Raw genomic sequence first — 57,671 nt, forward strand, 5'->3', positions numbered from 1 at the left:
CGTCGTACTTGGACAGCTTGACGTAGAACTTGCCGGAGGTCGGTGCGTCTTCCACTACGGTGGAGTCGTCGCCGAAGGTCGGGTAGTAGAGGTCCGAGTCCAGGCGGCGGAACAGCGCATCCGGGGTCTTCTCCATAAAGTTGGAGAACAGCTCGTCCACCGGACCCTCTTCGGTATCGGCGCTGGCGGACAGGTTCCAGCCCTCGCCGAAGTCACCGCTGGTGTAGAACGCCAGGCGACCGTCGTAACTCACCGAGTTGTCGTAGTGGGTCTCGTCACCGGTGACCAGTGACGCCGGGCCGTTGGTGTCGTCGATGCCGATGGTCAGGTCGGCGATGCCCACGGTGAACCAGTCGTTGCGGCGGAAGCGCAGGTCGCGCAGGAACAGCTCGCCGTTGCCCTGCTCGTCCAGCACCGCCACTTCCACGGTGTGCAGGCCGCGGGTAAAGATTTCCTCGGCCACGAACTCGCCGCTGTCACTGACCGGCACCGGGCGCCCCGCCACCCATACGGTGTGGTCCTCCGGGATCTGGCCACCGTTCACCAGCACCGAGTTGCCGTCCAGCGGGATGCCCTGCCGGGCCAGGCGGTTTTCACCGTAGCCCACCAGCAGCTCCTCTTCCGGGTCGGCTTCCTGCTGCGGCGGGTCCAGCCGGTCCACCAGCCACAGGGACTGGGGTTTGGTCTCGTCGTAGCGACCCGCATCATCATAGGCGCGCAGTACATACTGGAGTTTTTTCAGCGGCGCCTCGAAGGCCTCCATGTCGGCGCTCCAGGCGCCGCGGCCGTCGATGTCCAGCGGCACCACGGCCACCGGCTCGTCGCGCACGGACTGCTCTTCCTCGAACACGCGCACTTCCGCGCGCTCGATAAAGGCCGGATAGTTGGTGTAGCGCTGGAACTCGACGCGGCTGTCATCGACCTCGGTGTCCGGGTCGTCGGCGTAGCGCACGGTGGTGGGCCAGGCGCTGACGTTGAGCCGCGGGGCCATTTTCTGGTTGTCGAAGCGGAACTGGATATTGGCCTGTTCCAGTGCCAGGTCGGTACAGCGCTGCAGGTCGGCGGAGTTGCGGTACGGGTCGTACTCGGGACTGCCGTCGACGGTAATGCGCATCAGGTTCAGCGCGTAGGGATTGTTGGCCTGTGCCTCGCGGTCGATGCGCTCGATGGCCAGGCGATCCTGCTCCGCCAGTACCGCCAGTTCGTCGTAGAGCACCTGCACTTCCACGCGGGCGCCGCCCATCTCGATAAAGCCGGTGGACACCACATCGTCGGACTGCACGTAACCGCGGCCCTCGAAGGTGACCTGCTCGTCGGTGAGGGCGAGGCGCTGCTGCACCTGTTCCATCGCCCGGCGCGCGCGGGCCCGGGACAGGCCCACGTCATCACCGTAGACCATGGCCTCGCGGCGCTCCATGCGCTCGTTGTCGGTGTAGCCGACAAAGCCCACACGCACATTGGCCTTGCCTGCCACTTCATTCATGACACTGCGGATCGCCGCCAGCTGGCCGTCAGAGATAACCGGGTCGCCCTGCTCGAAGCGGATGGTGGGCAGCGTGGTATTGGGGGATTCGTGGGCGATGGTGATGGTCTCGGCGCCGGCATTTTCCGGGCAGGCCTGGATGCCGTCACCGGCGGTTTCCATCAGGTCGTCGTACCAGAACTCCACTTCCACCCGGCGGTTCAGGGCGCGGCCCTTGGCGGTATCGTTGGCGGCGATCGGCTGGCTGGCCCCCTTGCCGGTGAAAGTCACCGCGTAAGCGGGCAGGCCCAGGGCATCCCGCACCGCCAGTGCCACCCGGCGGGCCTCCGCCTGCGACAGGGCCGTCGGGTTATCATAGAGTTCCGCCGGGCCTTCCGGCAGTGCCTGCCCATCGGTGTGGCCGACAAAGTGCACCACCAGGTTCTGGCGATCGGCCATCTGTGCGCGCACCTCGCGGATACGGCGCACGAAGGCCTCAGGCAGGTCTACCTGGCCCGGCTCCCAGCGCAGCGGCGATACCAGGTTCTTGATCCGCGCACGCTGGTCGCTGCCATCGGCATAGCGCAGCCGGCACACGGTCTCCTGACGGCACACCTTGATGCGGTTCAGGTCCAGCGCCTGGGCGCGGGCCATTTCCGCCTGTGCCGCCTCGTCCAGCTCGTCGTAGGACAGACGCACTTCCACCCGGCGGTTCTGCGCCCGCCCCACACTGGTAATGTTTTCCACCGCCGGCTCGGCATCGCCAAGGCCTTCATAGCTGACCGCGTCTTCCGGCAGGTCCAGCGACAGCTGCATATACTCCGCCACCAGCTTCGCCCGCGCGCGGGACAGTTCTTCCTTGTCCAGGTACTCCGCCAGTTCCTGCTGGCTCAGCGAACCCGCACTGGTATGGCCGACAAAGTGCAGGCGGAGGTTATGGACTTCACCCAGGGCGGCGAGTTTTTCCCGCAGGGCGGCAACCGCCTCCTCGCTGATATCGTCGTCGACGCTTTCATACAGCAGCGGGCCGATCGCGTTTTCCTCGACCACCGGCTCCATCGCCTCCACGAACAGCGACGCATCCTGCACCCACTGCCGGCGCGGCTGGCCCAGGGTCATGGTCTCGGTGTTGTTGCCCACCGGCTGCTCGGTGTACTCCGCCGTGGTCTCCACATCGGTGGTGAGACCCGGGACCTGCTTCCACACTTCCCACCAGGCCGGTTCGCTCACCGCAGTGGTGGATTCCTGGGCCTGCAGCGGCAGGGCCAGCACGGCCGCCACGGCCAGGGCCAGGGGACGCAGTGCCATCGCGGGGACCTGTGGCTTGATGCCGCTATCTGTCTTGGCCCGCATGCAGGCACTGTGCTTGTTACTTTGCATAGAGGACATCACTCCCATCCCCCGATTCCATCCCCACTGCCCGGGGGCGCACCGCGCCTCCAGAACACCTCGGTTTCAATGGTCAGTTCATAATCGCCGTATTCGGCCGCCCATTCCTCGGCCACCTGCGCCTTGATCGCCTGCAGGCGACGCTCTACCAGCGCCGGATCCTCATTCTCGGCCAGGTAGGACAGACGCAGTACCGACGGGGCCTCGGCCAGTTTCTCCAGCAGCAGCTCCGTGCGCGAGTGCCACTGCGGGCGCAGCTCGGTGGTCTGCGGCTCGAACACCGCCTCGGCCAGGTCCAGGCGCACCACGCGGTGCAGGCCGGCGCCGAAGTTGAACTTGATCATCTTGCCCCGCGTGGCGCGCTGCACCCGCGGATTTTCCGTGGTGAGACGATAACCGCTGGGCAGGCTGCGGTCGTCGAGCTTCAGCACAAAGTTGGAACCGCGATCCTGGTTCGGCACCACCGCACAGGTGATATGGAAACGGCCGTGGGCATCGGTGGTGGCATTGAGGCCGGTGGCGGTCACCACCCGCGCCCCGGGCACACCGCCCTCACCGGCATCCTGGTAGCCGTTCATGTTCTTGTCGTCGTACACCTTGCCGATCACGTCGGTACAGTCGAAGGTCGGGTCGGGGATCACCCGTACCGTGGCCGAGGCCTCGCCCGACAACTGCTGGCCGGACAGGCCATTGAACAGCCGCGCACGGTTCACGTACTCGCCCTCGCCTACACCGGAACCAACCACCAGCAACAGCTTCACTGTGCGGGTCTGCTCCGGGTCGACACGCAGGCCCGACCAGCTCAGCTGCAGGCCGTTGACCTCCGGCTCGATCGCCTCGCCATCGACGCGGGCCGAGCCGGCGATGTACTTGAAGCCTGCCGGGAAGAAGTCCACCAGCTGCAGGTCCGTCAGCGGCACTGCCAGCGAGTTACTGAAGGTAATGGTGTACGGCACCAGCTGGCTGCGGGTAACGTTCAGCATCGCCGCCGTCTTGGTGATCGACAGTGCCCCATCCAGCTGCGGATCCACTGCAATGTGGTTGTTGAACAGCTGGCTCTCTCCCGGCACCTGGTTGTCATCCAGCGTCAGGCGCAGGTAGTAATCCGTCTCCGGGCTGCGCGCATCAATATCCAGCGGCGGCAGGGTCGGGGATGCCTGTGCCTCACAATAGTCCGCCGTCGCCGGCACCGCATCCGCGGCGCTGCCCAGGCAGGCCGCCACATCGAAGCCGGCGGTATCCACATTGGTCTGCGGCGGGATAATCGCCGACTCGCCCGCTACGTAGTCCTCACCGGGCAACTGAACCTGGATCAGGTAATCGGCGTTGGCCGGGCAGCCGGCACTGCTGAAGTTGATATCGAACTTGTAATAGCCGCCGGCACTGGTCACCTGGCCCTGCTGCTTCGGATCATCGAAGCAGGCGTCCGGCACTTCCGCCCCGCTCTGCACGTGCAGCATGGTGACGATGGCACCGGACACTGGAGCACGCAGCACCGAGTCATACACCACGCCATTCGGCGTCAGCGGCAGGTTCAGGTCCTGCGGGTTGGTACCCGAGCCAACAAAGATCTCGGTGATCTGCTGCGGGCCGTTGGTGAAGTCGGAATCCGCATTACCCAGTGACGCCGTGTTGGCACCGGCAGAGGGCGCAACATAGCGCAACTCGTACTCCGGGCCACCAGTGCCGTTAGGTACCAGGCCGTCGAACTGGAAGTAACCGTTCTCGTCGCTCTGCAGTGTTTCAGTCAATGCATTATCGAGATACAGCTCTACAGACCAGTTCTGCAGCACGGGCTCTTCAGCATCGCGCTCACCGTCAAAGTCAATGTCGCGCCAGAGGTAGCCTGCAAGATTGGCGATACCCGGTGTGCCACCCACATCGATGGCCACACTGGCCTGTTCGCTTACAGGAGGGTCATTCCACTCGGTAGTCGCGGTGTTCACTACCGTATAGCCGATTTCGAGATCCGCACCCAGCTTCGCCTGGAAGCGCAGGGTGGCAGACTCCCCCGGAGGCAGGTCGCCATAGGAGGAGCCAAAGTCGGCACTAATGACAGAACCGTTCACGCTGATCCCTGCAGCCTGGCCGTTTAGCATCGCCGAATCAGTGACATAAGTCAGCACACCCTCACCGGCCGCCAACAGATCGTCTGTGATCACCACATTACTGGTAGGCACGGAACTGATATTGGTCACGCGAACAAGGTATTCGAGAGTGGCACCGGCTTCAGCCGCACCATCAAGTGCTGTTACTTCCTTGCTGATCGAAAGCTGTTGTGCGTCACCCACTACAACCTCGGTGGGCTGGGCGCCGTTGGTCGGGTTGCCATCGGCATCAGTCAGGACCTGGGGTAACTCGGCAGCTGCCACACTACCCTGGTTGCTGATTACCGTACCGGTAGCAGTCCCCGCATCGACGGTTACATCAAATACGACAGTGGCAGCCTGGCCGGAACTGATCGTGCCTTCTGCGGTCCCCGGCAGTGGCGGCGTCAGGTCAGAGGATGAGATCGGCAGCCCGCTGGCAATGCGGGCCTCACCGCCACCATTGTCGCTCACCGCGGTGCCGTTAAGGGTAGTGCTGCCAGGCACATAGGTGGTATTGGCCGGAATCAGGTCGGTCAATTCAGCTTCCGTGGCATCCAAACCGCCGATGTTGTTAACGCTGATGGTATAGCGGAGTGTATCGCCGGGATCGACAATGCCCGCGCTAAGACCATCTTGCTGGATTACCACTGTCTTCTGCACAACCAAAGAGGCCACTTCGCCGACAGTATCGATTGTGGGGTCGTCCGGAATATCGGTGGCTGGATCATCCGACGGAGTTTCCGAAACCGGCCCACTACCGGCGCCCTCACCAGTGATAAAGCCCTGGTTGGAAATAAGCGTCCCCTCGTTGACATCATTAATGATGACATCAAAGGTGACCACCGCTACGTCATTGCTGGAGCCGGTCGGGTCCGCCAACAGAACCCCTTCCGCTTCGCCCGGAGAATTGACCGGCATACCCACAACCAGCGCTGAGGTTCCACCGACGTCGGCAACCGTGGCCCCGTTTAAGGTGACGGAGTTGGCCACATAGGAGGTATTAGCCGGAACCTGGTCACGCAATATCACTTCTATAGCATCTTCGCCCCCAACGTTACCCAACGTGAGCGTGTAGCGCAGGGTATCCCCGGGGAGCAGAATAGCCGGATCACCGGTAAGATCCTCAGATGTCTTATCCACGTCGAACAGAGGGGTGGAACTAATCAATGTCTCGGTAGGATCTTCCGTCCCACTTACTTCAGGGTAATCACTCAAGGCGAATACCACATCACTCAGAGTCAGCTGGGCCTGGTTAAGGACAACTGTGCCACTGGTAATAACCGGAGCTAGCGTCACCTCAAAGACGATAGCCAGAGTATCACCAGCCTGGCCTGCAGGCTCGATCGACAGGTTGCTGACTTCGAGCACGCCACTACCATTAGCGCCGCCATCATCGATAATATCGGCAGAGGCACCACTAGGCACACTGACTACAGCTAACGTACCGGACTCGAACATGGCGGTGTTGTTCAGCCGATCCAACTCGTCGAGCAGAGTGAAGCCGCGCAACGGAACATCGCTGATGTTCTGGATCTCAACGGTGTATCGCAGGAGGTCACCTGGGCTGGCGGCTGCTCCAGAGCCTCCGGTAGTCACGTTGAATACACTCTTGCGCGTTTCCAGTACTGCGCCTTCAACAACAAATTCGTGGTTGTCCTCATGGTCCATCACCCCGGGTGTACCATCGGTAAGCTGGCGCTGGTAGGCGAAGCGCTCGGAAGATGCAGCATCGGCGCTGAACCACTGGGTGGCACCGGCAACATTGACAAGGGTGCTGCTGCCGACGTTGTCCTCGTCCAGGGCCACCTGGTAAGAGAGCGTCAGGCTATCGCCCGGCGCCAGCTCGTCATCAGTTTGCAGTGTCACTGAAAACTCACAGGTCGGCTCCCCTCCCACAAAACTGACAGCAAAATCCGCTGCATTCAGTGCTATCGAGGATCCATCCGCTTTCTGGATTGCAGCGCCCTGGATAACAGGCTGGACATCACACATTCCGCCCGGAGTCGGGTTCGGCAGCCAGTCGGTCAGGGTCGGGTTCCATGCGCTGGATTCGCCGGTGTTGCGCACCAGCAGGGTGAAATTGTCCGGGGTGCTGACACTGATAGACGCGGGACCGCTCTTCTCAACCACGAGCTCCGGGTGAACGATTGTCACCGGATCGGCATCGCCCCCCGTGGTCGCATCGTCGCCAAGGCGCCCGGACCCGCTGTCATAATCGTACCAGGCGCGGTTTACAAATGGTTCGGTACGGGCCTGGTTGGTCGCGGTGTTCAGCACCTCAACCGTCACCAGCACCTCGACCTGCCCGCCCGCCGGGATATCGATACCACCATTGTTATCGACCAGCACCACGCTGTCGGCAGTACCGGTACTGGTAAGAGCGACGCCACCCAGGGTCGCGGAAACGAAGCCCAGGTCGACACCGGTCGCTGACAGGTCGTCATGAATGCGTACATCCTGCAGCGCCACATCCACCGGCTGCTCGGGAATGGTGATGGTATAGGTCAATTCCTCGCCGATAGCGACAGTGCTCTGTGACGACGCCTTGCTCAGTACCCCGGGCATTGCGGCAGTGAGGTCAAAGGTCGCCGGCTGTGAGGGGCCATACTCCTCGCGCCAATCCACTGTGCTGCTCGCCGGCACCTGGTCGTTATCGAACGAGTAATAGCGAAGCACCTGTGCGGTATTGGTGAGAGTGATACCTGCGGCCAGGTCGCTGTCACCCGTCACTTCGTAAACTACACGCAGGGTTTCACCGGGATCGATCGCTGCATTGGCCGCCGGATCGAAATCCCAGGTAACAGTGCCGCTGGCAGAGTCGTAAGTTGGTGTGACTGCCACGTTAGTGCCGGAGCCAACCAGTGTCGCACTAATGGCAGTTACACCGCCCTGGCGCAGGCCAATCGGCAGGGTATCCACAAGGACCGTATCGTAGGCAGGCGCATTGCCGTTATTGGTGATATCAACGGTATAGGTCGCCGTCTCACCACCGCTGATCTCGGTATCGCCATCCCCCGGGGTTACACCGGACTTGGTCACTGCGAGCAGTGGCTGCAACGCGGTGACCGTGGCATTGTCGGTCAGTGGTGCTGGGGCAACCCCGCCAACCTGATAATTCAGGCTCACAGAGTTTGTCAGCGACTGCGAGGTCGGCTGCTGGCTCAGGATATCGCCATTCTGCACCCGTGCCCGGTAGACAATGGTCAGGAAATCATTGCCGGGGTCACCATCTATGGGATTGGTAACCTCGTCGATTGCCCAGGTGACTGTCCGCAGGTCTGCACTTACGTCCGGTGCCGGAAAGGTTGCCGGTGGGGTACCGAAATAGTCCGCACTCACCATCTCCACAAAAGCCATGCCCTGGGGCAGGCTGTCGGTGAGCACCAGGTCATTATGGGTTCCCTCAACGAGGGCAATTTCCAGTTCGTACTCGACGGTATCGCCGACACGGAGACTTCCATTGCCGTTCCAGCTGTCGCCGACAGTCGCCTTGGTCAGGTCGATGTTGTAATCAACTCCCAGGCCGCTGGTATCACCGGTGCAGTAGGTGTTGGGTGCAGTGACGTTGGGGCAGCCATCGCCAGTGCGCTCACGATTACCGGAGAAGGAACCATCGAGCGAGGTCCAGTCCGCCAGGGCACTGTTGACAATATCCTCGGAGGTAACGATATCGACATTGACCCGGTAAACAATCACCAGCTCGCTGCCGGCGGGAATGCGCAGAGAACTATCGCCATTACCACGGCCCCAGGTAAGCGTATTACCGCTCACTGCAGGAGTCCCATTGAACCCCGCCACCGGCGAACCATCAATTGCGGCACTGGTTGAACCATCGATGTAGCTCAACTCGGCCGGCAGGGTGTCGGCAATATTGGTATCAAATGCGGTCGATGTGCCGTTGTTGGTAACAGTCAGGGTGTACTCGAGTTCGTCACCACTCGCGGCCGGCTGGCCGGGATCAGTGACATTCGTGACGTCCTTGACCATCGCCAGGTCGGGCTCAACGATGATGATATCTGCCTGGCCGCTGGTGCCGCCGTCTACGTCAACACCACCCTCCTGGTAGGTGTAGGAGACGGTATTACTGACAGGTGTCGCGCTCGCATTCACATTCTGGGTGTTCGCCACCCAGGTTGTGAGGGTAATCACCGCCTGCTCGCCGGCAGGGATGTTGCCGATATCCCAGCTCAGTTCCTGCCCATTCTGGTTGGTGGTTGTACCGAGGGGCGAGCCGCTCAATGCCACCGAGGCATCGACATACTGCAGCGCAGGGTCGAGCATGTCGGTGACAGTTACACCATCCAACTCGCCATTGACCGGTGTGCCGGGCACGGTAATGGTGTAGACAACCTCTTCACCGATGGTGGCCTCGGATACGGAAGCGGTCTTGGTGGGAGCGGCCACATCAAATGTGTTGGTCATCCAGACACTGGAGGAAGCCACCGGGTTGATGGCAATGTACTCACGGGCATCGGCGCTATCGAGAGTTTCACGCGACCAGTAAGCTTCCAGGCTTGCAGAATTTGACCACACCTGGTTCGGCGCGATATCGGTGTAGAAACCAATGCTGTAGTCCACCGTTACGCAGCCTGACGCTTCCAGCGGTACCTCAAGCAAAACAGCCAAATTGCCGTCGCGGGTGGCAGGTGCTGTGTAGGTGTAATCGGCAGCATCAAGGGCAGTGCCGTCAATCGACACCGTCAGACCACTGATGGACTGGTCATCCAGTTCCGCCGGCAGGTCATCAGTAAGCTGAACCCCATAGGCCGGGGCATCCCCGACATTACAGGCCTCCAGGGTGAAATCCATAGTGTCGGAGGCAATATCCACCACGTAAGCGGTGGCCGCGGATTGGCCGTCGCCAATCGTGGAGCCATCATCCGGGATCACTACCCCGGTCTTGGTGAGTTCGGTGATCAGCGGCTGCAGCACTTCAACGCTGGCGGTCTCGGCAGCGGTGGTGGCGGCAGTGCCATCGGCAAAGGTGTAGCCCAGCGTGGCTTGGTTGTTAAGGATGGTAGTGGTCGGCGTCGGCGCCGGTTCCTCAGCGGGGCCGTGCTGCACCCGCGCGCGATAGACAATCACAAACTGGTTGTCGGACGGGTCGTTGTTCGCAGCGTTGGTAATGTCACCGAGCGACCAGGTCAGCGTCCCGGTCTGGTCCGCGGAGGGCACATTGGCTGCCGGTATATCGGCATGGGTGAACACGCCCGCACTGCTGTAGGGCGCGGCTGTATCACCGTTGATACTGACCACATCAACGAAGGCGAGCCCCGGGTCCAGCACATCGGTGACGGTGACGTCGCTGGTCTGCCCCTCCGGCAGGGTCAGGATCAGCTGGTAGGTGATGGTGTCACCAGCGCGGGCATTGGTATCGGCGGTGGTGCCGATGCCACTGTTCCATGTATCACCGACCACAGACTTGGCAAAGGCTGTGCTATCAATGCTGGCCAGGGTGCTGGTTGCCGTGACGAAATAATCGTTGAGCGCCATTTCGTCCGGCGCATCATTGCCGGTGCGCTCCTCGACGAAAGCTCCCTCGAGAGAGGTCCAGTCGACGAATACGCTATTGACCAAGTCGCTCCCATCTACGCCATTGACATCGACCCGGTAGGTCAATGTCAGGGTCTCACCCACCGGCACTAGCAGGCTCTGCCCATTGCTGCGCCCCCAGACCAACTCATTTCCGGTAACCGTGGGCGCCACTGACGTGGTAGTGCCACCGAGCGTTATCTCAGCTGAACCGGGCTCAAGCGTCAGGCCCGCAGGTAGAATATCCGTGATGGACAAATCGAAGGCAGTAGACGTGCCGGTATTAAGAAGCTCGACCGTATATTCGAGAACGTCACCGCCCTGGGCTGGATCGCTGGCATTCTTGCCGGTGGTGATATTCGCCACAGTCTTTGTGGCCTGCAGCTCCGGCTCCACAATACTGATCGGTTGCGCCGTATCTTCCGTGCCCGTGCCATCACTCTGTGCGCCACCCTGGGTACGGCTGTAGGTATAGCTGGCGGTATTGCTAAACGGCGCAGTCGAGTCCTGGTTGTCAATCTCGTTCTTAAGGCGCACTTGCAGCGTCACCAGCGCCTGCTGGTTTGCCGGAATATCCAGCCCAACCACCGTCTCTTCCAGGACCAGGTCCGCTGCGGTCCCGGTATTCGCCAGGCTGTAAATGGTTCCGCCGATATCGGCAGTCGCTCCGACAAACTCCAGGTTTGACGGCAGGGAATCCCGGATATGGACATCGTACAGGGGCGCATCTACCGGGCTCGCGGGAACGCTGATCTGGTAACTGGACAGCTGGCCGATAGCTAGCTCAGTTTGCGTACTCTGTTTGGCCAGGGCCCCGGGCGATACAATTGCCACCACCGTGGGATCCTCATCCCCAAGGGTATCGGGGTCAGAGACACCACTAACGAAAGGGTCATCACTGTCGTAGGAGGCCGCGACAGGGGTGATCCCGGTGGCCTGCATAGACGCCTGGTTTTCCACCAGAGTCCCCGTAGCCAGGCCAGCGGCCAGCGTTGCCTCAAACTCGATCAGCAGGTCATTGCCCTGGGGCAGTGACAGGGAGCCGCCATCACCTTCCACCAGCAACTGTCCACCACTGATGCTACAGGTCGGGAAGACCGTCACATCTGCAGGGCCGGTTATCTGGCAGGTCGGCTGCGTTGTGCTGGAAAACTCCGCAGGCAGGACATCGGTAATCCGGATATCGGCGATATTCTGGTCGACGTTAAACAAACGGATCCGATATGTCAGTTCGTCTCCCGGTGCCGCTGAGGTTGCCGGGAAAGCCCCGGTGACATTATTCGCTACGGTTTTCTCGAAATAATAACCGGACAGGGCCACCTCGACTGTGGCCGCATCTTCATGGTCATCGGTGCCGACGGTACCGTTGGTAATCTCGCGTTCGTACTCACCACGGCTTAGGTTCGATACAGAGTCATTGGCCCAGAAGGTAGCGCCAGCGATATTAGTCAACTGCCCGGCCGGCGGATTATCCGGATCAAGGGGGTTGAGCTCGCTGTTGTAAGTAATCTGGAGAAACTCATTGGGCGCCAGGGCACCCGCCTGCTTCGTCAACTCGATAACCAGCAGCCCCGGGCTCCCGCCGGGGCTGTAGTCCAGTGTGTAGTCATCGCCCTCTATAAGCGGGACACCGGCAAGGGTGACAGAAACCGTTCCGGTGGGATCAAAGTCCTGCATTTCCGGCGGGAGCTGGTCCTCAATTCTTATATCCCAGGCAGGCGAACCGCCGACATTCTGGACACTGAGGGTATATTGGGGCGAGTCAGTCGCGTTGATCGCAGTGGCGCTGGTGCTCTTGTTCAGGACCAGGTCCGGAGCGGAAATGCTCAATAGTTGAGCAACACCATTCTCACCCGGCAGTGGATCATAGAAGGTACCGTCAATCTCCCGGGCAAATTCCCAGCTTGCGACATTGGTAAAAGGCTTCCCGATCGTGTTGGTCGCGGAATCTTCCAGCATCACCTCAAGCTCGATATGCACCTGAGCGCCCGCTGGCAGTATTCCCGGGTTATTGATTACGAACTCCAGCTCACCGGGATCTTTCGCATTACCCCCGTTATTTCGAACGGTAATGTCGCCGGGTATACTCAGCGGCGTGGTGGTTCCGCTGGTATCCTCATAAAAAGCCCGGATTTCCAGGAGCTCAAGGTCAACACCCAGAGTCGCGACGGACAGGTCATCCCAGATCTTAATCGCCTGGATATTGTTATTGGAGCCAAAGTCCTGAAGCACGGTGCCGTTAACAGGGTCGTACAGGACTGGCACATCGAGTGTATATACAAACGGCACCCCAACCGTAACCGAGGAAATCGGGTTACCGGACAGGTCAGAGGCCTGTTTCTCGATCTTCTCGACCGGGATAATCAGGTCCTGGCAACCCTCCTTGACAGAGCTGAAGTCAGAGCCGTTTACCGCCCAGACGAACGCCTTACCGCCCTCGACATTGGCGCAGGCAAAGTTACCCGTATAACAGACGTTATCGAATATAATCAGCGTCCCATCAGTCACACTGGCAAAGTTCAGCGTTGAACTGAGCGGGCTCTCACAGCTGAAATTCTTGACCGTGCATGAACGATCGATTGAAAGCTGCTCCGAACCGGTAAAGGAGCGCCCGTCATTAGAGAGCGCACCGGGCCCGTCGATTACACAATCCTGTGGACTGCCAGGATCATTTAGCGGGGGAGTAACAGATTCAAAATCCGACGTCGCAAAGTTAGCGGCCAGCGCTACCTGGCTGAAAGGCATGGCCAGCAGCATTCCCAGCAACAGGCTCGACCCGACTCTCGGCGGTAGCGAGCCAAAGCTGCGGAAAAAACCAGCAAGCCCCTTCTTCAGGGATTTCAGTCCAAGTACTTCTGACATCATCGTTACTTTCAGCCGCTACATGAGAGTCTACTTTTTGCCCAATCGCCTGCAAGTCAAGCAGGCGGACGGACACTGCCCGGTTGTCGGACATTATCGAGAGAAAGGAAAGGAGGCCGTGAAGCAGGTCTAAATTACTTCGCGCAAAACGAATTTTTTTGAGGAATGCCAAGCAGTTCTCAGGGACACTTCAGGCATTTTCTTAAGGGACAAAGAGCAGGAAGCGATTATATTTTAGCCAGCGCGGCGGGGTCAGTTGGGATCGAGCACCCCAGAGCCAGCCCAGCAGCAGCAAGATTCCACCACAGGCCAAAGGGTGTATAAAGCAGTAACAACAGGAAAAGTGCCGGGCTGTGCGCCCGGTCATGAATGGTAAGAGGCCTGTACGACAAACCGGGCTCCTGCAACCGCATTGCAGGAGCCCGCCTGACGCGCGCTACAGTTTGCCCACCACGTTGATGAAGAACCCCTGGCTGTCGTAGTCCAGCTGCGTCAGGTCATCCGAGAAGTCCGTGAAGTTGTAGCCCGCCCCTACCTTCAGGTGCTTCCCTACATGCCGGTAAACACCCAGCAGCGCGCCGCTCCGACGGTCCTGTGCATCCGGCAGGTCCAGCATACGACCCTCGATCAGCAGGTCCCACTCGTGCACGAAGTGCCAGTCCGCCCGCAGCACGTACAGGCTCGCACGGCTGTCGAAGAACTCCGGGTCCACCCGGTCCTGGCTCAGCTGGCCCAGACGGTACGCATACTTGGCCCCCAGGGTCCAGCGGCGCGTCAGGTCGTAGCTGGCGTCCACGGAGAAGATATGGCTCTTCTGGATGAACTCCGCCGCCGTATTCTCCACGGTCACCTGCCCGGCAGTGGGCACGTTGTAGAAGTAGGTGTACTTCATCAGCGTGTTCAGCCGGTCGTTGTCTACCGGGCGGTAGGCGTAGCCCATCACCGCCTCGGTGAACTTGCCGTCGTAGAACTGCCCCTGGGAGCTCTGGCTGTCGGAGTAGTTGAGCTTCGCCACCAGGCGCCAGTTCGGGTTGAGCTGGTAGCTGGCATTGTTTTTCAGCAGCCAGGTCTCCCGCTCGGACTCGGTCACGGTGTCCGCGTCCACCGGCGTTTCCATGGTGTCGGTACGGTATTCCACCGCCGACGACAGGCGCACCGCCTCGGTGCTGTAGCCGACGTTGGCGCCCACGGCACGGCGCTCGGTCTGGGCACCGGTGCGCGGGTCTTCCAGCGTGCCAGCTTCCATGCTGGTGCCGTAATGCCAGCGGTCGCTGGGCGCCAGGTCCATGCCCAGGGCATGGGTCAGGCCGGTGGAGACGTCACCGTGGGTGTAGCGCTCCTCACCGTAGACACTCAGACTGTCGGAGTAGCGACTGCGGAAGCCGCTGGCCATGTTGCCCTTGCGGGCACGCACGCCGGTATCGGTACGCTCGTTGTCGAGGGTGTAGTTCAGGTACAGGTTGGTGCGGTCGCTGATCAGGTAGTCAGTGCCGAGCCGCGCGGCGGTGCCGGTGTCTCCCTCGGACAGTTCGCTGTCGAGGGTCAGGCGCTCGCTCACCCGGTAGGCGCCGCCGAGACCGACGCGGTTGTTTTCATCGCGGTTACCAGTCACTTCCATGGTCTGCTGCACGAAGCCGAACGCGCTCCAGTCGGCGCCGGAGTTGTAGGCCGCTTCCACTGCCACGTCGGTGCGGTCACCCTGGGTCTGGGTCGGTGCCACCACCGGTGAGTAGTCCTCGCGGGTATCGGCGCGACCACCGGTGGTCACCCGCCATTTCTCATTGATGCGGTAGCCCACGGACAGGTCGACCGCGGAGGTCTGCAGCCCGTATTCCTGCTCGCGCTGGTCGGCCTTTACGCCCACATCGAAGCGCTCGCCGATGGGCAGGTTGACGCTGGCACCGCTCTGGGTGGTGTCCTGGTTCACCAGCTGGCCCGGTGCGGCAAAGCCCGCCTCGCGCTCCTGGTGGTAGAAGGTACCTGAAGCGCGCGCCCCCTCGAACACATCCCCCAGGTGCAGGCTGCCTTCCACCTTGTTGGCGGTGGCCTTGGGATCCGGGTTCAGCGCCTCGACGGTGTCGAAGCCATCCGCACCGCTGCGGCTGAAGCTGAAGCCGCCGTCGAGGGAGGACAGGCTGTCGAGGTTATTGCCCTCGCTGGTGGCGGACTCGATCTTGACCCAGCTGCCGGCACTGGCGCGCAGGGTCAGGTCGACGCCCTGCAGGGAGGACTCGTTGTCTTCCTCATCCTGCTGGCTGCCGCTCACACCGAGTTTCACGTGGTCACCCAGCCAGTAGTGGGCACGGCCACCCACGGCCAGGGTGTCCAGCTCCTCGAAGCCCGGGGTGTATTCGTAGCGGGTCACCAGGTATTGCGGGTTGCCGTTGTAGGAACCGTCCTGGATCAGCAGGTTGTCACTGGCGATGGCCGACAGCGGGCGGTTCAGCAGGATGCGGCCCTGGATATAGTCCACGTCGTAGTCGATCACCGGGGTCAGGTTCTTGACCCCCAGCACCAGGCCGGAGTCCTTGTCCCGCACCTCGACCCGCACCCGCTCGGAGCCGGCGAGGATGTCCTGGTGGCGCAGGAAGTAGAGCGAGCCACCGGTGCCGCGGAACTCGTCGCGACCGGCGATGGTGCCGGGCTCGGCACTGAAGCCATCGATCTCGAAGCGCTTTTCGCCGAAGCTGGTGACGTCGTCGGTCTCGTAGTGCGCATTGGCACCGTAGAGGGCACGGTCGATGTGGGCCAGTTCGTTGTCGGTGTAGGAGGCCTTGAAGTTACCCCACATGCCGTAGTCGTCGTACTTGGACAGCTTGACGTAGAACTTGCCGGAGGTCGGTGCGTCTTCCACTACGGTGGAGTCGTCGCCGAAGGTCGGGTAGTAGAGGTCCGAGTCCAGGCGGCGGAACAGCGCATCCGGGGTCTTCTCCATAAAGTTGGAGAACAGCTCGTCCACCGGACCCTCTTCGGTATCGGCGCTGGCGGACAGGTTCCAGCCCTCGCCGAAGTCACCGCTGGTGTAGAACGCCAGGCGACCGTCGTAACTCACCGAGTTGTCGTAGTGGGTCTCGTCACCGGTGACCAGTGACGCCGGGCCGTTGGTGTCGTCGATGCCGATGGTCAGGTCGGCGATGCCCACGGTGAACCAGTCGTTGCGGCGGAAGCGCAGGTCGCGCAGGAACAGCTCGCCGTTGCCCTGCTCGTCCAGCACCGCCACTTCCACGGTGTGCAGGCCGCGGGTAAAGATTTCCTCGGCCACGAACTCGCCGCTGTCACTGACCGGCACCGGGCGCCCCGCCACCCATACGGTGTGGTCCTCCGGGATCTGGCCACCGTTCACCAGCACCGAGTTGCCGTCCAGCGGGATGCCCTGCCGGGCCAGGCGGTTTTCACCGTAGCCCACCAGCAGCTCCTCTTCCGGGTCGGCTTCCTGCTGCGGCGGGTCCAGCCGGTCCACCAGCCACAGGGACTGGGGTTTGGTCTCGTCGTAGCGACCCGCATCATCATAGGCGCGCAGTACATACTGGAGTTTTTTCAGCGGCGCCTCGAAGGCCTCCATGTCGGCGCTCCAGGCGCCGCGGCCGTCGATGTCCAGCGGCACCACGGCCACCGGCTCGTCGCGCACGGACTGCTCTTCCTCGAACACGCGCACTTCCGCGCGCTCGATAAAGGCCGGATAGTTGGTGTAGCGCTGGAACTCGACGCGGCTGTCATCGACCTCGGTGTCCGGGTCGTCGGCGTAGCGCACGGTGGTGGGCCAGGCGCTGACGTTGAGCCGCGGGGCCATTTTCTGGTTGTCGAAGCGGAACTGGATATTGGCCTGTTCCAGTGCCAGGTCGGTACAGCGCTGCAGGTCGGCGGAGTTGCGGTACGGGTCGTACTCGGGACTGCCGTCGACGGTAATGCGCATCAGGTTCAGCGCGTAGGGATTGTTGGCCTGTGCCTCGCGGTCGATGCGCTCGATGGCCAGGCGATCCTGCTCCGCCAGTACCGCCAGTTCGTCGTAGAGCACCTGCACTTCCACGCGGGCGCCGCCCATCTCGATAAAGCCGGTGGACACCACATCGTCGGACTGCACGTAACCGCGGCCCTCGAAGGTGACCTGCTCGTCGGTGAGGGCGAGGCGCTGCTGCACCTGTTCCATCGCCCGGCGCGCGCGGGCCCGGGACAGGCCCACGTCATCACCGTAGACCATGGCCTCGCGGCGCTCCATGCGCTCGTTGTCGGTGTAGCCGACAAAGCCCACACGCACATTGGCCTTGCCTGCCACTTCATTCATGACACTGCGGATCGCCGCCAGCTGGCCGTCAGAGATAACCGGGTCGCCCTGCTCGAAGCGGATGGTGGGCAGCGTGGTATTGGGGGATTCGTGGGCGATGGTGATGGTCTCGGCGCCGGCATTTTCCGGGCAGGCCTGGATGCCGTCACCGGCGGTTTCCATCAGGTCGTCGTACCAGAACTCCACTTCCACCCGGCGGTTCAGGGCGCGGCCCTTGGCGGTATCGTTGGCGGCGATCGGCTGGCTGGCCCCCTTGCCGGTGAAAGTCACCGCGTAAGCGGGCAGGCCCAGGGCATCCCGCACCGCCAGTGCCACCCGGCGGGCCTCCGCCTGCGACAGGGCCGTCGGGTTATCATAGAGTTCCGCCGGGCCTTCCGGCAGTGCCTGCCCATCGGTGTGGCCGACAAAGTGCACCACCAGGTTCTGGCGATCGGCCATCTGTGCGCGCACCTCGCGGATACGGCGCACGAAGGCCTCAGGCAGGTCTACCTGGCCCGGCTCCCAGCGCAGCGGCGATACCAGGTTCTTGATCCGCGCACGCTGGTCGCTGCCATCGGCATAGCGCAGCCGGCACACGGTCTCCTGACGGCACACCTTGATGCGGTTCAGGTCCAGCGCCTGGGCGCGGGCCATTTCCGCCTGTGCCGCCTCGTCCAGCTCGTCGTAGGACAGACGCACTTCCACCCGGCGGTTCTGCGCCCGCCCCACACTGGTAATGTTTTCCACCGCCGGCTCGGCATCGCCAAGGCCTTCATAGCTGACCGCGTCTTCCGGCAGGTCCAGCGACAGCTGCATATACTCCGCCACCAGCTTCGCCCGCGCGCGGGACAGTTCTTCCTTGTCCAGGTACTCCGCCAGTTCCTGCTGGCTCAGCGAACCCGCACTGGTATGGCCGACAAAGTGCAGGCGGAGGTTATGGACTTCACCCAGGGCGGCGAGTTTTTCCCGCAGGGCGGCAACCGCCTCCTCGCTGATATCGTCGTCGACGCTTTCATACAGCAGCGGGCCGATCGCGTTTTCCTCGACCACCGGCTCCATCGCCTCCACGAACAGCGACGCATCCTGCACCCACTGCCGGCGCGGCTGGCCCAGGGTCATGGTCTCGGTGTTGTTGCCCACCGGCTGCTCGGTGTACTCCGCCGTGGTCTCCACATCGGTGGTGAGACCCGGGACCTGCTTCCACACTTCCCACCAGGCCGGTTCGCTCACCGCAGTGGTGGATTCCTGGGCCTGCAGCGGCAGGGCCAGCACGGCCGCCACGGCCAGGGCCAGGGGACGCAGTGCCATCGCGGGGACCTGTGGCTTGATGCCGCTATCTGTCTTGGCCCGCATGCAGGCACTGTGCTTGTTACTTTGCATAGAGGACATCACTCCCATCCCCCGATTCCATCCCCACTGCCCGGGGGCGCACCGCGCCTCCAGAACACCTCGGTTTCAATGGTCAGTTCATAATCGCCGTATTCGGCCGCCCATTCCTCGGCCACCTGCGCCTTGATCGCCTGCAGGCGACGCTCTACCAGCGCCGGATCCTCATTCTCGGCCAGGTAGGACAGACGCAGTACCGACGGGGCCTCGGCCAGTTTCTCCAGCAGCAGCTCCGTGCGCGAGTGCCACTGCGGGCGCAGCTCGGTGGTCTGCGGCTCGAACACCGCCTCGGCCAGGTCCAGGCGCACCACGCGGTGCAGGCCGGCGCCGAAGTTGAACTTGATCATCTTGCCCCGCGTGGCGCGCTGCACCCGCGGATTTTCCGTGGTGAGACGATAACCGCTGGGCAGGCTGCGGTCGTCGAGCTTCAGCACAAAGTTGGAACCGCGATCCTGGTTCGGCACCACCGCACAGGTGATATGGAAACGGCCGTGGGCATCGGTGGTGGCATTGAGGCCGGTGGCGGTCACCACCCGCGCCCCGGGCACACCGCCCTCACCGGCATCCTGGTAGCCGTTCATGTTCTTGTCGTCGTACACCTTGCCGATCACGTCGGTACAGTCGAAGGTCGGGTCGGGGATCACCCGTACCGTGGCCGAGGCCTCGCCCGACAACTGCTGGCCGGACAGGCCATTGAACAGCCGCGCACGGTTCACGTACTCGCCCTCGCCTACACCGGAACCAACCACCAGCAACAGCTTCACTGTGCGGGTCTGCTCCGGGTCGACACGCAGGCCCGACCAGCTCAGCTGCAGGCCGTTGACCTCCGGCTCGATCGCCTCGCCATCGACGCGGGCCGAGCCGGCGATGTACTTGAAGCCTGCCGGGAAGAAGTCCACCAGCTGCAGGTCCGTCAGCGGCACTGCCAGCGAGTTACTGAAGGTAATGGTGTACGGCACCAGCTGGCTGCGGGTAACGTTCAGCATCGCCGCCGTCTTGGTGATCGACAGTGCCCCATCCAGCTGCGGATCCACTGCAATGTGGTTGTTGAACAGCTGGCTCTCTCCCGGCACCTGGTTGTCATCCAGCGTCAGGCGCAGGTAGTAATCCGTCTCCGGGCTGCGCGCATCAATATCCAGCGGCGGCAGGGTCGGGGATGCCTGTGCCTCACAATAGTCCGCCGTCGCCGGCACCGCATCCGCGGCGCTGCCCAGGCAGGCCGCCACATCGAAGCCGGCGGTATCCACATTGGTCTGCGGCGGGATAATCGCCGACTCGCCCGCTACGTAGTCCTCACCGGGCAACTGAACCTGGATCAGGTAATCGGCGTTGGCCGGGCAGCCGGCACTGCTGAAGTTGATATCGAACTTGTAATAGCCGCCGGCACTGGTCACCTGGCCCTGCTGCTTCGGATCATCGAAGCAGGCGTCCGGCACTTCCGCCCCGCTCTGCACGTGCAGCATGGTGACGATGGCACCGGACACTGGAGCACGCAGCACCGAGTCATACACCACGCCATTCGGCGTCAGCGGCAGGTTCAGGTCCTGCGGGTTGGTACCCGAGCCAACAAAGATCTCGGTGATCTGCTGCGGGCCGTTGGTGAAGTCGGAATCCGCATTACCCAGTGACGCCGTGTTGGCACCGGCAGAGGGCGCAACATAGCGCAACTCGTACTCCGGGCCACCAGTGCCGTTAGGTACCAGGCCGTCGAACTGGAAGTAACCGTTCTCGTCGCTCTGCAGTGTCTCCTGCGGAACACCGTTGAAGTGAAGCTCCACGGTCCAGTTGGGCAGTATCTGCTCGTCTGCGTCTCGCTGACCATTGAAGTTGATGTCGTGCCAGAGATAGCCGCCGAGGTTGGCAATACCCGGCGTGCCACCCACATCGATGGCGACACTCGCCAGTTCGCTTACAGGAGGGTCACTCCACTGGGCGGTCGCGGTGTTGACCACCGTGTAACCTGTCTCGAGATCCGCACCCAACTTCGCCTGGAAACGTAGCGTGGCGGAGTCACCGACGGGAAGGTCACCGAAGGTCGCAGCAAAGTCGGCAGTGATTACCGGGCCATCAACGGTAATGCCTCCGGCCTGTCCATTCAGCACGGCCGAGTCTGCAACGTATGTGAGTACGCCCTCGCCCGCTGTCAGCAGGTCATCAGTGATTACCAACTGGCTTATCGGAACCGCACTGATATTGGTCACGCGGACAAGGTACTCCAGCGTCACCCCAGCCTCGGCGGCACCTCCACCAACGACCGCCACTTCCTTGACGATGGAAAGCTGCTGCGCATCCCCCACTACTACTTCGGTAGGCTGGGCGCCATTGGACGGGTTTCCGTCGGCGTCAGTCAGTGTCAACGGGAGTTCAACCGTACTCACACTGCCCTGGTTACTGATCACCGTACCAGTCGCAGCGCCCGAATCAACACGTACATCAAATACGACTGTGGCAGCCTGCCCTGAGCTGATGATGCCCTCGGCCGCGCCCGGCAGAGCTGGCGTCAGGTCAGCGGAGGAAACAGGCAGGCCTGTGGCGATCCGGGCTTCACCACCGCCATTGTCGCTCACGGTGCTACCGTTCAGTGTGGTGCTTCCAGAAACGTAGCTGGTACTGGCCGGAATCAGGTCGGTCAATTCCACCTCGGTGGCATCCACACCACCGATATTATTGACGGTAATCGTGTAGCGCAGTGTATCACCCGGGTCGACAATACCAGCGGTAAGGTTATCCTCCTGAATCGCGACACTCTTCTGCACAACCAGCAACGGAACGTCACCGACAATATCAATGGTGGGGTCAGCTGGCGTATCGGTGCCCGGGTCATCGGATGGGACTTCATCAAAAGCACCGCTTCCCGCTCCCGCGCCGTTCAGGAAGCCCTGGTTGGAGACAAGGGTACCGTCATTGACATCGTTGACGGTCACCTCGAAAGTGATGACAGCTTCACCATCACCGGAATTGCCGGGATCGGCCAGTAATACCCCCTCTACTGATCCGGGCGAGGAGAGCGGCATTCCGGATGCCAGGGGCGTGCTGCTATCCACGTCTGGTACCGCCACACCATTTAGCGTGGTGGAATTTACAACGTAAGTGGTGTTTGCGGGCACCTGGTCACGTAAGAGTGCTTCACTGGTGTTTTCATCACCGATGTTGCGTACCCGCAGCGTGTAGCGCAGGCTATCGCCCGCTAACAGCAGCTCTGGATCCCCGCTGATGTCTCCGGAAGTTTTCTCAATCACGAATGCCGGGGCGGATTCGATCACCACCCGGGTCGGATCCTCATCACCGGCCACGTCGGGATCATCTGCACCATTGATGTTCGGGTCATCACTGTAGATCGGTGTCTGCCCAGGTAGCTGCGCCTGGGCCTGGTTGAGTACCTCAGACAAGCTGTCGATCACCGGCGCCAGGCTTACCTGGTAGACCACTTCTACCCTTTCCGAGCCGGAGCCACTTGCACCGAGCTGCAGGTCACGCACTTCCAGCCGGCCTGTGCCGGCCGTACCTGAAGTAGCATCAGTGGCGGAGGCATCCGCTCCCGCCGGCAGGGTTACCACTTGCAGCGACCCGGGTGCATAGAACGGCAAGCTATTCAGGCGGTCCAGTTCATCGGTAAGGCTGACACCGGTCACCTCCAGGTCGCTGAGATTGTTTAGCGTCAGTGTGTACTCCAGCACATCGCCCGGGCTGGCGCTACTGGCGGGGCTATCGCCTGCAGTGATGTTTGCCACAGATTGCTGGAAGGTAATATTCGGCACCGCCGCAGTGGTGGTAAATGCATCTTCGTGGTCCAAAACGCCGGGGCTGCCGTCAACGGGCGCCGGGCGGCTGTACTCGCGCGCATCCGGACCATTACTGTCCCAGCTATACCAGCGCTCCACCCCGGCAACATTGGTCAGCTCGTCACCATCCTGTGTATCGGGATCCAGGATGGCATCGTAGCTGAAGCGCAAGTGGTGATCCGCAGGCACCATTGCATTGCTACCGACCGAGGTAAGGGTCAAGACACAGGTCGCTTCGTCAAACGCGGTTGTGAAATCAGCGCCTGGGGCCAGAGAGGCCAGCGGGCTGCCACCCGCATCCAAGATTTCCGCTACAAAGTTTTCCGGTGGGGTCTCGCACATACCGCCCGGGTCGGGATTCGGCAGGATATCAGTGATGTTGATATCCCATGCCGGGCCGGTACCGGTGTTGTGTATATCGAGCACGAAAGTGCCCGGCAGGCCCGACTGCACACTGGCCGGACCAGCCTTGACCAGTGTCAGTGCAGTGGGCTCTACAACCGTCATTTCGGCCGTGGTATTACCGCCACCGGTACCCTGCCCTGCAGCCGTATTATCGTTATCGAAGTTATAGCGATAAGTGGCACTGTTGGTGAAGCCCAGGCCTTCCATGTTGGGTGGATTACTGTCTCGCAGGCGAACTATCACATCGATGACAACGGCCTCGTTGGCCGGCACATCAATACCATTAGTGGTGTCCTCAATCACCAGATCAGTTCCCGAACCGGTATTTACCGGGGAGAATTCCCCACTGCCGGACACTTTCACTGCACCGACAAACACCAGGTCTGCCGAGGAGGCTCCCAGGTCCAGCAATACCTGTACGTCGTTGAGGGCGGCACCCTGGCTGGTACCCGGAATGGTGACCCGATACGCGAATGGCTCACCAATCGAGGCCGTCGGCTGGGTATTCTCGATCAGCAGGTCCTCGGCACTGGGGGTATTGAACTGCACGCCGACGGGAGTAGTGGGACCATAATCCTCACGCATACCCACATCTGCCGACAACCCCGCCAGGCCCGGCAGGTCGTCGTCATCCAGTGAGTAATACACCTCTGCGTAAGCACCATTCTCGATCGAAAGCCCGGCACCCAGGTTGTCATCCGCCTGGACCCGGTAGGTCATCTGCAGCGACTCACCCGGTGCGATGGCGTAGCCGGTCCCCCCGCCAAAGTCCCACACAGCCTCACCGGTGGCGGCATCATAGGCAGGCGCCACGTCGGCGATATTGGCACCGTTGACGATGGTCGATTGCACCGTAACGCCGCCCTGCCGCAGGCCTACCGGGACCAGGTCGCGGAAGACCAGGTCATAGGCCGGTGCAGAGCCGTTGTTGGTCACGGTCGCGGTGTAGTCGATGGTGTCGCCGGATGCCAGGGTCGCACCATCAGCCGGGCTGGAGCTCATTGCCACCGCCAGTTCCGGCTGCAGCAGGCCCAGCGTTTCACTGCCGGCGAGGCTGTCACTGCCACCGGCAATATCGCGGGTAAATTCGATATTGTTCGTGAGAGGTGTGTTACTGGCCGGCCACGGGTGAACATCCTGGTTCAGCACGCGTGCCCGGTAGCGGATAATGAATTCGTCGTTGGCGGCGTCGTTATCGCCAGCATTCACCAGGTCCGCAATGTCCCAGCTAACCGTGGTCGGGCCGGTGACGGGATCGCCGCCCTGGACCGGCTCGGCGATCTCGTTGTGAGTGAAGGGAGCAACCGCCGCAAACGGCGCACTGGTGTCACCATTCACGGCCAGGGTGCCGGCGAACACCATACCCTGTGGCAGGGTATCAGTAAGGACAGAATTCGGGTGACTGCCCTCCTGCAGGGTGACACGCACTTCGTATTCCACCAGGTCACCGACCCGCAGCTGGTTATCGGCAGTGTTGAAGCTGTCACTGAGGCGGTTCTTGGCGATGACGCTGTCGTTGGCGGCAGCCAGTGCGGCAATCTGACCGTCGATGAAATAATCGTTCAGGGCCGGCGTGGCAGTACCATTTCGCTCGTAGGGACCGCTGTTATCGTCGTCCAGGCTGGTCCATTCGATACGGCTTGTGCTTGTGAGGTCCGTCAACGCCAGTACAGCATCCGTTACCCGCACATCGTAGACCAGCTGTACAGTCGAGGCGGCAGGGATATCCAGGTCACTACCGGAAACATCCCAGGTGAGCTGCTGCGCCGTGGCAGTACCGTCCCCGGTCACTGCCGGATCGGCCAGGGCCGCCCCGGCAAAAGTGGCGGAACCGGTGACAAACTCGAGGCCCAGCGACAACTGCTCCCGCACCAACAGGTCAAACGCATCGGCGCTGCCTGCACCGCCCGCCTCGCTGATATCGAGCGTCAGTCGCAGGATATCGCCGGCATCCGGTGCGTCGCCGGGGGCAGTCTGGTTGTCGATGATTTTTGCCAGGGCCAGTTGCGGCTCGATAATGGTGAGCGGACCTGAATTCCCTGCCCCGCCATCGATCGCGGGGCCACCATCGAACTCCGCATAGGTGTAGCTGGCCACGTTTTCGAAACTGTAGCCCGCCTGGGTAGTGCTGTTGTTGGCGACACGTGCACGGATTTCAATCTGGGCGCGGGTGCCGGCGGGCAACAGGTCGATACGCAGGTCCAGGTTATTGCCGCTGGTATTGGTGTCATCCACTGTCAGGCCGTTGCCACTGATTTCAGCAATGCCGGTGATTTCCAGTGCGGGATCAAGCGTATCGGTGATGACCACGTCATAGATGGCCGAGGCACTGTCCTCGGCCGGCACCAGCAGCTGGTAGACGACTTCCTCACCCACCACGGCGGTGCCGTCGGCTGGCTGCAGCAGGATCTTCTGCAGCGGGTCGACACTGGTGGGTGCGGTGTTCATCTGGAAGGGTTCAGGTACGACCACCGGACCATACTGTTGCGCGTCGCGCGGAGGCAGCGACCAGTATTCATCCACAGTGAAGGTATTGGTCCAGTCCTGCCCACCTCCGACATCGGTGTAAAAACCGATATCGTAATCAATCTCGAGGCACTGCCCCGGGTCGACGGGCGTATCCAGCGCGAACAGCATGTCTTCACCGCGGGCAGCCGGTGCAGTGTAGGTGTAGTCGGCCGGGTCCACTGGCGTACCGCCGATACGCAGCTCCAGGTTGGCAATCGAGGCCTGGTCCATCTCCGCCGGCAGGTCATCGGTCAACTGCAGGCCGTAGGCCGGTGCGTCGCCGGCATTACATGCCCGCAGCTGGAAGCGCATCACTTCGCTGGCCAGGTCCATGACCATGTAGGGGCTACTGCGACCGTCGCGATCGGTCTTTGCCAGGTTATCGAGCAGGGGCTGGACCACCGTAATCGTGGCGCTGCTCTCGAGCCGCGGATCGCTCGCCGGCGGGTTGCCGCTGGCGTCGGTGTAAGTCAGGCTGGCCGTATTAGTCAGCGCAGTGCTGGCCACGTGGGGGATGCCGCTGTCTTCGGTCACCCGGGCAACATACTCGATCACCAGCGGTGTCGCAGTGCCCAGCTCCCGTGTGACATCCCCCAGGTTCCAGACAAGTGTGCCGGTATCCCCGGCCGCCGGAACACTGGCCCCGGGGATATCCGTGTAACTGTAACCGCCACCGGCACTGTAAGGCGCCGCGTCATCACCATTGATGCTGAAGGAGTCCAGCGTAAGGCCGGCCGGCAGTACATCAGTGATCACTACCGCGTTGGTGGTGCCGGGCTGTACATTAACCAGCAGCTGATAGGTCGCGGTATCCCCTACGCGCAGGGTGCTGTCGGCGGGATCTGCGTAACTGTCGGCAACCACCTGCTTGTCCAGGCCGCTATTATCCTCGGTATTGATCGGGGCTTCGGCCGGCCCGGCGCAATAGTCGTTGGGCGCACTGGTAACCGGGCAGCCGATGCCGTGACGCTCGTAGGCATCACCATTGGTCTCACTGTCATCGAGCGACGTCCAGTCCAGCACTACGCTGTTGACCACCGGCTGGCCAAAGACTGATTCCACCGTGGCCCGGTAGGTCAGCTCCAGGGTGCTGCCCAGTGGCAGGTCGAGGCTGTTGTCGCCGTTGTCGCGACCCCAGTTCAGGGGACCACCCGGCGTACCTGCGGGCACCGGCTCGAAGCCTGCTACCGGGTTGCCATCGACCGTGGCGGTGGGGGTAAAGCTGTCATCCAGGCGCAGCTCCGGAGGCAGGTCGTCGACCAGGTTGAGATCGAATGCATCCGCCGTGGATCCGCTGTGGGTAACGGTGATGACATACTCCAGCACATCGCCGCCCTGCGCCAGGGCGGGATCGCCCGTCGTGTTGGTCACTGCCTTGGTGATATCCAGCTGCGGCTCCACCGCAGTAACGGGCGAGGTATTATCCGTGACATTCCGTGTTGTACCGCTCTCGCCGTCGAGGTAATTCAGGTTGGCACCATTCTGCAGGGAGTCCCCCGCATCTGTGGAAATGATCTCGTTGTCGACCCGGGCGAAATAGGTGATGCGGATGAGCGGGTCGATGCGGTTGCCGGCAGTGTCATTTTCACTTTCGGTATCCACCTGGCCGATACTCCAGGTGGCGTTGTTGGCTGTGTCGTTTCCGGGAATAGCGTTGAACGCGGCCTCTGCCGGGGCCTGGCCGTTGATGGCCTCGATGCCGACAAATTCGTAGGTGATGTCAAAGTCGGCGTTGTGCGTCAGCACATAGCTCGCCGAACCGCTGGCCAGCTGGTCGGTTACCGTGACATTTTCACTGACCCCCTCCGGCAGGCGGACCTCCAGCTGGAACTGTTTGTGCGCACCGATGGTTGGTATCACGGCCGGGTCCAGGTCGGACTTCGACAGTGCCAGTGGCGGCACCTCGGTCTGGCCTGCGGCACTGGTTTCGTAATCATTGACAGGATCGGCGGCATTGGGCAGCACACCGACACGCATGCCGTCTGCGGCACCAGCCGCGCCAATCTGTCCGGCCGGGTTCAGGGCGATGTCCCGCGACGGCAGCGACTGCCAGCGCCCCTCGATGGTATTGTCGAGGATCTCATGGGGGGCCACATCCTGTTCCACCTGGACATCAAAGGTGAAACTACGACTCTGCCCGGGCGCGATTCCGTAACCGGCGCTTGCCGGGTTCCAACTGAAGATCGGCGAGTTGGCACCTACGGTTGTGGTATCGGCGTTCTCGGGCGGATCGTTGCCACCGATATTACCCAGGTAAACCAGACCACTGTCGACGAGGTCATCCAGCACCTGCAGGTTGTAGGCGGTCGCCGAGCCGGTATTTTCCGCAGTTACCGTCACCGTCAGTACATCTTCCGCATCGGCTTCTGTAACAGCAAATGACTTGGTCAGCGCGATGGCCGGTTCCAGCACTTCCACTTCGTGGGCCTCGAACGGTACCACCACCGGGTTGCCACCCTGGTCGATATAACGCGCATCTGCCACTGTGCCATTGCCACCATTGACCAGGATATCGCCGTCATTGGTGAACTGGCTGTTCTCGACCCGGGCGATAAATTCAATCTGGAAATCAAACAGGCTGCCGGAAACCATGGTCACTTCCTGGTCGCCGAAATCCCACTCCACATAGTCGTTACTGCCGGTGCTGGTACAGGTCGGGGTAATCTCACCGCCCGGCACAAAGCCCGCAACATCGTAGGGGGCGGCATCCAGGTCCACCACGGGCGCATCGACGCAGCGCATCCCCGGCGGCAGGTTATCCCGGATGATAAAATTGCGCAGTTTGGATGCGGGAATCTGGGTGGTGAGCTGGTAATGGATTTCCTCACCGACCACGGCGGTGTCGCGGCTGCCACCACTCGCAGTACCGTTGGACAGCTCGACCGCCGCCTTGGGCTGCGCCCGGACCTCGATAATGCGCATCTGCGCTTCTGCATCCGCGGAGCGGTAATGGCGCGCGCGCCCCGCCTCCGGAGTGCCATCGGCGATGCCATCATTATCACCATCACTGTCGATCCGGGGCGTGTTCTGGCTACCGAAATCCCCCTCGAGACTGTCGTAACGGGCAAAGAAGGTATTGGTAAACAGCTGCTGCGGTGCCACTGTCGGGTGGGGCTTGACCCGGTAAAAGAGCTCGACTGACTCGCCGGGATTCAGGCGCTCGAGGGCCGCGGACTGGTTGTAAGAGAAGGTGATCACCGCAGGCGTGCCCCCATCGGCACAGTTGGCAGCGGGATCATAGTCATTCTGGTTGGCAGCCAGGCCCACCAGGCCATCGTCTCCGGCGATGGTCTCAGCAATACCGTCACCATCGTTATCGATGCCGTCCGCGTCCAGGGGCTCCACACACATCTGGCCGGACGCATCCAGGGTATCGGTAATCACCAGGTCGTAGGCGGGCGCCCGATTCACACCGGCATCAGACTGGCGGTTGGTGACCGTTAACCGGAAGATGTAGGTCTGGTCACGGTGGCCCTCGTCGGTAAGGTCGACAAAATTACTGCAGCTGGTACCAAGACCATAAATCGCCTCATTACAGACCTGCTTCTCAACCTCTATAAATGGCTCGCTGATCGTCAGGTCCACCCGCCATTCGTCCTCGGCGGGGTAACCAGGGATGTCCGCCGGTACGCCGGCAGCATTGTCGACGATCACGGTTTCCCGCACCCCTCCGGTCTCGAAAACCGCTGCAAAGGCCGACCTCGCGAAGTCGGTGCTGACCGCAGCATGCTCGTTGGGGGCAGCCACTGTATCCACCGGGTCATTCAGGAAGCGGCTGGTCAGGTCTGTGAGGAACCAGCGATTACGCACATCGATGGCCCCGCTGACTTCCCACAGCGGATCCACTTCGCTCAGGGCACTGTTAAGGCCCCCCAGTTCACTGATGGAATTACTGGCGCTGAGTTCAGTGCACTGCGAGAGGGGATCAGGCAGCGTGACGTCATTACATGTAAGTGGAGTGTCGGCTATATAACCCTGTCCATCCGGCAGGTCATCACCAAAAGAGACCGTATTGACCTCAATCAAGGTGTAGCCCGGCGTGTCAAAACCGAACCAGCCACCAGCCTGGATCTCAACCGTGCAATCCTCCCCGGGAATCACCAGGTCATTGCTAAAGCCAGGCTCATTGAGTTCCGTGCACTGGCCACGGGTACGCTTGACCAGGTTAAAGCCCAGCACCCGGGCGCGATCACCATCGAGTGTGTAGTTATTGGCCAGTTGTTTTGACGGTGTGGTCTGACTGACATCTGCCGGTTCAGGGAAGCCCAGCGCAGTACCGTCGTCTAGAGTGATTTCACCCACCACATCGGCGCGAAAGGTGAGGTCGTCGTCCCCGGCGTTGTGGTTCTTTTCCACCTCGAATACGACTCGCTCTGTTGTGCCCGGAGCGACGACGCCGAGGTCCGCCGCCGTACAACGATAGACAGTCGCCGATGCCGGGATATAGTCAGGATCATTCCAGACTGGATGTACGGGCGGGTTACCAACTTCCAGGCAGTTGCGGTCGTTATTGAGAACCGTCATTGCCTCACCAAAGGTCACGTATACTGCGTAGTCATCGGCATCGTGCCCACCGTTGTTGGTGATATCCACAGTCAGCGGCGAGGTACCTGAGTCCCTGACAATATAAAGAGGATAAATTGTCGAGACATCCAGGTCTTCCGGGTCCGGCGTGACCGGCGTGTTCACTACTTGAGTCGGCGGGTTGTTGGTTGAGCAGAAATCTTCCCAGTCAATGCTGAGGATATTATCACCAATTGGGATATTGCTGTCCGGATCTGTTCCGGTCGCGACGTTTTCTTCCGGGTTGTCCAGGTCTGCGACCACATCGTAAAAATCACGCTCGACTGTCACTATACGAAAGCGGACCCGGATCTGGTCCCCATGACGCATCATATTGAGCTGATCTGGATAGTCCGGGTGAGTGGTGCTGCTCAGTAACCTGAATTCAGGCTGGTTATTGTTCAGGGGATCTGCATCCCACTGGTTCCAGGTTGAGCCTACCCGCCATTGGAGCTCGTCCACCATTCCCGGGAAAGATCCGGCATAACTAGCACCGTGCCCACCATCAACCCCCCGGGTAACACTACCTCCCAGTATCTGCGGAGTGTAGGTGGTATCAACCACATACTCGTCAGGAAGGTCACTGGTAAATACTATGTCTTTTACAGAGCCGCCACTCTGGTTATTCAGGGTAATGGTGACAAAACCTGCGGCTCCCAGTGGCTGCGCAGTATTGGTGCCGGTGAACTCCACAGAAACATTGAGGTTGTTGTTCGACAGGGCTATCAGGTCTTCGGTCTCCGGCTGGTTACCCACATTCCCGGTAGCAGGATCGAAGATACCCCCGGGACCGTTGTTGGTTACCTCGCAACCCCATTGCAGGTCGTCCACCACATTAGTTGAGTTCTGGCAGGAGCTGGTGACCTTGCCCACCAGGTAAAGCACATTGGTACCATTGATGCCCACGTCCACATCGCCAGTCACACCAAACGGGTCGTCGACCGTAAAATCATTGAGGGTCTGGCCAGCGTTGATACAGGAGGATCCAACCGGTCGCGTACCATTATTATTGGCGATAGCCAGTGCCGAGGCCTGTGACGGGCAGGCGTATTCAATATCGGTATTCGGGTCCGGCACCAGGGTATCCAGGCGCACATCCTGCATCGGCGCATCACCGGTATTGTTGATCCGCACCCGCCAGACCACATCGTCATTGATATTGCCGTAGACATCGTTACTCCAGTTGGTCTGGTTTGCATCGACGTTGCGACCCTGGTTCTGGATCTGCGGGATGGGTTCCTGCAGGTCCAGGATTTCAGAGTCAGAGCTGGTTCCAGTTTCACTACCGCAGTACTGGTAACTGGCGCTGGCGGAGATACTGCGGGACAGCGGTGCTGCCACCAGGCTTTCCTCACTACCAGGGCGACTGCGGACATTGAAGCTGAGTTCGATAAAATCACACTGGTTATCGAATACATTTCCGTCACTGCAGAATGCTGGCGACGAAGCACCTATGTCAGTCAGTTCAATGGAAAGGCCATCATCACCATCGACCGGTGCTCCGCCAGTGATCGCTCCACCGTTGACAGATATGCTGCCTGCATACTCCAACTGGGGATTATCGAGGTCAATGTCGAGAGAGATGTTTTCCAGCGGTTCATTCGAAGGGTTACGGACGCGGACAGTTACCTGGCCTTCGCCACATAGCTCACAGTAGCTGTCCCCGTCGATACCTACTACCTGGGGCAGGCTACCCCCGGCCTGGCAATTCAGTGCAGCCTCGGCTTCAGAAAACGGCAACAGGCTTGCCGCACAGGAGAAAACCGCTCCTGCGAGAACCCTCTGGAATCCTGTCCAACCTATTGCATTCGACTTCTGCGCCACTGACTCGACCACCCTTTTGGACACCCATAAAACAGCAACCCTACTGGGCTGCCATACGGGCTGGCACGCCCGCGGAGCGGACTTTATAGATAGCGGAACTTACAGGCCGTGAAGCAGGTCTAAATTGGATTTTGTAGAATTCTTTCCAATAACTTTGCCACACAGTTCTCACAGCTAGGGGAGCTATGAGCAGGACAAACTGAAGGCAGGCAGTAGTTACAGGATCTGCAGAACGCGGGACTCGCTAGAAGAGGGAAGCCCCTCTCCTCAAATGAGGAGAAGGGCCGATGGCGGGATCAGCCCGCCGGCAGGAAGTCGATGGGATACAGGATGGTGATGGTTGGCACCCCGGCCTTCGGACCGAAGTTAAACCGCTTCACCCGCGCCGTAATCTTGCTGTTCAGTGCCGGGGAGTCCATATCGCTGGACTCGACACTCACGGCAGACACGGAACCATCCGGCTCGATCGTCAATTTCAGGACCATCTTACCCTGGAGGGCCGGGTTCTTACGCAGCTCCCGGTTATAGATACGGTACAGGGAAGCCTTGTAACGGTCGAAGACGATCTGGATTTCTTCGTCCGTACGGGAAGGCCCGGTACCATCACTGAGCGGACGCTCCTCGCCGGCGAAGTCACCTTCGCTACCAATGGAACTCTCAACCCGGGAGAAGGCGACACCCTCCATCGACGAGCCGGTACCACCGACATTGCGGCTTATATTGGCACTGGCAATGCCACCGCTGTCGCTCTTGGCCGCTGCAGTAATCAGGGAACGCTGGCTGCGATTTTCCTTCTTACCCGCGGTGCTGAGCTGGGTGCGCTCGCCGAGGCGGTTGTCGAGGTCATCCTCGATGAGGTCCTGGAAGTTATCCTTGAACGCCAGCACGCCGGAGCGCTCAGCCTTCTTGCGGGCCTGCTTCTTCTCCGCCTTGACGGGCTTGGGTTCTTCCTTGGCTACCTTCTGCTTCTCGGGCTCAGGTTTCTTCTCGTCCTTTTTCTCTTCCTTTTTCTTGGGCTCGGGCGGAGGCTTGGGTTTCTTTTTCTTCTCGATCACCAGCTTGGCCAGGCGCTCGGGAATCTCCACCACATCATCTTCCGGCTCGGGGACCGTCCACAGCGGTATGCCATAACCCAGGAACAGGGCCAGCAACAGGGATACCAGCAGGCATCGGCGGAAGCGCTTGTCGTCATCGCTCTGGGTATGCCAGGGCATCACCGGTACGCGACTGTCGGACAGCACCAGGTCGCGGGTTACCTCGAACTCGAACTTAGCATCCTCTTCCGCGCGGCGCAGTTGTTCGGCGCGGTCATCGAGCTCGAGGATATCCTCTTCGTAATGTTCGATCTTTTCCTGGATCCGCCGACGCCGCTCCTCGAGCATCTCGAGGTTGGTTTCGTAGACGCTGACCTTGCGCTGGACACGATCAACCACCGCACGGGAGGCACTCTGGCTGAAGTCATCAGACCAGAACATCTCACTGTGACCGGTTTCATCCAGCCGCTGGAGCTTTTCCGCAATATCGGCCAGCAGCTGGTACTGCTCGGACTCTGCAACCAGGTCTGCCAGCTTCGCCTCGACCTGGCTCTGCTCGCCTTCCAGTCCGCGAATCCGCCGGCGTACCTCTTCCAGCTCGCCGCTGACCGCCTGCTTTTGTTGATCTAATTTACTCACGAACTTCCATTAACCCTGAGATGCTTTCTGAATGACCGCTAGAGAAATCCGCGTATAGCCGGCCTCGGTACAGCTGGACATCACTTTTTTCAACAGGTTGAAGGGAATCGCCCGGTCCGCGAGGATATTGACCTCCGGAGGTTCTGCCGGTACTTCCTCACCACCTTCAGCAACGGTCTCTCCGCCCTCTTCCTGTGCCTCCTGCGCCTCAGCTTTGGCGACACTCAGGGCTTTACCCATTTCTGCTGCCATCGCCTCCTTGATGGCTTCCACAACTGTTTCCTCACTCTGGATCAGGTCCTCGGTACTCATTACCGGCTTGGACTCAACCAGCACTTCCTTGTCGGTGACCATGAGTGTCACCGTTTCACGTGGCCTGGATTCGACCACCGAATCCGGCAGTGTGATCACCTTCGGGGGATCCAGCGCCTCGTTGCTGGAGGTGTTGGTCAACAGGAAGAACACCAGGATGGTGAATACATCCATCAGTGATGTCAGGTTCATACCCGGCGTCTTGCGTCGACGGCTCCGGGACATGCGTTTCATGCGTCGGCTTTCGTGTCTCACGGCGCATCTCCTATTGATATATCCGGAAAGAGCTCAACCCGCTCAACAGATTCCGGATCACTCGGGTCGCTCCCCTCACGACGAACTTCCGCACCGCGAATCGTATCCATGACACCGACCAGGTACTCGTACGGGATGTCCGGTTCCAGCAGCACCATAGCATCGGTCTTCTCGGGATAATTACCCTTGATCTTCAGCAGGAACTCACTGAGCTTGGCCAGGTCGTAGACTTCTTCGGTCTGGCGCAGGCTAGCTTCTTCCTCCCCGGCATCTGCTACAGGCGCTTGCTCACCTGTGGATTCCTCCGGGGACTCGCTTTCCTGCCCCGGGTTGGGGAAGCGGGCAATGACTTTCTCGCCGTCACTGATTTCCAGACGGTCCTGGCGAACTACAACCTCTACCGTGACAGTAGGGTCGTCCGGTGCACCACCGCCCGCACCGGACGGCATATTGAGCTCCATGATGGTGACGCGCGAGAAGACCGCCGACACCAGCAGGAACGGCACCAGCACCACCATCAGGTTGAGGAAGGCGGTGATGTCCAGTTCCGGAGCTTCTTTATCTCTCCCGTGGCGCCTTCTTCTCATTACGCTTTTTCCACTTCCGCTACTTCTTCTTCCTGCTCGGGCGTATCGGTCTCTGCCGCTGCTTCACTTTCTGCAGCAGCCTCGGTTCCAGCATCGGCGGTAACAGCCTTTTCCTGGCTATCGGCCTGCTGCTCGTCCGGCTTGACCTCACCGCGGCGACGCGTAGAGATTGAGATGATATTAAGAGCCTTGACAGACACCATTTCCAGGCTGTCGACGATTTCACCAGTCAGTGAGTTCAGCAGGGCGTGAACGATCAACAGGGTAATACCCACCATCAGGCCGAAGGCGGTGGTGTTCATTGCCACAGAAATACTGGCGGAGAGAAGGTCGGCCTTTTCCGCCGGGTTGGCATTGGCTACTGCGGTAAACGCCTCGATCAGGCCCATAATGGTACCCAGCAGGCCCAGCAGCGTAGCAATGTTGGAGAACAGGGCCACATATGGGGTGCGCTTCTCGAGCTGCGGGATAATCTCCATCATGCTCTCTTCCATCGCGATCTCGATGTCCTCACGACGGCGCACGGCACCCTGGCGGGCAAGTCCCATGGACAGCAGTTTGCTCACACCGGAGTTATCCTGCTTGACCAGGTTACGGGCCCGGTCGAAGTCACCGGAGGTCAGCACGGGCTGTAACTTGTCCCACATGGCGCGGTTGGTGTGCCGCTCGTAGACAAGCCGGATATAGCGCTCAACGGCCACCGCGGCCCCCAGCGCGAACACCACGAGAATGGGGTACATGAATGCACCACCAGTCTGGAAGAACGCGATTACGCTGTTGAAAAAGTCCATCACTAACCCTCTTGAAAATACTGCGGTAAGCTTCGATTTTAATTAAACAGAAAGGCTGACAGGCAATCCGTGCACATCAGGCCGGTTTTATTCGTCGGAAAGGCTGAGCTCGTAAAATTCAAGCTCACGCGCAAACACTTCCTTATCCAGCGGCTGCAGGCTGTCGTCCAGTAGGCTGGATACCAGCTCGGTCTCCACACCCACCTCGGAATTCTTCCACGGAACGATGTAAAGAGACTTGGGAGCCTCTTTGTTACCGATAATGGAAATACCAGACAGCTGCTTCACCTTGGTATCCACTTTCTTTTCGGTCTGCTCTTCCTGCGCGACCAAGGGACCAGCCAGGAGGCAAGCTATGCTCAACGGGAAAAGAAAGCGGGGGGAGAATTTACGGGAAATCATCGTCCAGCCCTCCTCTTGAGGTCCGCCATCCAGATGGTCACCTGCTGATCATCCGGATTTAATTGAAGATACTGGTTGAATTGTGCCAGAGCACACTGGAGATCTTGCAGATAGAGATCACACAAAATGCCTAAATTTTTCACCAGCGGACTGTATTCCGGATTACTGGAGATGGCGTTGGTGTAAATCGTGCGAGCCTCTTCAAAGCGGCCCTGTTTGCGGTACAGCACGGCCAGCTCGTTGTTGGCGGCAGCGTGCCCGGGATCAAGTTCCAGCGCCTTGAGAAATGATTCTTCAGCGTGCTTCTGGTCTCCGGTTTTATAGTAAGCAATCCCAAGGTTTACATAGGGAGCGGGAAGTCGCTGCTCACGCTCGATAACCTCGTTCAACAGCTCGATTGCCTGCTGGTACTCCCCGGCATTCAGATACTGCAGGGACTCCTCAAAGTCCTTGCTCACGCCACCGGCTACACGGACCTTGCTGTAGTCCGTGACCTTGCCGGTCTTGGCAGGCCCGCCCGCGCAGGCGCCCAGAAGGAGCATCAGTGCAACGCACGCGGTTCGGGCCAGCATGTTGACTGGAAGATTTCTCATGAATTCCCTACCTCTACTCGTGCCGCCAGTGGCCGCCAGCTATCAGTGCCCGCGACCATCACGACTCCTGGTCTCCGCTTGCCGGTGCATCTGCCGTGGAGCTGGCTACGTCGGCCTCATCGCCGGCTTCCGCTTCCGGAATCTCCGGGATGGGGACAATGGTGGGCAGGAACTCACCTGCCTCTTCCGGCCGTGCGTAGCGCGCCGGCACCAGCGTCGCCAGCTGGCCGATACTCTTCTCGATCCAGTCGTTGTAGATCCCCATACCCAGCAGCTCCATGTTTTTCTCATGGACGGAGATACCTTTCTCCTCAAACGGGTAAATCTGTTCTTCAAGGGCCAGCTCGTACTCCTCCAGTTCGAGGGGAGAGAGGTTTTTCGGGCGCTCGGACTCTTTCAGTGCCTTGCTGAAATGGAGGTAGATTTCACCGAGATAATAAGTTGCCGCGGCGGTAACATCCGCCACCTGGTAATCAATCAGGTCGGTATAGGCGGCGATAGCCGCTTTCATGCGTACGCGCTTCTGGTTCAGGTTTTGCTCGATGGGCGCAACCAGCCTGACCTGGGTGAAGGCATCGAAAGTGGGTTCGGCAATAACCAGGGCAGCGTTGCCAGCCAGGTAACGGGTGCGATCGTTGCGCTGGCTGCCACCCTGCGCCTCAATACGCACCATCTGGCGCAACTCATCCATATAGGCACCCTGGTTGCCGGCCGCCTTGTGCAGCTCAGCAATCTTCTGGCGCGTCTCCAGTGCAGGTTCCATCGGGGTCGGGAACAGTTTCACGTAACGACGCAGGACCTCCAGGGCTTTGTCATTGCGCTTGGCCGCACTGTATAGGTCCGCAGCCTGGTTAAGCGCCTCTCGGCGGACATCGTCATCCTCAGCTTCGCGCTCAATCCGCTCGAATTCTGCCGCCGCCAGCATCAGCTGGCCACTTTCCTGGTAGACCACTGCCAGCTTTTTGGTGACTTCCCTGATCAGCTCGTGTTGCGGGAAATGCTGGCGGAAGCCTTTGAGGACTGCAGCTGCCTGCATCCAGTCTTCCAGCACAATCAGGGAGGCGGCCGCATCGTATTCGGCAGTCGCGAGAATGGTCGCACCGGGTGCCGCATTGCGGATACGCAGGAAGTGCGCTGCAGCCGTCGCGTGGTCCTCCTGTTTCCGGGCCAGGTCACCCTGCTGGTAGATCGACGCCGCCAGGTTATCAATGTAACCGGCGCGGTCCTTGGAGTCTGCGGGTGTCAACGCCAGCACCTGTCCGTAAGCAGCCTCGGCCTCCACAAATGCCTCGGTTTCGAACGACGCATGAGCGATCGAGAGCCAGGCCGACTGGCGGATCTCAGGCTTGGCTCCCGGGAAACGCTCGAGCAACAACTTGCCCTGCTCGATGGTCTGCGGGTAATCCCTGAGGCTGTACAGGTCCTCGACTGCCCCCACCATAACCTTGGCGGCGTCCTTGTGCTTCGGGAAGGTTTCGGCGAACTTCAGGGAAGAGCGGATAATCTCGCGCTGGAACGGTGCCTGTTTCTCCGGGGACGCATCCTTGAGCTTCTTGCCCAGGTGCTCACGATAGGCATACACCGCAGCGTACCCCGCCTCACTTGACTTCTTGTGCGCTGGGTAATCGTAAGCTGTGCGTTCATACTCGACACCGGCCTGATGGAAATCGCGATTCTCCAGCAACAGTCCGGCCAGCTGGAAATTGATTTCCGGGGCCTTGGGCTTATCGCTGAAGGATTTCAGGTAACTGCGATACCAGTGAATGGCCTCACGGTAGTTTTCTGCTTTTTTATCCTTGAGTCGCTTGTCCTGGTAGGCAGCATGATAGTGGCCGGCCAGGTCGATCAGGTTGGCCTGCAGGAACTCAATGACTTCGTCATATTCATTGACGTCGAAGACAGTCCAGTACTCAGCCTCCAGTGCGTAGGTGTTTGCGAAGGCTTTTTTCGACTCCAGTACCAGGCGGGGGAAACCACCCTTCTGGTAAATCTCGATCACCCGGATTGAGAAATCCGGCGCAACCCGATGGAGGGGATTCCGCTCCACGAAAGTGTCGTAAGCCTCCGCAGCGTCCTGGTAACGACGCTTGTCCAGGTAGTACTCCCCCAGGTGGCTATAGACATAGGATTCGTAACCGCGGGAGCCTTCACGCTCAAAGTACTCCACGATGGATTCTGCACCGCCGAGGTAAGAGAAACTCAGGCTGACGACGCGAAAGGTATCCTCAATATGCTTCCGCTCGACGTCGTTGCTCTGCTGCTCGAAGTCGTAGCCCTGTGAGACCTTGTAATCGAGCATGGCGACAAAGTCATGCAGGCCGCGCTCATACAGCTCCTGCTTGAAGAAGGCCCAACCCCGCTTATAGAGCGAAATCTCATAAAAACTCGACGATTCCCCCATGGCGATCACCTTGCCATAGGCTTCCTCGGCATCCAGGTATTTCTTGCGGATAAAGTAATATTCGCCCAGCCGGAAGTAGGCCTCATCGCTGTGGCGGGACTGCGGGTACTTCGCCACCATCTGGCGCAGGACTTCGACGGCCTCGTCAATCTGCCCGGTTTCCTCGTAGGCCCGGGACAGCTGGTACATTACCTGGTCGTTGCGTTCGTAGAGGGGATATTTTTCCAGCAGCTGCTTGTAGAGGCCGATCGCCTCGGCAGCGTTGGCGGCAAGCACCGCGTCGGGATTGTCACCGGGGACCGCCACCGGACCGTCGTCGGTGTCGATATCGACTCCCGCCGTGGCCCGCGCCTCAAATGCCAGGTCAGATTCATCGCCACGGGAGGCGATGCCGGATGCCGTCGCGGACGAACCGGAGGCAGCGGGAGCTGCAGCGGTCTCCGGCGCAGCCAGGCGCCCGCCCTCGCGCCGGCCCTGAGCATCAATCGAGACTGGTGCGCCACTGCCCTCGCCCCCTGAGGCAGCAATATCCTCACCCAGCGAGCGGGCCTCGGCCCGGTGCGCCTGCTTGATTTTCAGGTCGGCGATACGGCGGATCGCCTCCGGCGTAAAGGCGGTCTCCGGCGTTTCCTGCAGGTACTTCTGGTAACTGGCCAGAGCTTTCTCCAGGCTGCCATCGATCCGCTCTTCCTTGATCTCGATATCGACATTCTGCAGGCTGCCAATGGTCTGGCTGTCGTTCACCGCACAACCGCCCAGCAGGGCCAGCAGCAGGGCGGCACCGGCGGTGCTGCCAGGCTGGCGTGCACGGATCGCACGGGCAACCGGGTTAACGGTCAGGACTCGGGCATCCTTCACTGCGAAGCCTCCTCATCGGCGGATCCGGGCTCCAGCTCTGGCGGCGTGTCCTGCGGCAGGGGCTCACCATCAGCGGGCTGTTCCGGGCTATCTTCCTGCCGGGGCTGGTCTGCCTGCTCGGCCTGATACTGCTCGATCTTGCGCTGGTCAGCGCGCTGTTCCTGCAATTCATTTGCCCGGTCATAGCTGTCAGCGAGGGCGAAGCGGGCCTTGATCTGGTATTCCTCCAGTTGCGCACGACGACGCTCAAGGACATTGATAGCCATTTGCTCGAGCATGGTGCCCTGGCGGGCCATCAGCTGCTCAAGCCGCGGCTGCACTCGCTCGATCCGGTTCCGCAGCGAGCGGATTGTTTCGTCATAGCCAACGTAACTGTGCGTGGCCGCCTGGCGGGTGCGGACATAGGAGTTGTAAACCTCCTGCAGCTCCTCGATCTCGGTGTTCAGCTCCTGCAGGTGCTTGTAGGCTTCGGTCAGGCGGGCGTCATACTCCGAAGCCAGGCGCCATTCGAGTATGCCCTCGAGGCGCGCCACACGGTCTTCGGTCTCTTCGCTGACCAGTGACGGCCGCGCTGCCATTGTCGAGCGGATACGCTCCAGTTGCCGCAGGCTTTCGCGTTCGGATGTTTTCGCAAGGAATTCGGGTCGACGGCTCACCAGCATCTGGTCAATCCGCTGGGCAAAGGTATCCCGTTGCTCGACCCGCAGCTTGATACGGGCATCCAGCGCCCGGAATTTGCTGTCCAGGCCCGGCAGCAGTGGCTCGTAGTACCCGCGGCGCAGGGCGATAATGTTCTCGTAGGCTGCCAGGCTTGCCAGCCATTCCTCGTTACGCTCAAACAGGTCATTGAGGTCCTGGTAGTTACGCAGGAATTCCTGGTAATCATTCGAAGCCATCAGGTCGAGGAGGTAGTGGGTTTCCGGCGCTCCGGGGATACTGCGCAGCGTTACCACCCAGTTCTTGACCTGGTCAGCCTCCTTGCGGCGCAGGGCTTCAAGGAATTTTCCCTCGCGGATACTTTCGATGGACTGGGTAAGCGTATCGACCTGGCTGCCAAAAATATCCAGTGCATGGCCATAGTTCACTGCTGCTGTACTGTGCACATCCAGCTTGCCGTATGCGAAGGGTACGGCCAGCAGGGCCTCATGAACCGACGCATTGGTTTTCTTCCGCTTTTGCAGGATCTTCCAGGGGACCAGGGCGCGATCGTAGCGTCCGGCGCGCGCCTCCACCCAGCCGGCGCCGAGCAGCGCCCGATTGGAGAACGGACCGTCGAGCTGCACGCGATCAAAATAGGGCCGGGCCAGCTCCAGCTCACCGGCCTCCATCAGCCGGGAACCCAGCATCAGGTTGGTCTTATCATAAAGGGCCTGCTTGGCGCTGTCGGAGCTGCGGCGCTTACCCAGGGCAGTTAACTCGGAAATCCCCTCCGCCTGTTCACCTGCTTTAAGCAGGGCAATGCCCAGGTTGTACTCAACGAAGCCGGCCAGCTCCTCTTCACCTTTCAGGTCCTCGAGTAACTCTACCGCTTCGGTGAAACGGCCCAGCTCCATATAAACGCGGGCACGCAGGAAACGCTCCCTGGCACGTACGCGCTCGGGCACACGCCCCTCGATCATCTGCAGGGCATGCAGTGCATTCTGTGGTTGCTGCTTGTGATAGTGAATCCGTGCGAGGCGATAGGCGGCCTCGTTGCGAACCGGCTGCGGTACATTGCCCTCAAGAACGGCCTCGATCGCACGCCCGGCCTCCTGGTGCATCCGATAGGACAACTCCAGGTCACCAACAGAGAATGCGGCCTGGCCATAGTGGGCCGTAAAAGGATCCAGCTCAGGCTGGTCGAGCCGGCGGTACTGCTGGATCTCCGTATCCAGGTCGACAATCGCATCGAAGTAGTTGTCCTGGTAGGCCTCGTACATGGCCGCACCAAAGAACAGGTCTTTCAGGTCATCCTGGGATCGGTCAATCGCGCTCGCAACAGGAACAACCGCCAGCGACACCAGGGTTGCGCCGATCAGGGTCGGTAGCAGACGGGGAAACATGCTTACCAGTCCTTGAAGTTGACCGCGGACTCGGAACCGGCAATCTTGATCTCGACAAACTTGGGACCAACCTCTTTCTCGACGGCGTAGCTAGCCTCACCCGTTACTTCCCGGCCGGAATCAGTCTTGCCAATAAAGCGCACCTGCAGCGGATGGCTACCGGACTGGACATTGGCAACGTGTATTTTCTGTACGCCACCCTTCTGCAGGGCCTCGATTTCACGGAAAGTATAGAGGTGATGTGCCACCACCTCGCCGCCAAGCTTCAGCTGGACGGATTCCAGGTTGAAGTTGCGCGGCTCCGCCATGGAAACGAAGAAGGAGGCCTGGGTATTGGAGGGGAAAAGGAGCTTTTCTTCCAGCTGGGACAGCTCTGCTGTGAGGCCAATCACATCTTTCTTAACATCCTGGATCTGCTCGTCCAGTCCGCGAATATCGTCCCGGCTCACATCCTGGGCATACCCGACTGACGCCAGCAGCATGAATACTGTCACTTTTAGAATTCTGCTCATGATACCTACCTCTGACCCTACCGCTGACAACGAGCGTCGATGATGTCGCAGACCCGCGAGGGCCGCTGGAAACCCCATAATTGAAGGGGCATTCGGTCAGCGAGATTGTATGGCAATCGGGGGGCGGGCAAATGTGAGGCAGGTCAAATCTCGGATATTCGAACAATGTCGCGACTCCGAGCCGCGTAGTGGCTCACATTACTGTGAATTTCGGCAGTAGGATAGAAACCACGGCACGGGCATATAGACATTGCTGATGCGGCAAGAAAACGTGACACAACGCGCCGCCAGCACAACAAAGTCAGACTGAACCAGCTATCCCCCAGAAAGTGTAGGGCCGCTCAAGCCCGGATTTAACCTTCTTCCCGCGTCACCGACCCGACCTTAAAACAGCGGTGGTCAGGCAGGCGCTCGGCAGCAATACAATAAGCCGTATCGCAACGCCTTACCGCCCCCAGCTCGGGAGTGGAGCCCCGCCCGCGCAGCACCCCTGACATCAGGACAGCCACCAGCGTCAATGCCCGCCGCCAGAAAGGCTGCAGCCTTATCATTGACCGGATCACCCTACAGCAGAAACGAAAAAGCCCCGCTGTGCGGGGCTTTTCGGATTGCTTCAGATAACTGAAGACTTTTATATGGTGCCCAGGGCGGGACTTGAACCCGCACGGCCATAGGCCACTACCCCCTCAAGATAGCGTGTCTACCAATTCCACCACCTGGGCAAAAACTCAATACTCTTACTGCTGCGGCTCTTCTTCACCTTCCGCCTGGGGAACGTCGTCAACGGCCTCGCCAGACTCCGCCGGAATCTCGCCTACCGAGGGCACTTCACCTGCGGCCTCGGATTCCACCTGCGGCACGTCGCTCTCCATTTCCGGCAGATCACTCGCCGGACCCTGCTGCTCTACTGCAGCCGGGATTTCAGGCAGGTCCGCGTCGACATTCGCCTCGGAAGCCTGCTTGGCCAGAATCGCCAGGCCAAAACTGGTTACGAAGAACACAGTGGCCATGATGGCGGTCAGGCGGGAGAAAAAGTTTCCACTACCCTGGCTACCAAAAACCGTCTGGGATGCGCCGGCGCCAAATGAAGCTCCAGCTTCGGCACCCTTACCCTGCTGCAGCAGGATCAGGCCAATAATACTCAGCGCTGTCAGGACGTGAAAGATTAAAACCAATTTTTCCATTTTCAGGAAACCCACTGTTCGGGCGCCAGGCCCAATTATTCAATATTCCGCAGTTCGCCGCCAGTCAGCAGGGCCTATTATCCCGCCGCACGACAAATGCCAGTAAACTCTTTTGCATCGAGCGAGGCACCACCAACCAGTGCCCCATCGATATCCTGCTGCGCAAACAGCGCTGCAGCGTTACTACCCTTGACGCTACCGCCATAGAGCAGTGGGGTCTCAACCCCAGCCTCACCCAGGCGCTCCCGGATAAAGCGATGTACTTCCTGGGCCTGCTCCGGAGTCGCGGTTTTCCCTGTACCGATGGCCCACACGGGCTCATAGGCAACCACTACACCACGCCAGCTCTCAGCTCCTGCATGATCCACCACAGCCTGCAACTGCGCACTGATCACGTCCAGTGTCCGGCCGGCCTCACGCTCTTCGAGCGTTTCACCGACACAGAGGATGGGCACCAGGCCTGCGCCCTTTACCGCCGCAAACTTTTTCGCCACCAGCTCGCTGGACTCCCCATAGAGAGTGCGGCGCTCAGAGTGCCCGACAATTGCATATCGGGCCCCGCAATCGCCCAGCATGTCCGCAGAGACCTCACCGGTAAAGGCTCCGGCCTCTTCCGCGCTGACGTTCTGGGCACCTACAGAGAGCTTTCCGGACCCCACCTTGCCGGCACTCTCAACCACCTGCATGAGGTAGGGGAAAGGTGGGCAAATCGCCACATCGGCCACGACACCGGAAAGATCCAGTGCGGAAAAAAAGGCCCCGGCAAACGCCCGGTCGCCATTCATTTTCCAGTTGGCTACTACCAGCGGATTCGGCATGTGTGCTCCTTCAAGGGGCGCAAATCTTAGCGATATTGCCGCCAACATACAACCTTAATGTAACAGCGTTTTTCCCGGCGAGCCCGGCCCTCAGCCCGTGCGGACTAACTGTTGCCGATGCGCGCCACGACTTCAGCAATACGCGCCGCCAGGGTCTCGACCTGGGTCCGTTTCTCGCCCTCCACCATGACCCGGATCAGGGGCTCAGTACCGGAGGGCCTCAGCAGTACCCGCCCGCGTCCCGCCAGCTCGGCCTCCACCTCGCTGACAGCAGTACGGACATCCTCGTGGTCCAGCACCCCGTCCCGGTGTGCCAGGCGCACGTTAATCATGTGCTGCGGTAGCATCTTCATACGGGTTTTCAGCTGATCCAGCGGCTCATCAAAGTCGGTGATGGCGCGCAGCGCCTGCAGGGCAGAAATTACGCCATCGCCTGTCGTGGTTGAATCAGCACAGATGATATGCCCGGAAGATTCACCGCCAAGCTTCCAGTCATTGGCGCTCATCTTTTCGAGAACATAGCGGTCGCCGACCTTGGCCCGCTCAAACGGGATCTCACGCTCGCGCAGGGCCAGCTCGAAACCGTAGTTACTCATCTGGGTCCCCACAACCCCGCTGCAGCCACCCAGGAACTGCTGGCGATGTATCGCGATCAGGAACAACAACTGGTCCCCATCCACCAGCTCACCATTGCGATCGGCGAACAGCACCCGATCGCCGTCACCATCAAAGGCGATGCCCAGGTCGGCACCCTGCTCGCGTACCGTCTGCTGCAACAGGCCCGGCCTGGTGGACCCACAGTCGAGATTGATGTTGTGGCCATCAGGGCTCACTCCCACCGCGACCACCTCTGCGCCCAGCTCGCGGAATACTTTCGGCGCAATATGGTAGGTGGCGCCATTGGCACAATCGAGCACGATTTTCAGCCCCTCCAGGGAGAACCCCCAGGGAGTTGATGCCTTACAGAACTCGATATAGCGGGCTGCGGCATCGTCGATCCGCCAGGCTTTGCCCAGGTCCGCCGCAGTTTCCATCGGCAGATCCATGGCCGCCTCAATGTCCAGTTCCACCTGGTCCGGCAGCTTGCTGCCGTCGGCGCTGAAGAACTTGATGCCGTTATCCTGGTAGGGATTATGGGAGGCACTGATCACGATCCCCGCCCGGGCGTGGAATGTACGGGTCAGGTAGGCAATGGCCGGGGTCGGCATCGGCCCCAGCAGGCCCACATCCACGCCCGCATTGATCAGGCCGGCCTCCAGGGCAGCCTCGAACATATACCCGGAAATACGGGTATCCTTGCCGATCAGGATGCTGCGGTGCCCACCGCGCTTGGCGCCGACCATCTGCCCCAGTACCTTGCCGGCGGCGTAGCCCAGGCGCAGCATAAAGTCCGGGGTGATCGGTCCCTCACCAACCTGGCCACGAATACCGTCAGTTCCGAAATACTTTCTTGCCATGCTTTTACATCTCTTCCATCTTTTTTAGGGACTACCACAAGTGCCCCCTCTGGAGAATAACCCGGGGACCAGCGGCTAGTCGGGCCGGTCCACCAGTTGCTGCAACCTGAGAACATCCACCGTTGCCGCCACGTCGTGTACCCGTAGTATGCGGGCTCCGCGCTGCGCCGCCAGCATGGCCAGCGCCAGGCTCCCCGGCAGGCGCTCGCTAACCTCACGGCCCAGCAGGCGCCCGATCATGGACTTTCTCGACAACCCTGCCAGCAGCGGGGTTCCCTCTGGCGCCACCCTTTCAAGCTCCCGCAACAGGGCTAGATTGTGCTCATCTGTCTTGCCGAACCCGAACCCCGGATCCAGGATCAGGCGGCTGCGGGGGATCCCGACCTCTTCACAGGCCTGCATCCGGTGCTGTAAATAACCTCTGACTTCAGCCACCACATCACTGTATTCCGGGGCCTGCTGCATGGTGCCCGGCTGACCCTGCATATGCATCAGGCAGACTGGCAGGCCGGTGGCCGCCGCGGCTTCCAGGGCGCCGGGGCGCTCGAGGGCTCGCACATCGTTGAGCATTCCGGCGCCGGCTGCCGCTGCAGCTGACATCACCGCGGGCGTGCTGGTATCCACCGAAATCAGCGCCCCGAGCCGGCTGCTGATTGCCTCCACCAGCGGCACCACCCGATCCAGCTCCTGCTGTTCAGTCACAGGTTCCGCACCCGGGCGGGTGGACTCTCCGCCGATATCAATGATTGCCGCACCTTCCCGCAGCATCTGCTCGGCACGGGCCAGGGCCATGTCCAGGTCGAGGCTGCCCGAGCGATAGTAGCTGCCACCATCCGAAAATGAATCCGGCGTAGTATTGAGAACGCCCATCACCCGTGGAACGGAAAGGTCCAGGATTCGTCCGGCACACTCTAGCTGCACGTTACCCCCCAGGTTTGTGGTTGAGGTAGCCCTGCCGGTCACAGCCGGCGGTTACCATAAAAAAAACCAGGGCGAACCCTGGTTTTCGCTACCGCAATTGAACTCAGTGCCCGTTCAGGGGCCCGCCGACGGGATTCCCCTCATCGGCTGACGACGGATCGCGGCTCTTGTCGGTATCGTCCGCCTGGCCACTGCCACCGGACCCGAAATCATTGTCGTGCCAGTCGCGGGGCGGCCGCACCTTGCGTCGTGCCATCAGGTCGTCGACCTGCTCCGCGTCCAGCGTTTCGTACTCCATCAGCGCATCCTTCATTGCCTCGAGGATATCGCGGTTCTCCTCCAGCAGCTTGTTCGCACGGTTGTAGCAGTCATCAATGATGCGGCGCACTTCCGTATCAATTTCGTTGGAGGTCTTGCCAGATACCGGGTTACCGGCGCCGGGCTGGCCACTCTCATCCTCACCGTAATGCAGCGGCCCCAGCTTCTCTGACAGGCCCCACTTGGTGACCATATTGCGGGCCAGCTCGGTGGCACGCTCGATATCATTGGAAGCACCGGTAGTCACACCTTCGGCGCCCAGGGTCATCTCCTCGGCAATACGACCGCCGAACAGCGAACACAGCTGCGACTCGATGGCTCGCTTGGAGATGCTGTACTTGTCCTCTTCCGGCAGGAACTGGGTCACGCCGAGGGCCCGGCCGCGGGGAATGATAGTGACCTTGTGTACCGGGTCATGCTCCGGCACCAGGCGACCGATAATGGCGTGGCCGGCCTCGTGGTATGCGGTGTTCACCTTCTCTTTCTCGCTCATCACCATGGACTTGCGCTCGGCGCCCATCATGATCTTGTCCCGGGCGCGCTCGAACTCTTCCATGGTCACGGTGCGACGGTTGGCTCGGGCCGCGAACAGGGCGGCCTCATTGACCAGGTTGGCCAGGTCGGCACCGGAGAAACCCGGGGTACCGCGCGCAATGGTCTGAGCGGAAACCGTGTCGGCCACCGGCACCTTGCGCATATGGACCTTCAGGATCTGCTCACGGCCGCGGATATCCGGCAGGCCAACGAACACCTGGCGGTCGAAGCGTCCCGGGCGCAGCAGTGCATGGTCAAGCACATCCGGGCGGTTGGTGGCGGCAATTACGATTACGCCCTCATTGCCCTCGAAGCCGTCCATTTCCACCAGCAGCTGGTTCAGGGTCTGCTCGCGCTCGTCGTGGCCACCGCCGACACCGGCGCCGCGATGGCGGCCCACGGCGTCGATCTCATCGATAAAGATGATACATGGAGCCTGCTTCTTGGCCTGCTCGAACATGTCCCGCACCCGCGAGGCACCCACGCCCACGAACATCTCCACAAAATCGGAACCGGAAATGGAGAAGAACGGCACCTTGGCCTCGCCGGCGATGGCCTTGGCCAGCAGCGTCTTACCGGTGCCGGGAGGGCCGGCCATCAGCACGCCACGGGGAATCGCGCCACCCAGGCGCTGGAACTTGGTGGGATCACGCAGGAACTCCACCAGCTCCTGCACGTCTTCCTTGGCCTCGTCCACACCGGCCACATCGGCGAAAGTGGTCTTGATCTGGTCCTCGCCCAGCAGGCGGGCCTTGCTCTTGCCGAACGCCATGGGACCGGACCGGCCACCGGCTCCGCCCTGCATCTGCCGCATAAAGAACATGAACACGGCAATAATGATCAGGATCGGGAAACTGGCCACCAGCAGCTGCTGCCAGATGCTGGGGGATTCCGGCTCGCGACCGACGAATTTCACGTCGTTGCGGACCAGCTCGTTGGTGAGCTCGTTATCGATGATCTGCGGCTGGATCGTCTTGAAGCGCTTGCCGTCAGCGCGCTCGCCGGTAATCACGAGGCCATCGACGACCACGCTCTCCACCTGCCCGGCCTGCACGTCGCTCACAAATTCGGAGTAGCTGAGGGACTCATCCCTGGACTGCGGCTTGAAGTTCTGGAACACCATCAGCAGCACCGCCGCGATGATCAGCCACAGTACAAGGTTCTTTGCCATATCGTTCAAAGGGATCACCCTCTTGCTTTACTTAAACTGCCTCCGCACGGGTCCGGCTGACCCGCCGGGCTCAATCCCGGGGCCGGCACTCGCCGGCCGGCAGTCGCACTGCCCACACTGATTGCAGTGCCACCAGATCCAGTCACACCAGTATAGGTATGATAGGCATGTTGACCGCGTGTTCCGCTGCGCCACCACAGGGTCCGCTTATACCACAGACTGGGCATGTGGCAGAAGGGACCAGCCGGTCACGCAGCGCTTTTCCTATCGCATTTCCAGGGAAGCGCGGGCCTCTCCGGCAATCAGCCGCCCTTGAAGCCTCGCGCCACCACATAGACCTCGCGCGACCGGGGGCGTGAGGCCCCGGGCTTACGGGTCACGACACTGCTGTAGCTGGCCCGCAGGTCCCGGATCAGCTGGTCAAACCCCTCGCCCTGGAAGACCTTGGCCACGAATGCGCCACCGGGTTTCAGCACCTCGCGCGCCATATCCACGGCCAATTCCACCAGGTACATGGCCGCCGGCTGGTCGACGTCCCTCACCCCACTCATATTGGGGGCCATATCGGAAATCACAAGGTCGGCCCTGGCATCGCCCATATGCTCCAGCAAAGTATTGAGCACGGCTTCCTCGGTGAAATCACCCTGGACGAAATCCACCCCAGCGATCGGGTCCATGGGGAGGATGTCCGAGGCCAGCACGCGGCCCTTGTGACCCACCAGTTCCATCGCAACCTGCGACCATCCACCCGGCGCGGCGCCGAGATCCACAACCGTCATCCCGGGCTTGAACAGGCGGTCTTTCTTCTGCAGTTCCTGCAGCTTATAGCTTGCCCGGGAGCGGTAGCCCTCCTTCTGCGATTGTTTGACATAGGGGTCATTGAAATGTTCGCGCAGCCAGCGGTGGCTGCTTTTGGATCGGCCCATCGGTTACAATGCCTGGTATCTAAACAGCTTTCGCAGGAGCGGCCCCGGGCTGCGATCGCGGGTCCGCTGACCCGACACCGATCGCGGCCCGGGGCCGCTCCTACAATCGGTATCCAGAATGGATACCCAGTGGTAATGGAGTATTGTATGCCTTTAACTGCCGAGCGTAAAAAATCCCTGCGCAGCCTTGGCCACAACCTCAAGCCGGTCGTGACCGTCGCCGGCAAGGGACTGAGTGAAGGCGTGATGGAAGAGATCAACCGGGCCCTGGAGGATCACGAGCTGATCAAGGTCAAGTTGATGGTGGCTGACCGCGACCTCCGCCACCAGGTCATCACCGAGCTCTGCCAGCAGAGTGGCGCAGAACTGGTGCAGGAGATTGGCAAGATCGCACTGATCTTCCGGGCGGCCGAGAAACCCAAGGCCCGCACCTCGAACCTGCTCCGCTGATTCCCCCTTCCTACCGGGCCGGCTCCTCGGGCACACAATTGACCTCCGCCAGCTGGCGGCGGTCGCCCCCGGGCAGGCGCTGCAGCCAGCAGTGGCCCTCTCCCAGCGACAACCGGAATCGGACAGGCTGAGACATTTCGCGCCCACCGAGATGGGGCTGGTCCAGGCTCCGCGGCGGATTGCGCTCGATGACCAGCAGGCTGCTGTCGGTAAATGCAGTTTCCGACAGCGTCACCGGCACCCCGCCCAGGGCCTCACTCACCGCCCGCTGTAACTCGGCGCTACCAGCCTCGCTTATCCCCGTGCGCACCGCCGGCACGTCACCACCCTGGGCCGGGGAGGAATTGCAGCCGGTTATCCCAGCCACCAGCAGCAGGCCGGCCAGGGAGAGCCGTGAGGAGAGGAGGCACATCATCACATCCCCCCCAGAATACGGTTTTCCCGCCACATGGACTTGAAGACGCTCTGGCCGCCGGATCCCTGCAGTCGCACATCCTGGCTCACCACACTGGAAGTACCAGACGCGAGGCTTCCACTGCAGCTACCGGTCTCGATGTAATTGAGGGCAGTGGCGAAGCGCGCCTCAGAGGGGTCGCCCAGCGGGCTGGCAAAATCATCGGCAACGGTGCATCCCGTCACGCCGGCACTGCCGGAACCATTGGGGACGAAGCCATCCGAGTACTCGCCAAACCCCTTGGCGTTCACGCCGGTGAACTGGATGGTGAAATAGGTGGTACCGCAGTTATCAGTGGGGTAGAAGCCATAGGGCTTGCCGCAGGTCCGCTCGCCGATCTGCACCACCTGGACATCCACACCTCGCAGCCCATTGATAATCGCCTCACTGGCTGAACAGGTGGCGCCACCGGTAAGGACATACACTCGCGGAAGGTCCAGGGACGGAAGTGGCTGCCCCTGGGGCAGCTCACCGCCGCTGCCGGTGACATCGATGAATGGCAGCGGATCCAGGGGCTGGCCGGAGACCGGGTTGATCTCCGGGTGCTTGTCGTTGAACACCATCTGCTCGAACGTCATGCCGGTCGTGGGCACTTCCCCGGCGATCATGTAGGCCAGCTGGCTCGCCATGGTAAGCAGGCCACCGCCGTTGTAGCGCAGGTCCAGAACCAACTCGTCGACAGCCTGGGCGTCCAGGTATTCCACCGCCTCAACCAGCTGCTTCTCGGCGATGGCGATATGGTCATTGAAAAGCAAATAGCCGACCTTGCGCCCCAGCGCCGCCTCTTCCACCTTTACGAACTGCACCGGATCCGTCGCGTAGGCGCCCGCGGTCAGGGTGATGGTTTGCACGCTACCGTCCACATACTCGAGCGTGAAGTCGTGCTCCTCACCGGCATTCTCCGGAAACAGGCCGGCATTCAGCGCCTCGATACCGGCATCGTCATCGGCGTTAACCAGGTCGACACCGTCCACCTCCAGCACCCGGGCACCACGCTCGGCGCCTGCCGGTTGTCCCTCCTGCTCCGTATAGGCGATCAACACCTCCCGCGGAGGACGCGATTCCAGTACGGCCCACTGCAGGCCATAGCCCAGGAAGACACCCGACTGGGACTGCGCTACCCACTCCTCGGTGGACAGGTAAAAATGAAAGTTATCCTTTCGGGCACCACTGTCGGTCACCTCATTGGTAACGAGCAGGTCGAAGTACTCCAGCACGCCGAAGTCGGCCGGGTCACGGTCCTCGATCTCGTCGTACCACAGGTACAGGTCGTTGCTCCAGGAGCGCAGCCAGTTCTTCTCATCCAGCGCCGTACCCTGGACATCCGGGAAGTCACTGCCGGCCCGGGGCGACTCACAGCGGCTGGCATAAGTGTCGGCAGGCAGGAAGACTCCGGGCTCCCAGGTGCTGCCATCATCACTTCCGCCATCGACCGCGGCCGGCCCGGGGGAAGAGGAATCCCCTCCCCCACCGCCACTGCAACCGCCGGCCAGGCAGGCCAGGCTGAAAAGAAGTGACCGGGACAGGCCGGCCAGCGAGGGGGCGTTGGAGAATTGCATTATTGTTGTTCGCTCAGTTTTTCTGCCAGCCGGGTGGCAGAGCCACCCGTTCACCTGGAATCAGCTGGAAAGCTTGCCCAGTACCGTCTGCAGGCTGTCTTTCGCATCGCCAAACAGCATACGGGCATTTTCCTTGTAGAACAGCGGATTGGCCACCCCGGCATAACCCGAGGCCATGGAACGTTTCAGAATTACCACTTTGCCCGCCTTCCAGCACTCCAGTACTGGCATGCCGGCAATCGGCGAGCCGGGCTTTTCCACCGCATCCGGGTTCACCGTGTCATTGGCGCCGATTACCAGCACCAGATCGGTATCGGGAAAGTCGCCATTGATTTCATCCATTTCCAGGACGATGTCATACGGCACGTTGGCCTCTGCCAGCAGTACGTTCATATGACCGGGCAGGCGCCCCGCCACAGGGTGGATGCCGAAACGAACAGTCTTGCCCTTCTGCCGCAGCTTTTCAGTCAGGTCACTGACCGCCTGCTGCGCATGGGCCACGGCCATGCCAAAGCCCGGAACGATAATAATGCTGTCTGCCGCATCCAGGTCATCCGCCACTTCATCGAAGCTGGTCTCTACCACTTCACCGTCGACCTCGCCATCGCCCACTTCACCGCCGTCAGAGCCGAAACCACCCAGGATCACACTGATAAAGGAGCGGTTCATTCCCCGGCACATGATGTAACTGAGGATGGCACCGGAGGAGCCGACCAGCGCGCCCACCACGATTAACAGGTCATTGCTCAGCATAAAACCGGTGGCAGCCGCAGCCCAGCCGGAATAGCTGTTGAGCATCGAGATCACCACCGGCATATCCGCGCCACCGATCGCCGCGATCAGGTGGATACCCAGCAGCAGGGCAATGGCCGTCATGATCAGCAGGTTAAGGACAGTGCCGGCACCCAGGTCTGCGGGAATAAACAGCCAGCCGAGGAACAGGCAGGCCAGTATTGCCGCCAGGTTGAGCCAGTGCCGCGCCGGCAGCATCAGCGGCTTGCCGCTGACGATTCCCTGCAGCTTGCCGAATGCCACCAGTGAACCGGTGAGGGTAATCGCACCGATAAAGATCCCCAGGAAGATCTCGGTGTTGTGCACGATGTGCTCGGCACCAGTCAGGTTCAGGCGCGGGTCCAGGAAGCCTCCCCAGCCGATCAGTACCGCGGCCAGGCCCACGAAGCTGTGCAGCAATGCCACCATCTGCGGCATCTGGGTCATGGCCACTCGCCGCGCCAGGAAGATACCGATCACCGCGCCGACGGCCATGGCAATAGCCACCATCCAGTAGGCGCCGGAGACGATACCCGCGATAGTGGCAATGATTGCCACCGCCATACCCACCATGCCGTAGATATTGCCCCGCCGCGCGGTCTCGTGACTGGACAGCCCGCCGAGACTGAGAATAAACATCACCGCGGAGAAGAGATACGCCATCGAAATCATACCGTTCATTGTTATTCTCCTCTCCAGTTAACGCCGAAACATTTTCAGCATGCGGTAGGTAACAAAGAACCCACCAAAGATATTGATGCTGGCCACGAGCACTGCAACGAACGCCAGCAATGTCACCAGGCCCGAGCCCGTAGCCCCCACCTGCAACAGCGCACCGACAACGACAATGCCGGAAATGGCATTGGTAACACTCATCAGGGGTGTGTGCAGGGCATGGGTAACATTCCAGATCACCTGCCAGCCGACGAAAATGGCCAGCACAAAAACCGTAAAGTGCGAGACAAAGTCAGCTGGAGCCACCCGACCAAGCCAGAGCAGCAGGGCCCCGGCAATGGCCCAGAAGGCCAGGATCGACAGCGGCGACGTTTTCTTCGGCGCCTTGGCTTCCGGTTTCGGTGCGGCTTCCGCGGACTTTTCCGGGGCAGGCTTGGGCTGCACAGAAACCTTGGGAGCGGGTGGTGGCCAGGTAATTTCCCCTTCGCGAACCACCGTGGCACCGCGAATCACTTCATCCTCGAAATCGATATTGATCTCGCCATCCTTCTCCGGCGCCAGCTCAGCCAGCAGGTGGGTCAGGTTGGTGGAGTAAAGCTTTGAGGACTGGGTGGCGGCCCGGCTCGGCAGGTTGGTGTAACCGATGATGGTTACACCGCTTTTCACCACCTTTTCGTCTTTTTCGGTGTAATCGCAGTTGCCACCCATTTCCGCGGCGAGGTCCACCACGACAGAGCCCTCCGGCATGCTGTCGACCATGTCCGCCAGCCATAATTTCGGTGCCGGCTTGCCCGGGATCAGGGCGGTGGTGATAACAATATCCACTTCTTTCGCCTGCTCACGGAACAGGGCCATCTCGGCATCGATAAATGCCTGGGACATTTCCTTGGCATAGCCACCCTGGCCAGAACCCTCCTCTTCGATCTCCACAGTAAGGAAATCGGCACCCATGGATTCTACCTGCTCGCGCACTTCTGCACGGGTATCGAACGCACGGACCATGGCGCCCATACTTTTGGCGGTACCAATCGCGGACAGGCCCGCGACACCGGCACCGATCACCAGCACCTTGGCCGGCGGGATTTTACCGGCAGCGGTGATCTGGCCGGTAAAGAAGCGCCCGAAGTTATGCGCCGCCTCGATCACAGCCCGGTAACCGGCGATATTTGCCATGGAGCTCAGCGCATCCATTTTCTGCGCGCGGGAGATACGCGGTACCGACTCCACCGCCAGGGCATTGATATTCTTTGCCGCAAGCTTCTCCAGCAACTCTTCACTCTGAGCCGGCTTGAGGAATGCGACCAGGGTAGCGCCAGAGGGAATCAACTCTATTTCTTCATCGGTGGGCGCCTGGACCTTGAACACCAGGCCCGCATCTTTCAGGCAGGCCGCGGCGTCCTCACGGATTTCCGCACCAGCCTCCCGGTAAGCTTCGTCTGCAAAGCTTGCGGCAGCGCCAGCCCCTTTCTCGATAACGACGGAAAAACCCAGATCCTGCATGCGCCGCACGCTCTCCGGCGTGGCCGCAACCCGCGCCTCCCCCGGAGCGGATTCTTTTGGTATGGCTATGATCAACGCGTTACTCCCTCTGTCATTGTTATGAAAACACCAGGTCGACCAGCTGGCTCGCCGTGGCACACACGAAATGCAGTTCCATGGGTAACCAAATGGCCTGCCTGGGGACATCGCTGGAATCGATTCTAACCACGGGGGGAAATTTATGAAAACAAAAGAGACTGAAGCCCGGTATCAACGGGATCAATAGTGGCCATAAAAAAAGGGTTATGGGAAAAACCACTACCAGAATCAATCATTGCAATTGATATTCAACGCCATAATCGCCTCTACCCTACTGGCAAAAGCGGTATTTTCCCCAGTCAACAAGGGTATAGCGATTATTCCTAAGGTTGAAAAACTGGCTGGGAAAATATACCCGCCGCTTTCTTTGCTGCAGAAATGGCGTCATTTACGACGCAACGGTAGCCTCACATTCAGGTGCCATTGGCGAGCTTTCTATCATTTCTTGCCATTCCATTACAGCCAATTTGTCAGCGCCACTTCTCCAGGGCCTCGTGATCACTGGCACGAGATTCCACCCACCGCGCCCTACCGCTGCCACTTTCCTTTTTCCAGAAAGGTGCTTCGGTCTTTAGCAGGTCGATGATATAGCCACATGCATCCAGGGCCGACTGGCGGTGGGGGGCGGTCACCCCCACAAATACAATATCGTCACCGGGAACCAGTTGGCCCACCCGATGCAGGATCCGCACCCGCCCCAGGGACCAGCGTTCCAGCGCACGCTGCCCGATATCCGCCAGTACCTTCTCCGTCATTCCCGGGTAGTACTCCAGTGCCAGTGCCGTGACCGGGTCCCCGCTGTTGAAATCACGCACCGAACCGACGAATATCGTCGTGGCGCCGTCACTGTGATTGTCCGCACGCAAGAGCCCGAACTCGGCGCCGGTATCAAATTCGTGCTCCTGTACCCTGACTTCAACCGACACCGTCACCCCCCGGTCACCGGTGGGAAGAAAGCCACTTCGTCCCCGGCTTTCACCGTGCTCGAGTCCCCGGCCAGGGCCTGGTTGAGGGCCACCTGCAGGTTCCCGCGGCCGAGCGCGACCGCCCACTTTTCCCCGCGCTGCTGCAGGGCTGCCCTGACCTGGCTGATGTCACCCATGCCAGCCACGGGAAGCTCCAGCTGCTCGCAACCCAGCTCTTCCCGCAGGCTGGCAAAAAAAAGTATGCGAATCACCAGTGCTCCTCCGCGGTTGCCAGTCCGGGTTCCGCATCACCCTGTGGTGACGTCCAGTGTCCATGTTTGCCCCCGGATTTCTCCAGCAGGTGGATATTGCCGATGGCAATGGCCGGATCGACCGCTTTGCACATATCATAAATGGTCAGTGCCGCCATCGATGCTGCGGTCAGGGCTTCCATTTCCACCCCGGTGCGCCCCGCCAGCCGGCAGAAGCTGCGGATACGGACAGAGCAATGATCCGGGTCCAACGCAAACTCCACCTGGACCTTGCTCAGCGCCAGCGGATGACACAGGGGAATCAGGTCGGCGGTTTTTTTCGCCGCCTGGATGCCGGCAATGCGTGCCACCGAGAGCACGTCACCCTTGCGGTTATTACCCTCCGCCAGCTGCCGAAAGGCCGCCTCACTCATGCGTACTTCTGCAGCGGCACGGGCGCCCCGGTCGGTTACCGACTTGTCAGTGACGTCGACCATGCTGGCTTCACCGCGCTGGTTCAGGTGCGTCAATTCCATGCGCTTACCCTCGCTGCAGGTGCGTTACAAAGTTGCAGGGCCGGAAATTGGAATCCAGCTGCTGGCAGAGTATCTGCTCCCACGCGGTACGGCAGGCACCGGTGGAACCAGGCACACAGCACACCAGTGTGTTATTGGCCAGGCCCGCCAGTGCGCGGGACTGGATTGTGGAGGAACCGATCTCCTGCAGCGACACTGCACGGAACAGTTCCCCGAACCCCTCAACCTGCTTGTCGAACAACGGCTGCAGGGCCTCCGGGGTGGAGTCGCGACCACTGAAACCGGTACCACCAGTGGTTAGCACCACCTGGACGGCGGGATCCGCTATCCACAGGGAAACCTGGGCCCGCAACTGGTAGACATCATCCGGGACGATCTTTCGCTCCATCAGGTTATGGCCTGCGGCGCGCAGTACCTCGGCCAGGTACTGGCCCGAGGTATCCGTGTCCCCGGTGCGGGTATCAGATACGGTCAGCACTGCCACATTGAGCGGCACGGGTACCGTTGCGGTAGTTTCGTTGGTGTGATCAGTCATGGATACTCTCCTGTAATTCTCGCCCACGGCCGGGGATCCCTGTTTGCGGAGATCCCAGGATACGCAGCAGCCGGCTGAATTCAGCCGGGCAATTAACATTCATTTGCCAGCCACTCTCCCCCACCGGTAACTCTGTAC

The 57,671-nt window shown here is 60.7% G+C and carries 29 protein-coding genes and 1 tRNA gene (2 of these 30 running past the window's edge); 1 reads left to right on the plus strand and 29 read right to left on the minus strand.

The window, feature by feature from the left end:
- The 20 genes from LVE68_RS06215 to rlmE form a co-directional block, all read right to left on the minus strand.
- Positions 1-2,842: the 5' portion of an OmpA family protein gene (locus LVE68_RS06215; RefSeq protein WP_233006161.1), read on the minus strand. The gene continues 2,363 nt to the left of window position 1, outside the view; the window shows 2,842 of its 5,205 coding nt (coding positions 1-2,842); its start codon is at positions 2,840-2,842; its stop codon lies beyond the left edge, outside the window.
- Between the two features lie 8 nt (positions 2,843-2,850).
- Positions 2,851-13,335, minus strand: a complete 10,485-nt coding sequence (locus tag LVE68_RS06220; protein ID WP_233006162.1) for an isopeptide-forming domain-containing fimbrial protein — start codon at positions 13,333-13,335, stop codon at positions 2,851-2,853.
- Positions 13,336-13,771: 436 nt separating this feature from the next.
- Entirely contained in the window at positions 13,772-18,976 is a 5,205-nt protein-coding gene (locus LVE68_RS06225; RefSeq protein WP_233006161.1) for an OmpA family protein, read from the minus strand.
- Positions 18,977-18,984: 8 nt separating this feature from the next.
- On the minus strand, positions 18,985-31,980 hold the full coding sequence (locus LVE68_RS06230) for an isopeptide-forming domain-containing fimbrial protein (protein ID WP_233006163.1): 12,996 nt from the start codon (positions 31,978-31,980) through the stop codon (positions 18,985-18,987).
- Between the two features lie 380 nt (positions 31,981-32,360).
- Entirely contained in the window at positions 32,361-33,737 is a 1,377-nt protein-coding gene (locus LVE68_RS06235; protein WP_233006164.1) for an AgmX/PglI C-terminal domain-containing protein, read from the minus strand.
- A gap of 9 nt (positions 33,738-33,746) precedes the next feature.
- Entirely contained in the window at positions 33,747-34,304 is a 558-nt protein-coding gene (locus LVE68_RS06240; protein WP_233006165.1) for an ExbD/TolR family protein, read from the minus strand.
- Positions 34,301-34,891: an ExbD/TolR family protein gene (locus LVE68_RS06245; RefSeq protein ID WP_233006166.1), complete on the minus strand. Its 591-nt coding sequence runs from the start codon at positions 34,889-34,891 to the stop codon at positions 34,301-34,303. Before LVE68_RS06245 ends, LVE68_RS06240 begins: the two co-directional genes overlap by 4 nt.
- Entirely contained in the window at positions 34,891-35,682 is a 792-nt protein-coding gene (locus LVE68_RS06250) for a MotA/TolQ/ExbB proton channel family protein (protein WP_233006167.1), read from the minus strand. The genes LVE68_RS06245 and LVE68_RS06250 overlap by 1 nt, the downstream gene beginning before the upstream one ends.
- 87 nt (positions 35,683-35,769) lie before the next feature.
- Positions 35,770-36,084: a hypothetical protein gene (locus tag LVE68_RS06255; protein WP_233006168.1), complete on the minus strand. Its 315-nt coding sequence runs from the start codon at positions 36,082-36,084 to the stop codon at positions 35,770-35,772.
- On the minus strand, positions 36,081-36,677 hold the full coding sequence (locus LVE68_RS06260) for a tetratricopeptide repeat protein (protein WP_233006169.1): 597 nt from the start codon (positions 36,675-36,677) through the stop codon (positions 36,081-36,083). The genes LVE68_RS06255 and LVE68_RS06260 overlap by 4 nt, the downstream gene beginning before the upstream one ends.
- A gap of 58 nt (positions 36,678-36,735) precedes the next feature.
- Entirely contained in the window at positions 36,736-39,936 is a 3,201-nt protein-coding gene (locus LVE68_RS06265) for a tetratricopeptide repeat protein (protein WP_233006170.1), read from the minus strand.
- Positions 39,933-41,978 carry a tetratricopeptide repeat protein gene (locus tag LVE68_RS06270; protein ID WP_233006171.1) on the minus strand — a complete coding sequence of 682 codons (2,046 nt, stop codon included), beginning with the start codon at positions 41,976-41,978 and terminating at the stop codon, positions 39,933-39,935. Before LVE68_RS06270 ends, LVE68_RS06265 begins: the two co-directional genes overlap by 4 nt.
- 2 nt (positions 41,979-41,980) lie before the next feature.
- Positions 41,981-42,490 carry a hypothetical protein gene (locus LVE68_RS06275; RefSeq protein ID WP_233006172.1) on the minus strand — a complete coding sequence of 170 codons (510 nt, stop codon included), beginning with the start codon at positions 42,488-42,490 and terminating at the stop codon, positions 41,981-41,983.
- 636 nt (positions 42,491-43,126) lie between these two features.
- Positions 43,127-43,212, minus strand: a tRNA-Leu gene (locus tag LVE68_RS06280).
- Positions 43,213-43,227: 15 nt separating this feature from the next.
- Positions 43,228-43,674 carry a preprotein translocase subunit SecG gene (secG, locus tag LVE68_RS06285; RefSeq protein ID WP_233006173.1) on the minus strand — a complete coding sequence of 149 codons (447 nt, stop codon included), beginning with the start codon at positions 43,672-43,674 and terminating at the stop codon, positions 43,228-43,230.
- Positions 43,675-43,751: 77 nt separating this feature from the next.
- The gene (gene tpiA, locus LVE68_RS06290) at positions 43,752-44,492 is read right to left on the minus strand and encodes a triose-phosphate isomerase (protein ID WP_233006174.1); all 741 of its coding nucleotides are present in this window, start codon (positions 44,490-44,492) and stop codon (positions 43,752-43,754) included.
- A 104-nt stretch (positions 44,493-44,596) separates the two neighbouring features.
- Complete coding sequence (glmM, locus tag LVE68_RS06295; protein ID WP_233006175.1) at positions 44,597-45,949, minus strand: phosphoglucosamine mutase; 1,353 nt, start codon at positions 45,947-45,949, stop codon at positions 44,597-44,599.
- A gap of 75 nt (positions 45,950-46,024) precedes the next feature.
- On the minus strand, positions 46,025-46,819 hold the full coding sequence (gene folP, locus LVE68_RS06300) for a dihydropteroate synthase (RefSeq protein WP_233006686.1): 795 nt from the start codon (positions 46,817-46,819) through the stop codon (positions 46,025-46,027).
- 154 nt (positions 46,820-46,973) lie between these two features.
- On the minus strand, positions 46,974-48,893 hold the full coding sequence (gene ftsH, locus LVE68_RS06305; protein ID WP_233006176.1) for an ATP-dependent zinc metalloprotease FtsH: 1,920 nt from the start codon (positions 48,891-48,893) through the stop codon (positions 46,974-46,976).
- A 302-nt stretch (positions 48,894-49,195) separates the two neighbouring features.
- The gene (gene rlmE, locus LVE68_RS06310; protein ID WP_233006177.1) at positions 49,196-49,819 is read right to left on the minus strand and encodes a 23S rRNA (uridine(2552)-2'-O)-methyltransferase RlmE; all 624 of its coding nucleotides are present in this window, start codon (positions 49,817-49,819) and stop codon (positions 49,196-49,198) included.
- 147 nt (positions 49,820-49,966) lie between these two features.
- On the opposite strand from rlmE, the gene yhbY reads away from it, so the two are divergent.
- On the plus strand, positions 49,967-50,269 hold the full coding sequence (gene yhbY / locus LVE68_RS06315) for a ribosome assembly RNA-binding protein YhbY (protein ID WP_233006178.1): 303 nt from the start codon (positions 49,967-49,969) through the stop codon (positions 50,267-50,269).
- A 10-nt stretch (positions 50,270-50,279) separates the two neighbouring features.
- On the opposite strand, the gene LVE68_RS06320 is transcribed toward yhbY, so the two are convergent.
- The 9 genes from LVE68_RS06320 to mobA all read right to left on the minus strand — a co-directional run.
- The gene (locus LVE68_RS06320) at positions 50,280-50,684 is read right to left on the minus strand and encodes a hypothetical protein (RefSeq protein WP_233006179.1); all 405 of its coding nucleotides are present in this window, start codon (positions 50,682-50,684) and stop codon (positions 50,280-50,282) included.
- Entirely contained in the window at positions 50,684-52,282 is a 1,599-nt protein-coding gene (locus LVE68_RS06325) for a S41 family peptidase (RefSeq protein WP_233006180.1), read from the minus strand. Before LVE68_RS06325 ends, LVE68_RS06320 begins: the two co-directional genes overlap by 1 nt.
- 60 nt (positions 52,283-52,342) lie before the next feature.
- The gene (gene pntB / locus LVE68_RS06330; RefSeq protein ID WP_233006181.1) at positions 52,343-53,734 is read right to left on the minus strand and encodes a Re/Si-specific NAD(P)(+) transhydrogenase subunit beta; all 1,392 of its coding nucleotides are present in this window, start codon (positions 53,732-53,734) and stop codon (positions 52,343-52,345) included.
- Positions 53,735-53,752: 18 nt separating this feature from the next.
- Entirely contained in the window at positions 53,753-55,303 is a 1,551-nt protein-coding gene (locus LVE68_RS06335; protein WP_439651220.1) for a Re/Si-specific NAD(P)(+) transhydrogenase subunit alpha, read from the minus strand.
- A 473-nt stretch (positions 55,304-55,776) separates the two neighbouring features.
- On the minus strand, positions 55,777-56,232 hold the full coding sequence (moaE, locus tag LVE68_RS06340) for a molybdopterin synthase catalytic subunit MoaE (RefSeq protein ID WP_233006183.1): 456 nt from the start codon (positions 56,230-56,232) through the stop codon (positions 55,777-55,779).
- Between the two features lie 2 nt (positions 56,233-56,234).
- The gene (moaD, locus tag LVE68_RS06345) at positions 56,235-56,483 is read right to left on the minus strand and encodes a molybdopterin converting factor subunit 1 (protein ID WP_233006184.1); all 249 of its coding nucleotides are present in this window, start codon (positions 56,481-56,483) and stop codon (positions 56,235-56,237) included.
- The gene (gene moaC / locus LVE68_RS06350) at positions 56,480-56,998 is read right to left on the minus strand and encodes a cyclic pyranopterin monophosphate synthase MoaC (protein ID WP_233006185.1); all 519 of its coding nucleotides are present in this window, start codon (positions 56,996-56,998) and stop codon (positions 56,480-56,482) included. Before moaC ends, moaD begins: the two co-directional genes overlap by 4 nt.
- Before the next feature lie 4 nt (positions 56,999-57,002).
- Complete coding sequence (gene moaB, locus LVE68_RS06355) at positions 57,003-57,533, minus strand: molybdenum cofactor biosynthesis protein B (protein ID WP_233006186.1); 531 nt, start codon at positions 57,531-57,533, stop codon at positions 57,003-57,005.
- A protein-coding gene (gene mobA, locus LVE68_RS06360) for a molybdenum cofactor guanylyltransferase (protein WP_233006187.1) crosses the window boundary here: on the minus strand, positions 57,526-57,671 show its end. It continues 529 nt past the right edge of the window; 146 of the gene's 675 nt are visible here — the last part of the coding sequence; the start codon falls outside the window, past its right edge; its stop codon occupies positions 57,526-57,528. The genes moaB and mobA overlap by 8 nt, the downstream gene beginning before the upstream one ends.

The organism is Microbulbifer sp. YPW16, assembly GCF_021290385.1.
GTDB lineage: Bacteria > Pseudomonadota > Gammaproteobacteria > Pseudomonadales > Cellvibrionaceae > Microbulbifer > Microbulbifer zhoushanensis.

What these genes read in the sequence shown, in the direction of transcription:
- LVE68_RS06220 (WP_233006162.1), bottom strand. Translation starts at nt 13,335, where the DNA reads ATGTCAGAAGTACTTGGACTGAAATCCCTGAAGAAGGGGCTTGCTGGT.
- LVE68_RS06225 (WP_233006161.1), bottom strand. Translation starts at nt 18,976, where the DNA reads ATGCAAAGTAACAAGCACAGTGCCTGCATGCGGGCCAAGACAGATAGC.
- LVE68_RS06245 (WP_233006166.1), bottom strand. Translation starts at nt 34,891, where the DNA reads ATGAGAAGAAGGCGCCACGGGAGAGATAAAGAAGCTCCGGAACTGGAC.
- LVE68_RS06250 (WP_233006167.1), bottom strand. Translation starts at nt 35,682, where the DNA reads ATGGACTTTTTCAACAGCGTAATCGCGTTCTTCCAGACTGGTGGTGCA.
- LVE68_RS06255 (WP_233006168.1), bottom strand. Translation starts at nt 36,084, where the DNA reads ATGATTTCCCGTAAATTCTCCCCCCGCTTTCTTTTCCCGTTGAGCATA.
- LVE68_RS06260 (WP_233006169.1), bottom strand. Translation starts at nt 36,677, where the DNA reads ATGAGAAATCTTCCAGTCAACATGCTGGCCCGAACCGCGTGCGTTGCA.
- LVE68_RS06270 (WP_233006171.1), bottom strand. Translation starts at nt 41,978, where the DNA reads ATGTTTCCCCGTCTGCTACCGACCCTGATCGGCGCAACCCTGGTGTCG.
- LVE68_RS06275 (WP_233006172.1), bottom strand. Translation starts at nt 42,490, where the DNA reads ATGAGCAGAATTCTAAAAGTGACAGTATTCATGCTGCTGGCGTCAGTC.
- secG (WP_233006173.1), bottom strand. Translation starts at nt 43,674, where the DNA reads ATGGAAAAATTGGTTTTAATCTTTCACGTCCTGACAGCGCTGAGTATT.
- tpiA (WP_233006174.1), bottom strand. Translation starts at nt 44,492, where the DNA reads ATGCCGAATCCGCTGGTAGTAGCCAACTGGAAAATGAATGGCGACCGG.
- glmM (WP_233006175.1), bottom strand. Translation starts at nt 45,949, where the DNA reads ATGGCAAGAAAGTATTTCGGAACTGACGGTATTCGTGGCCAGGTTGGT.
- folP (WP_233006686.1), bottom strand. Translation starts at nt 46,819, where the DNA reads ATGGGCGTTCTCAATACTACGCCGGATTCATTTTCGGATGGTGGCAGC.
- ftsH (WP_233006176.1), bottom strand. Translation starts at nt 48,893, where the DNA reads ATGGCAAAGAACCTTGTACTGTGGCTGATCATCGCGGCGGTGCTGCTG.
- rlmE (WP_233006177.1), bottom strand. Translation starts at nt 49,819, where the DNA reads ATGGGCCGATCCAAAAGCAGCCACCGCTGGCTGCGCGAACATTTCAAT.
- yhbY (WP_233006178.1), top strand. Translation starts at nt 49,967, where the DNA reads ATGCCTTTAACTGCCGAGCGTAAAAAATCCCTGCGCAGCCTTGGCCAC.
- LVE68_RS06320 (WP_233006179.1), bottom strand. Translation starts at nt 50,684, where the DNA reads ATGATGTGCCTCCTCTCCTCACGGCTCTCCCTGGCCGGCCTGCTGCTG.
- LVE68_RS06325 (WP_233006180.1), bottom strand. Translation starts at nt 52,282, where the DNA reads ATGCAATTCTCCAACGCCCCCTCGCTGGCCGGCCTGTCCCGGTCACTT.
- pntB (WP_233006181.1), bottom strand. Translation starts at nt 53,734, where the DNA reads ATGAACGGTATGATTTCGATGGCGTATCTCTTCTCCGCGGTGATGTTT.
- moaC (WP_233006185.1), bottom strand. Translation starts at nt 56,998, where the DNA reads ATGGAATTGACGCACCTGAACCAGCGCGGTGAAGCCAGCATGGTCGAC.
- moaB (WP_233006186.1), bottom strand. Translation starts at nt 57,533, where the DNA reads ATGACTGATCACACCAACGAAACTACCGCAACGGTACCCGTGCCGCTC.